The organism is Cryptosporangium aurantiacum (assembly GCF_900143005.1).
In the GTDB taxonomy this organism is placed as follows: domain Bacteria; phylum Actinomycetota; class Actinomycetes; order Mycobacteriales; family Cryptosporangiaceae; genus Cryptosporangium; species Cryptosporangium aurantiacum.
Genome location: NZ_FRCS01000004.1, coordinates 341,899 through 399,569, shown reverse-complemented (window position 1 = coordinate 399,569; position 57,671 = coordinate 341,899). Strand labels below are relative to the sequence as shown.

Sequence of the window (57,671 nt, the reverse complement as noted above, 5' to 3'; positions counted from 1 at the left end):
GTCGATCCCGGCCTTCGTGATGTTGGCGGCCTCGGCCGCCAGGTCCACCCCGAGGGTCCGCACCCGGCCACCGTACGAGGGTGGGCGGGTATCAGCGGAAGTGCAGCAGTACTGCTACGCAGAGTATTCAGATCGTGGCGCGAGCACGATACGCTGGCCGCCCGGGTGTGGTGCCCTCGGCAGGGTTCGAACCTGCGACCAAGTGCTTAGAAGGCACCTGCTCTATCCGCTGAGCTACGAGGGCATGGCACGGGAGCAGGTTTCGTCGACGGCCCCCGCCGTGCCCCACCGGTCCCCGTTATCTCGGAGAGCAGAGTAACCCGCAGGTCAGAGCCGTGCTCGGGGATCTGGAGGGACACTCCCGACGCGTCTCCTGCTATCCGCGTCGATTGATACTGACGGACAGCCCGAGTCGTACTTTTCCATCAGGTTACTCACCGATTTGCACCCGCCGCGCATCACTACGCCAGCCCTCGGGTGACTACTGTCAGTGTGCGGAAGCGTTGATAACGGTGATGGTGACGATCCAGGCCAGGACGAGAACGGCGGCGAACGGAACAGTGACCTTGCTCATGGGAGGTACCCCTTGCGCGGATCGGAAGCGAACGGCGGCCCGTTGACCCGGCACTGCGCACCGCGGCTCCCCTGAGCAGCACCGTTTGTTTGGGGCTGCGAGCTTCGTCAGCAAGAAGGGGTGGCGTCGTCTCCCGACGCCTCAGCGGCTGAGCGCGTGCCGGGTATGACTACTGGAGGGATCGTTCGACGACACGACGACCACCTCCTCGACCTCGGCCCACGCTGTTGACCCGACGTCGAAGGCTACACGCTGCTCCCGAAAATTGCACATCGATGCTGGTCAAAGAGGGAGGTGGGCGTCACACGAGTCTACATAGGACAATCTGCTGCGCGGACTAGTGCGGCCTCGACCGGACGGGTGAAGCGCCCATGGTCAGCGGCGTCGCGCGGACGCGTGGGCCTCGGTCGTGGCACGCTCGTCGCGTGAACCTCGACGAGGTGGCCGACGAGCTGTACGGACTCGACCCTGGCCAGTTCACGGCCGCGCGCACCGCTCGGGAGAAAGAGGCACGTGCGGCCGGCGATCGTGAGCTCGCCGCGCAGATCAAGGCGCTGCGGAAGCCGTCGCTCTCGGCCTGGCTGGCAAACCAGCTGATCCGCGACCGGCAGGAGCAGATCGAGCCGTTGCTGGCGCTGGGGGAGCAGCTCCGCGAGTTGCAGGCCTCGGTGAGCGCCGACCAGCTGCGGGCGCTGACCCAGCAGCGGCACCGGCTCGTCTACGCGGTGGCTCAGGAAGCGCGGGCGCTCGGCCACGAGCGTGGGCAGGCAATCAGCGACGACGTCGCCCGGGAACTGGAGCAGACGCTGCACGCCGCGCTCGGCGACCCGGAGGCGGCCGAGGCGGTCCGAAGCGGACGGCTGACCAACGCGCTGCAGTACGCCGGGTTCGGGCCGGTGGGGCCGGGTCCGGCGCCGGTGGCTACGCCGAAACCGAAGGCCTCCAAACCGGCCGACGACGACCTGGCCGTGCGCCGGAAGGAGCGGACCGAGCAGCTGCGCCGGGCCCGCGAGGAGGCGGAGGAGGTCGTGGACCGCGCGCGGGCGTCGCTGGTCGACGCCGAAGCGTCGCGCGAGGAGTCCGCGCGGGCGTTGGCGGAGGTCGAGCAGCGACTGCAGGACGCGCGGGACCGCGTCGACCAGCTGCGCCTCGATCTGGACGACGCGGAGGCGGCCGTGAACTCCGTCGAGCACGACGCGAAAGCCGCGCGGCGGGCGGACGAGGCTGCGCGGAAATCGGCGCAGCTCGCAGCGCAGCGCGTCGCCGGTGCCGAACATCGGCTGGCCGAGCTGCCGGAACCCTGAGCCCGGCCCCCGCCCCCCGTCAGGAGAGGACGGCGGCTGCCGCCTGTGCGGCGATCTCCGACTCCTCGTCGGTGGGCACGACCACGACCGGCACCGCCCCACTGCCGATCGTCACCGGCTCCGACGGCCCGACGGCGGCGCGATTGGCGTCGTCGTCCAACTCGATACCCAGATGGGCCAGCGACCCACAGACCTCGGCCCGCAGCGGAGCGTCGTTCTCGCCGACCCCCGCCGTGAACACCAGCGCCTGCACCCCCGGAACCACCGCCAGGTACGCGCCGACGTACTTACGGATCCGGTACGCGTAGATCTCGCGCGCGAGCCGGGCAGCGGCGTCCCCGGCGTCGGCCTTCGCGCGAACCTCCCGCATGTCCGACGCACCGGCCAGGCCGCGCAGCCCGCTGCGAGAGGTGAGGATCGTCTCCACCTCCGCCGGATCCAGCCCGGCCCTGATCAGGTGAAACGGGAGCGCCGGGTCGAGGTCACCGCTGCGGGTGCCCATCACCAGGCCCTCCAGCGGCGACAGCCCCATCGAGGTGTCGACGCTCCGCCCGCCGGACACCGCGGTCGCCGAGGCGCCGTTCCCGAGATGGCAGATGATGAGGTTCTCGGCGCCCAGGTACTCCCCGGTCCGCCGCGTCACGTACTGGCAGCTCGTGCCATGGAACCCGTACCGGCGGACGCCGTACTCCGCGGCCACGTCGAGCGGCAGCGCGTAGGTGGCGGCCACTGCCGGGATCGTCGCGTGGAACGCGGTGTCGAACACCGCGACCTGCGGGACGTCCGGCAACTGGGTCCGCAGCGCCCGGATGCCGGCCAGGTTGACCGGGTTGTGCAGCGGCGCGAGCGGCGACAGCTCCTCGATGCCGGCCTCGACGGCGGCGTCGATCACGGTCGGCGCGGTGTATCGCGTCCCGCCGTGGACGACGCGGTGCCCGACCGCGAGCAGTCCGTCCAACCCGCCGAGAACCTGGAGCATCCACGCGAGCGCCGCGTCGTGGTCCTTCGCCGGCCGGGTGTCCGGCTCGCGTCCGGAGTGCCGCAGCCGGGCGGCGTCCGAACCGATCTCCTCGATCAGTCCCTTGGCGAGCACACCGGACCCGACGTCGATCAGCTGGTACTTCAGCGACGACGATCCGGAGTTGATCACCAGTACCGGCTTCATCGCGCTCCCTGCTGTGCCTGGACGGCGGTGATGGCAACCGTGTTGACGATGTCGGCGACCGTGCACCCGCGGGACAGGTCGTTGACCGGTCGCCGCAGCCCCTGGAGCACCGGGCCGACCGCGATCGCCGATGCCGCCCGCTGTACGGCCTTGTACGTGGTGTTGCCGGTGTTGAGGTCGGGGAAGACCAGGACCGTCGCATGCCCGGCCACCGGGTTGCCGGGCAGCTTCGCGGCGCCGACCGCCGGGTCGACCGCGGCGTCGTACTGGATGGGTCCGGCCAGCGGCAGGTCCGGCCGTCGTTCAGCCACCAGCGACGTCGCCGCGCGCACCTTGTCGACGTCGACGCCCGACCCGGAGCCGCCGGTCGAGTACGACACCATCGCGACCTGCGGCTCGACCCCGAACGCGACCGCGGTCTCGGCGGCGCAGATCGCGATGTCGGCCAGCTGGGCGGCGTCCGGATCGGGGACGACGGCGCAGTCGGCGAACACCAGGACCTTCGTCGGCAGGCACATCAGGAACGCGCTCGAGACCAGCGAGACGTCGGGCAGCGTCCGGATCACCTCCAGAGCCGGCCGGATCGTGTGCGCGGTCGTGTGCGCGGCGCCCGACACCATGCCGTCGACCTCACCCGCGTGCACGAGCATCGTGCCGAAGTACGAGACGTCACCGACGATGTCGTAGGCCATCTCCGGGGTCACGCCCCGGTGCGCGCGCAGCTCGGCGTACGTCTTCGCGAACTGAGATCGCAGCGGTGAGCGCAGCGGGTCGATGATCCGGACGCCGGACAGGTCGGTGCCGAGCTGGGTGGCCTTCGCCGCGATGACGTCGCGGTCACCGAGCAGGACCAGGTCGGCGACGCCGCGGTGGGTCAGCTCCTCGGTGGCGAGCAGGATTCGTTCCTCTTCGCCCTCGGGGAGCACGATCGTCCGCTTGTCGGCTCGGGCGTGCGCGATCAGCTGGGCGGAGAACATCAACGGCGTGACGACGTCCGGCTTGCTCAGCTGGATCCGTTTGCGGAGCGTCTCGGTGTCGACGTGGTCGGCGAACGCCCCCAGTGCGGCGGCAACTTTACGGGCGCTGTCGGCCCGCAACTGCCCGGTGAGGCCCTCCAGCTGGTGCAGCGTCGTGTAGGTATCGGCCTTCACCGCGATCACCGGCAGCCCGGACGGTTCGAGCAACGCGAGGCTCTGCTGGTCAGGCACGTGCCCGACGGTCAGCACGATGCCCGCCGGAGTGGGCAGCTCAGGGCTCACGGCGGCCGCCGCGACGCCGACCGCCAGGTCGATCCGGTCACCGGACGACACCAGCAGCATGCCGTCCTTGAGCAGCGGGAGCACGGTCTGCAGGTAGGCCGAGCCGGCGAGGTACGAGTCGACCTCGCGCTGCAACGCCGGTCCGTCGCCGGAGAGCAGCGTCCCGTCGAGGGCGGCGACAACCTCGGCGACGGTCAGCGCGGCCAGCACCGGCAGGTCCGGCAGCACGTAGACCGGCGGGTCGTCGCAGGCCAGGCCGGTGTGTTCGGGGCCGGCGCGGTTGACGATCGTGGCCAGGACCTCGCAGCCGTGTTCGCGGAGGACCGTGCGGCCCTCCCGGAGTGCGGTGGTCACTGCGTCGGCGGTACGGCCGTGCCCGGAGAGCACCTGCAGCACCGGGGCGCCGAGGTTGGCAGCCAGCTCGGCGTTGAGGTCCAGTTCCACGGCGGGCGACGGTCCGGTGAAGTCGGTGCCGACGCACAGCACGAAGTCGTAGCGCTCACGCAGCCGGGCGACGTGCTCGACCACCGCCGAGATGAGACGCTCCGGCCCGCCGGACTCGATCAGCTCCGCCGCCGACGAGTACGTGAACGCGACCGCGTCGGGCTCCGGAAGGTCGAGCTGATACCGCGAGCGGGCCAGCTCGACGATCGGATCCGGCTGCCCGTGGTCAGGCACTACCGGCCGGAACACCGCCAGCCGCCGGACGTCCGCGGCGAGCAGGTCGAGCAAGCCCAACGCCACCGCCGACTTTCCCGAACGCGGCTCCATCGACGTGAGATAGAGAATCTCGGACATCTCGGTCCTTCCCGGTCGGTGGGAGCCTGTTCGTAGCTTACGGAGCGAACCGCTCCGTGCCCGACCCGGCCTCCTGCCGCTACCCGTATTGCTCTCGGCGTAGACGCCAAGAGCGGAATCGCCTCCAGCGAACATTTCTATTCGCGGCTCGATCTCCGCTTAGCGTCCGAGAAGGAAAACAAAGGCGAGTCGAGAGGTGCAGGTCCGCGATATGGTTCAAATACCTTTTCGGACGTCGGGCGGCAGGCGATCCGCAGTGCACGACCGAGCAGTCGACACCGTGCCGCACTGGTCGTCAGTTCCGGTGACCGGGCCGGTCGTCCGCGCCGGAATCGCCGCGTCAGCGCCGGTTCCGATCGGGAGCGGCGGGCTGGACGAGCAGGTCTTCTCGCGGCTGTTGCGGGACCGGATCGTGTTTCTGGGCAGTGAGGTCAACGACGCGGTGGCGAACGCGATCTGCGCGCAATTGTTGCTGCTCAACGCCGAGGACCCGGAGCGTGACATTTGGCTCTACATCAATTCTCCGGGCGGCTCGGTGACCGCCGGAATGGGCATTTACGACACCATGCAATGGGTGAGTAACGACGTCTGCACGGTGGCGCTGGGATTTGCCGCCTCGATGGGACAGTTCCTGCTCTGTTCCGGTGCGCGTGGTAAGCGGTACGCGCTACCGCACTCCCGAATCGTCATGCACCAGCCGCACGGCGGGTTCGGCGGTACCGAGACCGAGATCCGGATCCAAGCCGAGCAGATGCTGCACACCAAGAAGACGATGGCCGAGTTGATCGCGTTCCACACCGGTCAGCCGCTGGAGGTCATCGAGCGCGACTCCGACCGGGACCGCTGGTTCACGGCGGAGGAGGGGCGCGACTACGGCTTCGTCGACCACGTCGTCCGGACGCTGGATCCGGTCGGCTCCCGGAGCTGATCGGTCCAACTGTTCTGACCGGCGGTCGGGTTCCGCTGACCGCCGGTCAGGCCGCGTTGTTGTTGGTGCTTTTGCGCCTCGGGGCACCGGTGCTGTGGCATCGACGGTTCGACGGCTCGATCGGCCGGTCGTTCTCCGCGGGCTGCAGGCGGGTCGCCGCAGTGGCCAGGAGGCGGATCCGGAGCTGGTCGAGCGCCCGGTCGAGAGCGTCGCTTGCGGCACCGGACAGGGGCGAATTCATGAGCAAAATTCTACGTTGTGTAGACAAGAAAATCTACAACCTGTAGACGGGGTGTGCTGGTCCGAGACCCCCATGAAGTGTCGTGACTCAGCGGAGTTCTGGCAACTGGCCGGACGTCTGACGCGTCCTGTGAACGTCCTCACGCCACGGGCTATCGGGAAGCCGTGAACTCTGGTTCACTACTTCCGTGCCGTACCGCCAACCCCCTCGGGTCGCACGCCGCCGCGCCGCCGTGCGCGAACGACTCGTGGCCGAGGCCACCCGCATCGTCGCCGCTCAGGGCTGGGCGGGCGCCACGGTCGCAGCCGTCGCCGCCGCCGCGGAAATCTCCACCGGCGCCGTCTATCAGCACTTCCCGAACAAGGGAGCGCTCGCCGCCGAGGTGTTCCGCCGCGCCACCCAGCGCGAGCTCGAGGTGCTGGGCACCGTCCTGTCGGCGTCCGAGCCGGTCTCGTCGGCCGACCGGCTGGCGCAGGGCGTCGGGCTGTTCGCGCAGCGGGCCATCCTCGGGCGCCAACTGGCGTACGCGTTGATCGCCGAACCCGCCGACCCGCTGGTCGTCACCGAACGGCTGAACTACCGGCGGCGCTATCACGAGGTGTTCGCGGCGGTGATCCTCGACGGCGTCCGCGCCGGCGAGATGGTGCCGCAGAACGCCGCCGTCACGGCCGCCGCGCTCACCGGCGGCGTTGCCGAGGTCCTGATCGGCCAGCTCTCCGGGCCGGTGGACGGGCCGGCCGCCCGCTCGCTGGTCGCCGAGCTCACCGCGCTCGCGCTCCGGTGTGTCGGAGTACCCGTGACCCAGTTCGCCCCCTCCGCGCTGGATTCTGTTCGACCGACCTCTGCGGACGGCGCTCACTCTGCGGAAAGTTCACTGGAGGCAGCATGTCCGAGCTCGTGACGTCCGAATCGCCGGTCTTCTCGGCCGCTCCGGCCGCCGGTGCGGGCACGCACCAGGTCACCAACCAGCCTCCGCCGCTCGTCGGCCACGACGTGGCCGACGATCCGGCGCTGCTCGCGGGCGTCGTCCGGGAGGGCGCGTCCTGGTTCCTGCCCGAGTTGCACCAGCTGGGGCGGATCGCCGGTAGCGCCGAAGCGCAGACCTGGGCCGACGAAGCCAACCGCCACGAGCCGGTGCTGCGCACCCACGACCGGTACGGCCACCGGATCGACGAGGTCGAGTTCCACCCGTCCTGGCACCGGCTGCTGGACGTCTCGGTCGGGGCAGGCCTCGGCGCGACGCCGTGGGCCGACGACCGGGTCGGCGCGCACGTGGCACGGGCGGCCGGGCTGCTGGTCCAGGGGCAGCTCGAGGCGGGGCACCTGTGTCCGCTGTCGATGACGTACGCCGCGGTGCCCGCGCTGCGCTCCACCCCCGACCTCGCCGAGGTCTACGAACCGCTGCTGGCCAGCCGGGTCTACGACTTCGGCCTGCGAGTGCCGACGACCAAGCGCGGTCTGCTCGCGGGCATGGGTATGACCGAGAAGCAGGGCGGATCCGACGTCCGCTCGAACACGACCATCGCGCGGCTCGCCGGGGACGGCACCTGGCGGCTGCGCGGCCACAAGTGGTTCACGAGCGCGCCGATGAACGACGTGTTCCTGGTCCTGGCGCAGGCGCCGGGTGGGCTGTCCTGCTTCTTGGTGCCGCGCATCCTGCCGGACGGCACCCGGAACACGTTCCGGATCCAGCGTCTCAAGGACAAACTGGGCAACCGGAGCAACGCGAGCTCGGAGCCGGAGTTCGACGACACCGTGGCCTGGCTGGTCGGGCCCGAGGGGCGGGGCGTCCGGACGATCATCGAGATGGTGTCGCTGACCCGGCTGGACAACGTCGTCGGTTCCGCGGCGGGGATGCGTGCCGCGCTGGTTCAGGCCGTCCACCACACGCGCCACCGCTCGGCGTTCGGGCGGCGTCTGGTGGACCAGCCGCTGATGGGCAACGTGCTGGCCGACCTGGCACTGGAGTCGGAAGCCGCCACCACGCTCGCGCTCCGGCTGGCCGGCGCGGTCGACCGGGCCTTCGCGGGCGACGATCAGGAGCGGGCGTTTTCCCGGCTGGCCACCGCGATCGGCAAGTACTGGGTGTGCAAGCGGCAGCCCGCGTTCGTCGCGGAGGCACTCGAATGCCTCGGCGGCAACGGATACGTCGAGGAGAGCGGCATGCCCCGGCTCTACCGGGAGGCGCCGCTCAACGGCATCTGGGAGGGCTCCGGCAACGTCAATGCGCTCGACGTCCTGCGGGCGCTGGGTCGCGAGCCCGCCGCGTTCGCCGCGTACACCGAGGAGATCGAGCAGGTGCACGGAGCCGACAGCCGCCTGGACGCGGCGTGGGCCGCGTTGCGCAACGAGCTGTCCGACACCCACGAGTGGGAGTACCGGGCCCGTCGGCTGGTGGAGCGGTTCGCGCTCGTCCTGCAGGGCGCGCTGCTCGTGCGGCACGCGCCGGAGGAGGTCGCCAGCGCGTTCTGCGGCTCGCGGCTCGGCGGCGAGAGCGGCTATGCGTTCGGGACGCTGCCCCGCGGTACTGCGATCGAGGCATTGTTGGCGCGGACGGTGCCGGCGGAGTGACCAACCTCTCAGCCACGCTCACCGGAGGTTGAACCGCAGGTACGGCCAGTTGTCGAGAGGGTGGACGGATCCGCCGAACCTGACTTATCACCCACGTGTGACGCCGTCGAAACAGTAGCCACGGACGCTGACGTCGACCGCACAGCGACGCGGAGGTGACACCCGTGGCAAGCGACCGGGCGCGCCCGGCCCCAGTTCCAACCAACCTGCCGCGAGGTGCCCCGCCTCCACCCGCCGAGGACTCGTCCTCCCCAGATCCATCCACCCCGCCCCCCGCCTCTGCGGCTCCGGCCTCTGCGGCTCCGGCCTCTGCGGCTCCGGCCTCTGCGGCTCCGGCCTCTGCGGCTCCGGCCTCTGCGGCTCCGGCCTCCGCGGCTCCGGCCTCCGCGGCTCCGGCCTCCGCGGGCCCACCGGCGGCCGCTCCACCGGCTGGCGGCTCGTGCTCCGCCGATCCGGCTGCCTCGGATCGGGCTACCGCTGGTCCGGCCGCGTCGGGTCCGCCGCCCACGGCTGCACCCGCCGTAGGTCCGGCTGGCGCGGGTTTGGCCGCCTCGGGCTCGGTCGGGTTGGGCTCGCCCGTCGGGAGCGAGGCTGTCCGTCGCCCGGCCGCTCGGCCCTCCCGGGCTCGCGCGGTCGTGCACGCCGCGCTGGTGGGTGGGGCGGTGGTGGCGATCCGTCCGGCCCGGCCTCGGGACGCCGCCGCAGTCGCCGACCTGCACGAGCGCTCGACGCCTGCCTCGCTGCGGGACCGGTACCCGGGGGCGCTGCCGCCCGCGCTGACCGATCCGGAGCAATGCCTGGACGCCGTGCCCGGCAGTTGCACGCTCGTGGCGTTCAGCGGGTTCCGCTTGGTCGGAGTCGCGCAGATCACCGGCCACCTCCCGGTCGCCGATTTCGGAGTGCTGGTGCGAGAGGACCATCGGCGGCGCGGGCTGGGCGCGATCCTGGCCAAGCACGCGTTGCACGTCGCGTACGAGCTCGGGCACCGCGAAGCTGTCTCGTTCGGCGGACCGGAGAACCGCGCGCTGCGGGCGATGCTGCACCGGCTGGGATTGGAGCGGCGTACCCGGTACACCGGCGATCTGCTGGTGACGCGCATCCCACTGCCGTTCGAGCCGGAGCCGGTGCCCGGCGAGCCGGGCGTTGATGACCGCCCGCTGCCCGAGCCCGCCGTCCGGATGCCGTATCCGGTCGTCGCCCGTCCCCGAATAGCCACGGTCTGACGCCTACCGCTGCCGTGCGCCGTTGAGCGGATTGCATTTGGAAGGGCCATACGTCTTCCAAATGCAATCCGCTTGGGCGCCGACCGGTAGCACCGTGAGTCGCAGTCCTACAGACCACTCTCCGGGCACATCGCTCTGACGGCTGCCGCGTTACGCGGGAACCGCCGATGAGCCGCGACGACGGGGGCCCGGCCGCGGAGTGTCCCGCTCCGCCTCAGCGGCCGAGCCACCCGCCCCAGCCGCCGTGGTAGCCGCCGCCCCAGCGCCTCCCACGCCAACGGGCCCGGTTCGACCACCCGCACCTCCCGCGCCGCTCGCGCCTCCCACCGCGCCCGCGCCCCCGGCGCTGCCCGCGCCTCCCGCGCCACTCGCGCTGCCTGCGCTGCCCGCAGTGCTCGCGCCCCCGGCGCCGGACGCGTTGCCCGCGCCTCCCGCGCCGCTCGCGCTGCCTGTCGTGCTCGCGCCCCCGGCGCCTCCCGCGGTGCTCGCGCCCCCAGCGCCGGACGCGCTGCCTGCGCCTCCTGCGGTGCTCGCGCGTCCCACGTCCCCGCCGCCGGACGCGCTGCTCGCGCCCCCCGCGTTGCCTGCCGTGCTCGCGCCCCCGGCGCCGGACGCGCTGTTCACGCCTCCCGCGCTGGTCGGGCTGGGGCGGCCTTCCGCGCCGGTCGGGACGGCGCGGCCTTCCGCGCCGGTGGGGGTGGCCCGACCAACCGCGCTGGTCGAAGTAGCGCGACCTACCGCGCCGGCTGGGCCGAACGGCGGGCCGAGCGGGCGGCCGTCGGGGCCGACCGGTGGGGTACGAGGTACGTCGATGCCCTCCATGTGCGGCCCGGACTCCGGTCGCTCGTCCTCCTCGTCATCGCCGAGCGGATCGGCGCCCACCGCGACGCCGCTCTCCGTCGTCACGCCGGTATCCAGGTGCGCATCCACCGCGCTGCCCGTCGGCAGACCGTCCGGACCCGCCTCGTCCACGGTCACCGCACGCGAGCTCGGCATGCGTTGGAACGTGGCCCGGCCGCGGTTGAGGTCGAAGCCGATGGCCGTCGCCTCCAGTTCGTAGGCCGCCCGCCGGGACTCGGCCACCTCGTAGAGGCGGGTGTACAGGCGCCCGGTGACGATCACCGGATCGCCCTTCACCAGCGAGACGGACGTGTTCTCGGCCAGCGAGCGCCAGCACGTCACCTTGAGGTAGAGCGAATCGCCGTCGACCCAACGGTTGGTCACCCGGTCGAATCGTCGGGAGGTGGAGGCTACTCGGAACGACGTGACGCTCACGCCGGAGTCGAGAGTTCGCCGACTCGGCGTGTCGACGACGTTCCCCACGAGCGTGGTGATCGTCTCGTTCATCTGAAGATCCCTGCTTCCGCGAATCGTCTGCCCGGACACCCGGGCGCACCACCACGGTCCCGGCGCCACCACCGCCCGGGCAGTGCCTGCCCGCGTGCCTGTGCACAACTCCCACCCCTGTGGACGCCGCCGACGGCGACAGCGCTTGTGCTAACGCGGGTGTGTCAGGCGCCACCGCAGAGAGCAGTGGCGGCGAGCCAGCGCACGGCCGCTGGCTAGGCTCGGGCGGTGTCTGCTCCGTCCCGCTCCGACCTGCTCGCCACGGCCGTCGGGCTGACCCTCGGCGCGATGCTCGACCACGTCGTCCCGGACCCGCGCCGAGGCCACCCGGTCGCCGGGTACGGGCGGTTCGCCGCAGCGCTCGAGCGGCGGCTCTACGCGCCGACGCGTCCCCGGGGCGTCGTCTACACCGCGCTCGCGGTCGGGGCACCGGTGGCCGCAGCCGTCGCGGTCGACCGATTGACCCGCCGACGCCCAGTTTTGCGTGCAGCCGCCACCGCGGTGACGACGTGGGCGGTGGTCGGCGGGGCGTCACTGCGCCGCGAGGCCGGTGCGATGGACCGCCTGCTCGCCGCCGACGATCTGCCCGGTGCGCGCAACCGCCTCTCTCACCTCTGCGGACGTGATCCGGCCGGTCTGGAACCTCCGGCACTCGCCAGGGCGGTCGTCGAGTCGGTCGCGGAGAACACCGCGGACGCCGTCGTCGCTCCGTATTTCTGGGGTGCGGTGGCGGGGATCCCCGGGTTGGTCGGCTATCGCGCGGTCAACACCCTGGACGCCATGGTCGGGCACCGATCGGACCGGTATGTCCAGTTCGGCTGGGCGTCCGCGCGGTTCGACGACCTACTCAACCTCGTGCCGTCCAGGCTCACCGCCCTTCTGACGATCGGCGCCGCACCGCTGGTACGCCGCGGCGCCGCGGGGGAGGCCTGGCGCACCTGGCGGCGGGACGGCGGCGCGCATCCGAGCCCGAACGCCGGCCAGTGCGAGGCAGCGACCGCGGGTGCGCTGGGCATTCGGCTCGGCGGCCGCAATACGTACGGCGGCGCCGTCGACGAGCGTCCGGTGCTCGGTGACGGCCGGGAGGCCCGGCCGGCCGACATCGTCCCGGCGGCGCGGCTCTCCCTGCTGGTCGGCGCGGGCGCGGCCGCGCTCGGCGCGGCGACCCTAATCCTCCGCGCGCTGGTGCGCCCGAGCCGCGCGGCGCGCACGTCCACCTCACGAACGGGCGCGTCGTGAAGGGCGCACTGCTGGTCGCGGGGGCCACCTCCGACGCCGGCAAGAGCCTCGTCACCGCCGGCATCTGCCGCTGGCTCGCTCGCCAAGGCGTCCGAGTTGCGCCGTTCAAAGCCCAGAACATGAGCAACAACGCCGTGGTCACCCCCGATGGTGGGGAGATCGGCCGCGCGCAGGCGCTTCAGGCCGAGGCGTGCGGGCTCGCGCCGAGCGTCCGATTCAACCCGGTCTTGCTGAAGCCGGGCAGCGACCGCCGGTCGCACCTGGTGGTGCAGGGCCGAGCCGCAGGCGAGGTCACCGCACTGTCCTACCGGGAGGTCAAACCGCGGCTGCTCGGCCTCGTCCTGGACGCGCTGACCGACCTTCGCCGCGACTACGACGTCGTGATCTGCGAGGGCGCGGGCAGTCCGACCGAGATCAACCTGCGCGCGACCGACATCGCGAACATGGGCCTGGCCCGACCGGCGAAGCTCCCCACGATCGTCGTCGGCGACATCGATCGCGGCGGAGTGTTCGCCTCGCTGTTCGGCACGCTCGCCCTGCTCGACGCCGAAGACCAGGCGCTGATCAGCGGATTCGTGATCAACAAGTTCCGCGGCGACCCGCGTCTCCTGGCACCGGGCATCGACCGGCTCACCGAACTCACCGGGCGTCCGGTGCTGGGTACGCTCCCGTTCGTCGACGGCCTGTGGCTCGATGCCGAGGACTCCCTGTCCTACAGCCCCGACGGCGTCATCGGTCGGGGCGCGCCACCGCTGGGCAGCAGTTGGCTGCGGGTCGTGGTGCCGCGTCTGCCGCGGATGTCGAACGTCACGGACGTGGACGCGCTCGCCGCCGAGCCGGGCGTCCAGGTGCGGTTGGTGCGACACCCAGCGGCGTTGGCCGACGCTGACCTGGTGGTACTCCCGGGGAGCAGGGCCACTGTGGACGACCTGGCCTGGCTACGCCGCACCGGCCTGGCGGACGCGATCCTGGCCCACCACCGCGCCGGCCGGCCGGTCGTGGGGATCTGCGGTGGGTTCCAGATGCTCGCCCGGACGATCACCGACACCGTGGAGAGCAACCTCGGAACCGTCGACGGCCTCGGACTCGCGCCCGTCGACATCACGTTCGCACCCGAGAAGACGCTCGGCCGGCCGGCCGGGACGTCGGACGGCGAGACGGTCACCGGCTATGAGATCCATCACGGCCAGGTGAGCGGTCGCCACCCCGCTGTTCCCGGGTGGATCACGACCGGATCCGGGGAGGACGAGGGGGTCCGGTACTCGGACGCTTCCGGCGTGGTGTACGGCACCCACTGGCACGGGACCCTGGAGTGCGACGGCTTCCGACGACGCCTGCTGACCGACGTCGCCGTCCAACGCGGCCTGGGCGGTTTCGTGGTGCCCCCCGACACCGACTACCTGCAGGTCAGAGCCCAGGCTTTGGACGTTTTGGCGAATCTCGTCGAGGCGCATCTCGACACCGATGCACTGATCAGACTTGTCGGCGAGGGAGCACCAGCCGGGCAGCCATTCCTTGCACCGGGAGCACCATAGACACCGGGAGTGTGGCAGGCTGCGAAAGCGGCCTCTAGCGGAACAGGCCGCCGGGTAACGACCCGAACACAGATGTCCGGGGCGACCAGTGGTCTTCCGGCGTGCCTAGTCCGGAGGCCCGATACCCCGGACGCGGTGCGGCGCGACGACTCCCGGGCGGATCGTCGGTGTCGAACCGATGTAGGAGGTTAGGACTTCATGCCGCTCTTCGAGGTCGGGCCCGATGGCCTGGTCCCGCTCCAGCGCCTGGACCAAGGTGTCGGTGACTTCGACCGGCAGATCGAGGACGCGTTATGGCGTGATCCTGATCCCGTCTACGGCAGCCGATTACTCCGGATCCAACAGCGTCCGACGATCAGCGGTGGCGGCCACCCCACGCTGATCGCCGTCGACGGCGAAGGGCGGCTGGTCGTCGTCCACGCGCGCCAGCGGGTCGACCGCAACGAGCTGGCCGAATGCCTCGAATACTTCGGGTGGGCCCGCGCGGCCAGCCTGGAAGAGCTGGCGACGCTCTACTGGCGCGGCGAGGACGTCTTCTGGAACGACTGGAAGCGGTTCGCCGACGACGAGGGCATCAGCAAGCTCGCGCCGAACCCCAAGCTCGTGCTGGTCGCCGGTGAACTCGCCGACCGCACCACCGCGACGTTCCAGCTCCTGGTCGAGAACGGTCTGCCGCTGACCGTCGCGACGCTCGGCGTCTGGCGCTCGTCGGTCGGGACGCTGCTGCTCGACATCGGAGACCAGGCGCACGCTTTCGCCCGGTCAGTGGGGCGCACCGAAGATGCGGCCGTCAGCCGTCCCTATTCTGCTGTTCCGTTCCCGTCCGGGAGTGGTGCGTCGGTTCCGCTCTCCGTCGCTGCCGCTTCGGTCGATACGGACGCTCCGCGAAAGCCGTCGCCCGGCGAGCCGATCGTTCCCACAGCGACGCCGGGTCCGCTCCCGCCGGCCGCACGGGTTCCGGCGCCGGCGCCGTCCGTCGATCCGCTGACTGCTCCTTCTACTTCGCCGGCTCCGACTCCCGCTCCCTCTCCGGCTGCGTCGAGCCCGGCTGCGTCGAGCCCGGCGGAACCGCTCGGACCGCCGTCCTCGACCACGCCCGCCGCTCCGACCGACGAGCCCGGTCGCCCGGTGTTGGCGCCGGTTCCGCGTGGGGGCCGTGCTGCCCGGCGTACCGGTGTGGAGCCGGTGACGCCGGCTCGCGGTCCCGGTCTGACGGTGGTCGGTGGTGACGCTCCGGGCCGTGCCGAGGGCGCTGGTCGTTCGTCCGACGGCGCCGGCCGCCCTGACGGGCCGGGTCGTCTCGAGGGTGCTGGCCTTTCCGACAGCGCTGTGCGTTCCGAGGCGCCGGGCCGCTCCGAGGGCGCCAGCCGCTCCGAGGGCGCCAGCCGCTCCGACGGGCCGGGTCGCCCCGACGGCCCGAGACGCTCCGAGGGCGTCGCTCACTCCGACGGACCGGGTCGCGCTGAGGGCCTCGCTCGTGCTGAGGGGTCGGGTCGCTCCGATGGGCCGAGTCGCTCCGAGGGCGTCGGACGTGCCGAGGGGCCGAGTCGCTCTGAGAGCGTCGGACGTTCCGAGGGCGCCGGTCGTTCGCTCGAGGGCACTGGCCGTCCCGACGGGCCGGGTCGCTCTGAGGGTATCGGTCGTTCCGAGGCCGCTGGTCGTTCGTTCGACGGCGCCGGCCGCCCTGACGGGCCGGGTCGTCTCGGGGGCGCTGGCCGTCCCGATGGGCCGAGTCGCTCTGAGGGTATCGGTCGTTCCGAGGCCGCTGGTCGTTCGTTCGACGGCGCCGGCCGCCCTGACGGGCCGGGTCGTCTCGAGGGCGCTGGCCGTCCCGATGGGCCGGGTCATTCTGCGGGCGTTGGTCGTCTTGAAGGTGCTGGTCGTCCCGATGGGCCGGGTCGTTCTGAGGGCGCTGGTCGTTCTGAGGGCGCTGGTCGTTCTGAGGGCGCTGGTCGTCCTGATGGAGCGGACCGTCCGGATGTGGTCGGCCGCGTTGACGTGGCAAGCCGCCCTGAGAGGGCAGGCCGTGCTGATGGGCCCGGCCGCCTCGATGGGCCGGGTCGCCTCGATGGGCCGGGTCGCCTCGATGGGCCGGGTCGCCTTGACGGGCCGGGTCGCCTTGACGGGGTGGGGCCTGTTGATGGGCCTGGTCGTGGTGAGGGCGCCGACCGTGTTGATGGCGCGGGCCGGGTAGACGGGCCGAGCCGCCCCGAGGCGCCTCGGCCGGTCTCGCCTCCCGTGGGGCTGAGCGTCGTTTCTGACGAGGGAGCCCCACCGCGTCCCGAAGCCGAGCGTTCCGAGCGGGGTCGCCGTGGAGTTCCGGACGGCGCTCCGGTCCGCCGGCTCGGCGCCCCTGCCTCGCACGCCGCCAACGACGACGAGTCGAACGACCGGCCCACCGCGGTCCGCGCCGCCGACCCGCTGAACGATCCGATCGCGACGCTGACCGGCATCGACGACGAGCCGTTCCCGCCCAGGCCGTCCACCGGACGCCACGGGCAGCCGCCGACGCCCCCCGAGCCGTCGGCCGACCCGGCTGTGCGGCTCGGCCAGCCGCGTCGTCCGGCACCATCGGGCAGCGAGCGTGAGCGTTCCGCGCGTCCCGCGCCGGAGAAGCCGCGCCGGGTGACCTTCCCGGCTGCCGGCGGCCCGGCCGGTCCCGACGCCTCCGGCCACAGTTCCGCTGCGACTGGTCCGGGCGGAAGCGTGCTGCCTCCGCCGCCCGGCACCGGCCGTCCGGAGCCGAGCGCGCCGGCCGCACACCTGGGCGACCGGCCGGTGTCGGGCGGCTCCGCAGGTGATGCGGGTCCCGGCCTCGGCGAGCCGCCGGTGATCGGTCCGCCGCCGACCGCGGTGCTGAGTGTTCCGCCGGAGTTCGGCCCGCCGCCGGGCGCTCCCCGCGACGGTGGTCCCCGTGACATCGGGGCGCGAGAGCCGGGTCTGCGTGAGGTCGGTCGGGACGATTCCGGTCGCCGCGGCTCGATCGAAGAACTCGCCGCGCGCCGTGGCCCGATCGAGGAAGCCGCCGCACGCCGCGGACCTGGCGGTTCCGGCGGCGAGCCTGGCGGTTCTGACCGCGGCCCTAGTGGTCTGGTCGGCCTCAGCGGCGAGCGCGGCCCCGCCGGTCCCGGTGGCGAGCGTGGCCCCGGTGGTCCCGGTGGCGAGCGTGGCCCCGGTGGCGAGCGTGGCCCTGGCGGCCTCAGCGGCGAGCGTGGCCCCGGAGGACCTGAGCGCGGTCTCGGTGGTTTCGGGGGTGGTCCCGGTGGCGAGCGCGGCCCCGGCGGTCCTGAGCGTGGTCCCGGTCCTGAGTGGGGTCCAGGGGCTGAGCGTGGGCTGGGTGTCGAGCGCGGGTCGGGCGGCGACCGGGGTCCCGGTGGCGAGCCGGGGCCGCGTTCCGAGCAGCTGGGTCCCGACCCGCGCGGCCCTCAGGGCCCGGACCAGTTCCGCCCCTTCCCGGACGATTTCTCGGACGGCCGTCCCGACCAGGCGACTGCAGTGTTGTCGGAGGGCCCCGACCGACTGCCGGCCTGGGTTCGCGAGCTGCGGGAACCCCGAGACTCGGGCGATCAATCGTCGACATCGGACTCGCCGTTCGGCCGCGGGGGCGCGGCGCCCCGTTCGTTCGAGCGCCCGACCGGTGAGCTTTCGGCGCTCGGCGGACCGGTCAGCGGTCCGCCGGTCTCACCGCGCTCCGGTCCGCCGCCGCCGCGGTCGCAGCCGTACGACGAGATGGACGACGCCACCAGCGAGATCCCCGCGGTGCGGCCTCGGAACGGACGCCCGGCCAACACCGGCCGGGTCAGCGTGACCGGATCGCACCCGGCACCGTCGTTTCCGCCCGGCGACTCGCCGTTTACCACGCCGTCCGACCGCCCGTTCGGCGCGAGCGGCGGCCCCGGCGGCCCGAACGGCCCCGGCGGCGTGAGTGGTCCCGGTGGCTCCGGCGGTCCCGGTGGCGCGGGAGGCCCCGGCGGGCTCCACGGTCCGGGCGGGCTGAACGGGCCGGACGGCTTTGGTGGTCCGGGAGGGCCTGGCAGCCTGAGTGGTCCCGGTGGCTCCGGCGGCCCCGGCGGCGCGGGAGGCCCCGGCGGGCTGAACGGTCCCGGCGGCTCCAATGGTCCCGGCGGCCCCAACGGCCCGAGTGGTGCCGGAGGCCCGAACGGACTTGGCGGGCTGAACGGCCCCACTAGTCCCAACAGCCAGATCGGACTCGGCCCGGTGAGTCCCGGCCCGCTCGGCCCTGGCCCGGTCGGTCCTGGCGGCCCCGGTTCGTTTTCCGGCGGCGCCGGCCCGATCCCCGGCGGTCCAGGTCCGATCCCGGGCGGTGGTCCGGGTCCGCTTCCGAGCGGTGGCCCCATTCCGGGCGGTGGTCCGGTTCCGGGGGGCGGCCCGGGCAGCCCGGTCGGACTCGGTCCCAACTCCAGCGGCCCGGTCCCGCGCCCGTCCGACTTCGGTGGACGCCGAGAGGACTCGGATGCGCCGTTCCGTCGTCCGGACGGGTTCGGAGGGAGCGAGTGGGACATCCCGCCGCCCCCGCCGCCCGCCGAGTGGGACCGCGGTGAGCGTGGGGACCGCCGTCGCGGCTTCGATGACCGGCGCCCCGGCCCCGGCGGCCCCGGCCCGAACGGTGGCCCCAGCCCGCTGGGCCCCGGTTCGGGCGGCCCCAGCTCGGGCGGCCCCGGACTGATGCCTGGTGGTCCCGGTCCGGTCCCGGGCGGTGGCCCGGGCTCGCTTCCGAGCGATGGCCCGATTCCGGGCGGTGGTCCGGGTCCGGTTCCTGGCGGTCCGGGTCCGGTTCCGAGCGGCTTCGGTCCGGTTCCGGGTGGGCCGGGCTCGATTCCAGGCGGTCCGGTTCCGGGCGGTCCGACGTCCGGCGGTCCGATGCCGGGTGGCGCCGGCCCGTACGGCGAACCGTACGGGCAGCCCTCCGGCCCGCCGCCGCTCGCCGGGGGCTGGCCGGGCACGCCCGAATGGCCCATGGAACCCGGCGACCTGCGGGACGCCCGCGACGCGCGTGACTTCCGGGACCCCCGTGACCGCGACCCGCGCGACCCGCGTGGTGACTGGGACGCACGCGACCCCTACGACGGCCGCGATCCGTACGACCCTCGCGACCCGTACGACCCCCGCGACGCTCGGGACCCGCGTGACCCTCGGGACCCGCGGGATGCTCGCGACCCCCGCGACGTTCGGGACCCGCGCGACGCTCGCGACCCCCGCGACGTTCGGGACCCCCGTGACGGGCGCGACCCGCGTGCTGCACGGGACCCGCGGGCCGCTCGTGACCCGTACGATCCGCGCGATCCGTATGACGGGCGCGACGAGGACGACCAGCCGACCGTGCTCCGCTCGGGACCGACCCTGGTTTGGGACGCCCGTGCGCACGGCGACGTGATGCACGAGAACGGCAACGGCGGCCGCTGATGCCACATGAAAGGCGCTCGCCCCATCGAGGGCGGGCGCCTTTCGTCGTCGCTCCGGCCGCTGCGCTGCGGTAGAGGATCGGCCCCGCGGTGGCGGCCCCCCGGCTGTTCGGCGTTGCGTGGGGGACGGTGTTGCGGATTTATCCTCTCGGGTGGGCCCCGGAATGCCGCCGCTACGAACGCGGATTGGTCCGGCCCGGCCTCAAGGCCACCCGACCGGACGTCAGCCCCGAGCGCGGCGTCGACCGTGTGGAGGCGCTGCACATTCTGTGCCCCTCTGACGGCACAAACTGTGCAGCGCTTCAACAGCCCACTCCGGGAACTAGACACAGCGACAGTAAACGACCCGCAGGATCGCGGAAATCGGACAATCCCCCAGCCGCATTCCCGTCCAGCGGACCCCTCGTCCACCAGGTGGGCAGCCCGCTCCGCACCCGGCACCGCGAGTGACCCCGCCGAGCAAGGACTTGACCAGCCGCCGAATCCTCTCGCTACGCGGCCTTGAGCCGGGGCTGAACCCGATCCGCGTTTCATCCCGGGAGCGGACCGAAGCGGGCGCGATTAGGGCGGCTATAGCCAGCGTAAACGCGCCCGCTTCGCCTGTCCGCCGCCGTGGATTCCGACGCTCGGGGACTAAGCGGGCACGGGTGGCGCGAGAATCGGGCTAGCGCTCCCGACAGGTGGGACGTGCCCGGATGCCGAGACTCAAGCCAGCGTCCGCCCGGCGCCCCGCACCCGGCGCCCCGCACCCGGCGCCCCGCACCCGGCGCCCCGCACCCGGCGCCCCGCACCCGGCGCCCGGCGCCCCGCGCCCAGCCGTGCCCTGCTCAGGGCAGCAGGCGGTCGCGGAACAACTGCAGCACCTGGTCCAGGGCCACCCGCGTCGGATGGCCCGGTTCGTCCACGAGGTCCTCGGTGAGCACCGAGTGCGCCATCCCACCCGGCTGCGACCCGTTGGGCACCGACGAGGACGGGATCTCCACCCCGACGAAACCGTCGCCGAGTTCCCGCCGCAGCCGGGCGAACCGCTCCGCGGGCACGAACTTGTCGTCGGTGAAGCGCAGCCCCAACACGCAGAGCCCCTCGTCCGCGCAGCGCTCCTTTACCCGAGCCAGCGACGCGGTGTCGAGGCCGACGTCGGACTTTCGGGCGGCACCGACCGGGAACGGCAGCGACGGCTGGGCGAGCACCGGCGCGAGCATCCGGCGATCCACGGCCATCGCCAGCGCGAACCCGCCGGTGAAACACATCCCGACCGCGCCGACGCCCGGCCCGCCGCATTCCTCGTGCGCCTCTTTCGCCAGCGCGCGCAACCATACGGTCACCGGCGACGCCTTGCCGCGGGCCAACATCGTGAACTCGCGGGAGACGCAGACGTTCCGCATCGCCGTGCGTAGCGCCTTGCCGTCGATGTCGCGGCCGGGGATCCCGAACAGCGACGGCAGGAACACCGTGCAGCCGAGATCGGCCACCCGCCGTGCGAACGACAGCACCTTCGGCGTGATGCCGGGGATCTCGGAAATCACGATGACCGCGGGTCCGGTGCCTGCTCGGTAGACCGGGTGGGTCTTGCCATGATGACTGAAGTCGAACTGGGTGAAGCCTTCGAGCATCGGCGCCATGGAGCGAAGCCTAGGCCACGGGCTACGAGCCCAAGCTCCGTTGCGGACCACCCCGACACTCGCGAGAGCGACGCCCGGGAAACGCGGTCTAAGGAGCCTCGGCAGGCACGGCGGGCGGATCCGCGTCGACGGTGGCGCGCGGGGCGTCGTCCCGATGTGCGTAGTTGCGGGCGAGGACCAGGTACCCGACGAGGAACATCCCCGCGAACAGGTACCACTGAACGGCGTAGGCCAAGTGTGGGCCCTCGTCGAGGTCGTCCGGCGCAGGCAGGGCGCTGAGCGAAGTATCAGCCGGCGTCGACGAGATCAGCTCGACGAACGCGTCGTAGGCAGGCTCACCGTCGGCCTGCAACGCTTCCGGCGTGATTCGGGTGATCAGGTTGTGGCCGCTGACCTGCACGGACCCGATCGAGCCGCTCTCCGGTTCGCGTACCCGCCCCACCACGGTGACGGTGCCACCAGGCGCCGCCCCGTACGTGGGAATCGACGTGGCGCCACCGGAACCGGCCGCCACCCAACCGCGGACGACCCAGAGCACCGGGCCGTCGGTGGTGCGCAGCGGCGCGAGCACGTAGTACCCGAGCTTGTTGTCCTGTGTCCGGTTGCGCACCAGCACTTCGCGCGCGACGTCGTACTGCCCGGTGGCCCGGACCCGGGTGTACTCGGGCTCGTCGTTCAGCGAGGACGCGGGCACCGGCGACGCGTCGCGGGCCGTGGTGATCGCATCGTTGATCGCGCGCTTCTGGTCGAGCCGATCGAGTTGCCAGTGCGCCAGCCGTACGCAGACCACCGCGGCCACGACGCACAGCAGGAACGACGCAACCCACTTCGGGCTCAGCAGGAAGCGGTACACGACCCGACGCTACTCCGGCTCAAACGTAGGTCTCTACCCAGCGTAGAAGTTCTTCGAGATACCGCTCCCGGACCGGCGGAGCGGACAGCGCCAGGTCGTGCACACCGTTCTCGATCCGGACCAGCGTCACCTGCCGACCCAGCCGGTGCGCACGGCTGGCGATGTGCTCGACGTCGAGCACGGCATCGGTACGCAGCACCGACTCGTCCCAGCGCGACGACCGGAACGTCGCCGTGGAGCAGGCCACCAGGATCGGGACCTCGATCGCCAGACCGGCCTCGATCCGGCGGTGGCCGTTCCGGATCGCCCGCAGCCACCCGGCGTGGATCTGCACCCCGGACATCGGCTTCCAGGCCAGGTCGTAGTCCCATTCGCCGGCGTGGTCGCGGTGCAGGCTGCGCCCGTAGAAGTTCGACGACGGGGCCGGCAGCACCTGGTACGGCCGGAACGTGCCCATCGGAGCCCCGAAGAAGTCGATCGCCCCACGCACCAACCGCGGCTGGTTCATGTCGAAGAACGGGCTGTTCAGCGCGAGCCCGTCAACCAGCCGTTCGGTGCGGTGCCGATGCACCCAGAGCGGCGTGACCAGCCCGCCGGTGGAGTGGGCATGGACCAGCACGGTCTCGTGCGAGTCCTGCTCCCGGATGATCCGGACAGCGGCGTCCAGATCGGCGAAGTACTCGGTCAAGCTGCGGCAGAAGTACGGCGTCTGGTGCGGGCGCAGGCTGCGCCCGTACTTGCGCAGGTCGATCGCGTAGAAGTCGAATCCGGACTCGACCAGCCGGTCGGCCAGGTGGGTCTGGAAGAAGTAGTCGACAAAACCGTGGACGTGGAGCACCGCCCGCCCGGTCGGCCGGTCCGCACGGCGGCGGACCAGCGTGGCGACGACCTCACCCTGGTCATCGCTACCGAGCGGGATCGTGTACTGCTCGTACGGGGCGCCGAGGACGTCGGTGGTCCAGGTGTGCGCCTCGGTGGAGATCGCCATGCGCAGAGGCTAATACCGCTCACTCCGCGGTGTCGGCGGCACCCACCGATGCCCTGCGCAGCGCACCCGCGAGCAGCAGCAGAAGAACACCCTTCTCCAGGCCCGCCGAGTAGTTTCCGTGGTCCTCCAGCCCGGCGATCGGGGAGAGCAACAGGCCGGTCAGGATCGAACCGGGCTCCAGCAGCGCGAGCAGCACCCCGGCCCAGGTCGGAAACACGCCCGCGCGGACCGTGCCCCAGCCGAACGCGATCATCGCAACCAGCCAGATCATCACGCCCAGCGGGAACCCGAGGACCTGGAGCGCGGGTATGTCGAGCGGCCACGCTGCGGTGCCGACCAGCGTGAGCAGCATCGCGACCATCACGGCCCAGTAGCCCACCGGCTCGATCCAGGTGCGGCGCCCGGCCGGCGGACGCTGGGCGAGGTGCAACTGGGTGACCGCGAACGCGGTGAGCACCCAGGGCAGCAGGACGAACACGTCCCGGGACGTCTCGGCGCCACCACGGGCGACCGAGTCGATACCGAGCGCGATCCAGCAGATCGCCGCTGCGGTCGCGGCGGCGGCGCCGGACCGGACGCGAGGTGCTTCGAGAACGACGGACATGGGGTTCCTCCGGAGAGAGTGGTCGGTGTCCGCACCAGCCTCGGTTCGCGTCCGTCCCGAGCGCCTGAGCCGGCGACCCCGTTCGCGCGGGGCCGCGGTGTCCTGCCCGAACGGGACTTGGTGTCCCATGACACGCGCGGCCGGATCGGCGACGATGAGCGCCGTGGCTGTGCTCGCCGAGGTGCCGAGAGCCGGGCGGCTCCCGCTCGTCGTCGGCGGCTGCGCGGCGGCGCTGGGGACACCGCTGGTCATCGGCGTGGCCCTGCACCTGCGGAACGCCGACGCGACCGCCGCACCCGGGGTGACCGTCTGGTGGCTGATGCTGGCCGCGATCGGGATCGGCTACGGCACCGCCGGTGCCTGGCTGGTCGCGGCGCGGCCACGCCTGCCGATCGGGCCGTTACTACTCGGCATCGGGCTGGTCGGGGCCTGGGTGCTGGCCGCGCTGGAGTACGGCGTCTGGGCACTCGACCGGCCGGGCGGCCCGGGGATCGCGCCGGTGCTGCTCTGGTGGGCCAACTGGACCTGGGTCGCGGCGCTCCTCGGAATCGCCGCGGTGCTGCCGGTGCTGGCGCCGGACGGACGGCTCGCGTCCCGCCGGTGGTGGCCGGTACTCGCGCTGGCGCTCGCGGCGGTCGTCACGCACAGCGTCCACTGGGCGGTTTATCCGTATGCGCAGGGCGCGCCGGGGCTGGCCGCGGCCGGCCTGGAGAACCCGATCGGGTTGGCGGCCGCGGCGCGGCCGGAGGTCGCGTGGCCGCTGAACGTGTTCTCGATGGTCGCGGTCGCAGCGTCGCTGATCAGCCTGGTGCACCGGTGGTGGACGGCGCGCGGTCCGGTCCGCGACCGGCTCAGCTGGATCCTGCTCGGCCTCGCGGCCAGCGTGGCGCTGTTCGGGCTGGGGTTCGCGGCTGGGCCCGCGGTCACGGCACTGGCGATGGTCCCGTTGTCGGTCGGGTTCGCGGTCGCAGCACTGCGCCACGGCCTTTGGGACGTTGATGCGCTGGTCGCGCGCTCGTTGCTGTGGGGCGCGCTCCTGGCAGTGCTGGCCGGCGTCTACGTGCTCTGTGTCGGCCTGCTGGGGACGCTGTTCGGCGGGGCAGCGGGTGCGCCGCTGGTCGCGACCGTCGTCGTCGCACTGTTGCTGGCACCGGCCCACCGGCGGGTACGGGCGCTGGTCAACCGGCTGGTCTACGGCGAACCGGACGACCCGTACGCGGTGCTCGCCCGGCTGGGCGAGCGGCTGGAGGCGGTCCAGGACGCGGGGACGCTCTTGGAGGACGTGGCGGCGACGGCCGCGGCGGCGCTCCGGCTGCCGTACGTGGCGATCGTCCTGCCGGACGGCAGCACGGTGGCGAGCGGTGTTCGTTCGGATCCGGTCGAGACGATCCCGCTCGCCTACGCCGGGGTGGACGTCGGGCAGCTGGTCGTGCCGCGCGGGGCAGGTACCACCCGCCGACGCCGTCGTGCGCTCGACGACCTCGCCCGCCGCACCGGGATCGCGGTGCACGCCGTCCAGCTCACCCGCGAGGTGCACCGCTCCCGGGAACTGCTGGTCAGCGCCCGGGAGGAGGAGCGGAAACGGCTCTACCGGGACCTCCACGACGGGCTCGGACCGGCGCTGGCCGCGCTCGCGCTGCAGATCGAGACCGCGCGGGAACTGCTTCCCCCGGACGCCGACCGGGCGGGCGCGCTGCTCGATCGGGCGCTGCCGCGGCTGCAGGAGACCGTGCAGGACGTCCGCGGTGTGGTGCACGGGCTCCGGCCACCCGCCCTGGACGACCTGGGGCTGGACGGGGCGCTGACCGAGCTCGGCAGCCGCTTCGCGCCGCGGTTCCCGGTCGACGTCGTGGTCGAGACCGGGGCGGCGTTGCCGGCCGCGGTGGAGGTGGCGGCGTACCGGATCGTCGCGGAGGCGCTGACCAACGCCGCGCGGCACGCGGAACCGCGCGCGGTGCGCGTGTCGGTGACCCGCTCGGACACCGGCGACCGGGTGCGGGTGGTGGTCACCGACAACGGCCGCGGCCTCACCGCGCCCGCCACGCCCGCCGGCCCCGCGGCGCCCGCCGGCCCCGCGGCGCCCGCCGGCCCCGCGGCGCCCGCCGGCCACGCCGCGATCGGCGGCCCCGCCGGTTCCGCGGCGCAGGCTGGGCCGGGTGGCCTCGGCGCGCTGGCTGCGCCCGCCGGTCTCGGCGGCACCGGGGTCGGGCTGACTTCGATGCGGCATCGTGCGGAGGAGCTCGGCGGTACGTTCACGCTCGGACCCGGCGACGACGGGCAGGGCACGCGGGTGGAGGCGGAGTTGCCGGTGACCGTGCGATGACGATCCGTGTGATGATCGTCGACGACCACCCGCTCTACCGGGAAGGCCTGGTCACCGCACTGGCCGCGATGCCGGACGTCGAGGTGGTGGCCGAGTGCGCGGACGGCGCCGCCGCCGTGGCCGCGGTCGACGACGCCGCGCCGGACGTCGTCCTGATGGACCTGCAGATGCCCGGGCTCACCGGGATGGAGGCCACCAGGCAGGTCGTCGACCGGCGGCCCGGTACCGCGGTGCTCGTGCTCACGATGCTCGAGGGCGACGACGCGGTGTTCGCCGCGATGCGCGCCGGCGCCCGCGGTTACCTGCTGAAAGGGGCGGGACGGGCGGAGATCGCGCGGGCGATCGAGGCGGTGGCGGGCGGCGAGGTGGTGTTCAGCGCCGGGGTCGCGAGCCGGGTGCTGGCCTGGTTCACCTCCGGTGGGACCCAGGCGCTGCCGTTCCCCGAGCTGACGACCAGGGAGCGGGAGATCCTCGACCTGGTCGCCCGCGGCCTGACCAACAGCGCGATCGCCGGGCGTCTGTTCCTGTCGCCGAAGACCGTGCGCAACCACGTGTCGAACGTCTTCACGAAGCTCCAGGTGGCCGACCGCGCCGAGGCCGTGGCGCGCGCCCGCGACGCGGGTCTGGGCCGCTCCCTGCCCGGCTAGCGCCGAGCACCGGCCCGGGCGGCCCGGGCAACGGCTCGGGCAGCCGTGCCCGTGGCCCAGGCACCGGCTCGGGCAGCCGTGCCGGGGGCCCGGGCAACGGCCCGTGTATTCGGGCCTCGCGCCCTCGAACCCGGGACGCCGGGCGCGGCACCGTGATCTCCGGTCGGCCCCGGCGTTTCGGGGCTCGCCCACAGGGCCGGAGACATGAGGAGCAGGGACAGCAGCATGACTACGTACACCACCCCCGGCGCGGCAGTGCCGCCGCGTCAGCAGCGCAGGGACGTCGGGAACAGCCGGGCGTGGGCCGCCACCGGCCTCGCCGCAGGCGTCACCGGCTTCGCGTCGATCGTGGCCAGCCTCCAGATCGACGCCGCGTATCTGCCGGAGACGATCGGCAAGCCGAAGGAGGTCGTCAAGGCGCTGGCCGACCAGACGACCTGGATCCTGATCAACCACACGTTCACGATCGTCACCGCGCTGCTCCTGCTGGTGTTCGCCGCCGGGCTGAAGCGTCGGCTGGAGGCGCAGGCGCCGGTCGGCAGCCTGCTCCCCGCGGTGGCGTCGTCCGGGCTCGGTCTCGTCTCCGTCGCCGGCCTGCTCGGCAGCGGCCTGACCACCGAGTTCGTGTTCGGCATCCACGCGCCGGAGGGCGAGCTCGTCCCGGAGAGCGCCGACTTCTACGCGCACTGGGTCGCCACGATCTCCTGGCTCTGGGTCGGCGCGGGCGTGGCAGGCGTCGCGATCGCCGCGGCGGCGCTGCGACACTCTGCCGCGCCGCGCTGGATCGGCTGGGTGGGCGCGATCCTGGGCGGGCTCACGCTGGTCCTGGGTGTCTCGCCGGTGCAGTACATGGCCGGGTTCACCGGGCCGATCTGGCTGCTGGTCACCGCGCTCGGCTTCGTGCTCGCCGACCGCCCCCGCGCCTGACCCGCCCGGGAGCGGCCCGCGCGGGGCGGCCGCGCGCCGCGGCCCGCGCGGCCCGGGCCCGTCGGGAGCGGACTGGCGAACGGTCCGATTCCTGACTTCGCTAACGGCTAGCCGACCGTACAGTCGGCGAGCACATGAACCGATCGACGATCTCCCCCGAGAGCGCCCTCACCAGCCACAACGGCGGTGCGGGCGCTCTCGGCGCGCCCGACGGACTACCCCGCACGGCGGCCACGATCGCGATCGTCTCCTGGCTGCTGGCCGGCGTGTCGACCGTGCTGCTGATCGTGGCCCGCCCGCCGGTCACCGACAACCTCTGGTACTTCCTCGTCGACGTCACGGTCGCCGTGGTGTACGGCCTCGTCGCCGGGCTCACGCTGTCGCGGCGTCGGCATCCGGTGCCGTGGCTGGTCGCGCTGATGTCCGTCGGTTGCGGCCTCGCCGCGTTCGGGTTCGCCTGCGAGTCCCTCGACGCACGGCGGCCGGTGCCCGGCATGGTGGTGATCGAGTGGCTGCAGACGCTCGGCTGGGTGCCCGGCACGCTGGCGATCTTCCTGATCGTGCCGTGGCTGATCCGCGATCACCGGCTCGGATGGCCGGCCAGGGCCGGTGTTGTCGCCGGGATCCTCGCAGCGACCGCGTTCATCGTCGCGCAGGTGTCCGCGGCGCTCACGCCGTTCCTCGTCTCCGCGGGCGCGGTCGTGCTCGTCGGCCTGGTGACCGCCGCCGAGGTCACCTGGCGCTGGCGGCGCGGGCCGGTCGACGAGCGGATCGGGCTCGGCTGGCTGGCGGTCGGCGTCGCGGTGATGGCGCTGTCGTTCGTCCCGATGATCGCGTCGGTGATCTACCCGCTGCCGATCTGGGTGACGCCGGTCCTGCACCTGATCGCGCAGGCCGTGTTCCCGGCGGCGATCCTCGTCTCGGTACTGCGCCAGCGGATGTGGGGCCTGGATCTGGCGATCAGCCGGACCGTGCTCGGTGGCCTGCTCACCGTCGGTCTGGTCGTGCTCTACACCGCGGTGACCGCGGTGCTCACCCGGTTCCTCCCCGGCGACGGCCTGGCCCAGGTGGTGGCGGCAGCGGTGGTCGCGGTCGCGGTGCAGCCCTCGCGGCTCCGGTTGCAGCGTCACGTCCGCCGGTTGGTCTACGGTGACGCCGCAGAGCCGGAGCGAGCCGTCCGTCGCCTCGGGCGCCACCTCGGCGGGGCCCAGAGCGCCGAGGAACTACTGAACGGCCTGGTCGAGAGCGTCGGCCACGCGTTGCGTCTGGAGTCGGTGACGCTCGACGTCGAAGGCGTGCGCGCGGCGGCCTGGGGCACCGCGACGTCGCTTCCGCTGGTGGTGCCGTTGGAGCACCGCGGCGACGAGGTCGGTCTGCTCAGCGTGACCGCACCGCCGGGGGAGGCCCTGGACACCCGCGCGCTGCGCGCGCTCGACGAACTGGTGTCGGTGGTCTCGGCCGGCGTCGTGCTCGCCCGCGCCTCCCAAGACTTGGCGGACGCCCGGCAGCGGCTGACGTCGGTCCGGCTGGAGGAGCGGCGGGTCATCCGGCGTGAGCTGCACGACGGGCTCGGGCCGTCGCTGGCGGGCATCCGGCTCGGTCTGCAGGGCGCCCGCAACCTGATCGGCCGCGATCCGCAGGCGGCCGGGACGCTGCTCGCCGCGCTCCAGGACGAGCTGGACGGCCGCGTGAACGACGTCCGGACGCTGTCGCGCAACCTGCTCCCGCCGATCCTCGACGAGCTCGGGCTCGCGCCGGCCCTCGCCGAGCTGGCGGCCCGGCACGCCCAGGGCAGCCTCGACGTGCGGGTGCGGTGCGAGGGCGCCGAGGGGCTGTCCCCGCAGCTGGCGACCGCGGTCTACGGCATCGTGGTGGAGGCCGTGATGAACGTGGCGCGGCACGCCGAGGCGTCCCGCTGCGACGTCGAGGTGACGATCGACGCGCAGTCCGTCCGGCTCGTCGTCGAAGACGACGGAACGGGTTTCCGGGCGGACGCGGTCGCCGGCGTCGGGACCCGCTCGATGCGGGAGCGCGCCGAGGAGCAGGGCGGTGCGTTCGAGATCGGTCCGGCCGCGAACGACGGGACGCGGGTGGCCGCGGTGCTTCCGCTGTGATCCGGGTCGCGGTCGTCGACGACCATCCGGTGTTCCGCCTCGGGATGGTGGCGCTGCTCGCCAGCCTCGACGCGGTGGACGTGGTGGCGCAGGCGGCCTCCCGGGAGGAAGCGTTGGCGACGATCGGGCCGGACGTCGACGTCGTGATCATGGACCTCCACCTCGGCGACGACTCCGGCACCGAGACGACCAGGGAACTCGTGCGACGGATGCCGGACGTGCGGGTCCTGGTCGTGACGATGCTCGAGGACGACGAGTCGGTGGTCGCGTCGGTCCGCGCCGGGGCTCGGGGTTACCTGCTGAAGGGCGCGACGCCGGCGGAGGTCGAGCGGGCGGTGCGTGCGGTGGCGAACGGCGAGGTGATCCTCGGACCGCAGGTGGCCGCGCGGGCGATGACGTACCTGTCCGGCGCGCGCACGGCCGGGCCGCTGCCGTTCCCGGAGCTCACCGACCGCGAGCGGGAAGTCCTGGACCTGGTCGCCCGCGGCTACGACAACACGACGATCTCGCGCCGGTTGGTGTTGAGCCCGAAGACCGTGCGGAACCACGTGGCCAACGTGCTGACGAAGCTCGGCGTCCCGAACCGCTCGGAGGCGCTGTTGCTGGCCAGGGATCGCGGGCTGGGCGCGGCGACCTGAGGTGTTACTCCTCTGAGCTGGGGTAACCCGGAGTAACGGGTTCCCGGCGCTGGGGGTGCCAGATGTTCTTCACCGACCGGACGGAAGCAGGACGGGCGTTGGCCGCTGCGGTGGCCGAGCACCTGACTGCGCACGGCGGTGCGCACCACGTGCCGCTGGTGCTCGGGCTGCCGCGCGGCGGTGTCCCGATCGCGCGGACGGTGGCCGCTGCGGTCCACGGTGAGCTGGACGTCGTCGTCGCGCGGAAGATCGGGGTGCCGTGGCATCGGGAGCTCGGCGTCGGCGCGGTCACCGTCGACGGCCCGGCGCTGTTCGACCAGGCCCTGCTCGGGCAGGTCGGCCTGCGGCTGGAGGACCTGGACGCGGACGTGGAGCGCGAACGGGCCGAGGCGCGCCGCCGCACCGAGCGGTACCGGGGCGGACGGCCGGCGCCGGTGATCGCGGGGCGGACCGTCGTGGTGGTCGACGACGGGCTCGCGACCGGAGCCACCGCACGCGCGGCGCTGCGGCGGGTCCGCGCCGAGAACCCCGCGCACCTCGTTTTCGCGGCCCCCGTGTGCGCGCCCCAGGCGGTGGCGATGCTCGGCACCGAGGCCGACGCCGTGGTCTGCGTCAGCGCGCCGCCGGAGTTCCGCGCGGTCGGGTTCCACTACCGCGACTTCCCGCAGCTCACCGACGAGCAGGTGGAGCAGGAGCTGCACGCCGCCCGCCAAGACAGCGCCGCACTCCGCCTCTGAGGGAGCACGACAACAGAGGGTGGTCCCGGCATCCGTCCGGACCACCATCTGTGGTCGTGGGTGACGCGCGTCTCGCGGGGTGGGCGCCCTTTGACGGCGGGGCGGACCGTGAGTCAGAGTTACCCGCGAGCGGAGGGCAGGAAGACCGGTGAGAATCCGGCGCGGTCCCGCCACTGTTACCGGGGAGCCGACCTCACCCAACGGTCACGGCCGGACACGGCTGGAAGGCCGAGGACACGCGTCGATCCGGGAGCCAGGACACTGTGTCCGCTCCCTGCGAGCCTGCTCGCAGGACACCCACACGCGGGCGTGGACACCCGCGGGAAGGACCCTGGCATGCCCTCGTGCGTGACCGGCGGGTGACACCGCCGTACCCGTTCTCCGCAGTCGTCGGACTCGACGACCTGCGCCTGGCGTTGACGCTCAACGCCATCTCGCCCGCCATCGGCGGCGTCCTGGCCCGGGGTGAGAAGGGCACCGCAAAATCGACCGTGGTGCGTGCGCTGCACGCGCTGCTGCCCCCGATCACCGTCGTCGCCGGGTGCCGATTCGCCTGCGACCCGGCCGCCCCCGACCCGCAGTGCCCGGATGGTCCGCACGGCGACGTGCTCCCCGAAGCCCGGGCGGCGCGGCTCGTGGAGCTGCCCGTCGGCGCCACCGAGGACCGTCTCGTTGGCGCCCTCGACCTGGAGCGCGCGCTCACCGAGGGCGTCCGCGCCTACCAGCCGGGTCTGCTCGCGGCCGCGCACCGTGGCGTCCTGTACGTGGACGAGGTGAACCTGCTCGCCGACCACCTCGTCGACACGCTCCTCGACGCGGCGGGCATGGGCCGCGCCTACGTCGAGCGTGACGGCGTCTCGGTGCGGCACGCGGCGCGGTTCCTGCTGGTCGGCACGATGAACCCGGAAGAGGGTGAGCTGCGGCCGCAGCTGCTCGACCGGTTCGGGCTGACCGTCGAGGTGACCGCGAGCCGGAATCCCGCCGAGCGGGCCGATGTGGTCCGGCGGCGGCTGGCCTACGAGGCCGACCCGGAGGGGTTCGCGGCCCGCTGGGCCGCGGAGGACGCCTCGCTGGCGGCCCGGATCGTCGAGGCCCGCACCCGATTGGCGGACGTCGTCCTGAGCGACGCCGCCCTGCGGCGGATCACCGCGGTGTGCGCCGCTTTTGACGTGGATGGGCTCCGGGCGGACCTGGTCACCGCGCGGACCGCGGTCGCGCTGGCGGCGTGGCACGGGCGGGATCACGTCACCGACGACGACATCCGGCGCGCCGCCGAGCTCGCGCTGCCGCACCGCCGCCGCCGGAACCCGTTCGACGCGCCCGGGCTCGATCAGGACAAGCTCGACCAGGCGCTGCGGGACGCCGCCGAGAACGATCCCGACGAGGACCCCGACGGCCCCGATGGCGGCGGTCCCGGCGACGGCGGCCCGGATGGCCCTGACGACGGTGGCCCTGACGACGGTGGCCCCGGCGGAGCCGACGGCCCGGACGGTGGCACCGAGCGGAACGACCCGACCGCGGACGCACCGGGAACCCCGTCGGGTACACCGCCGGGCACTCCGGACGGCGGCGGGCCCGACGTACCGGCCGGGCCGGTTCCGGCCGGCCGGCCGTCGGCCGATGGTGCGGCTGACGCACCGCGGCTACCCGGGCCGTCCCCGGTCGAGCAGGCGGCGGTCCGGGCGGCGTCCCCCTACCGCACGAAGCTGCTCACGGTGCCCGGCGTCGGCCGGAATCAGTCCGACGCCACCGGCCGGCGCTCGCCCGCCGAGTCCCGCCGTGGCCGGGTGGTGCGCGCCACCCGTACGGACGGCCCGGTGACCGACGTCCACCTGACTGCGACGTTGCTGGCCGCAGCGCCGCACCAGCGGTCGCGCGGACGCACCGCGGGCCTGATCCTGGAGAAGACCGACCTACGTGCCGCGGTCCGCCGCGGCCGGGAGTCGAACACGATCCTGTTCTGCGTCGACGCCTCCGGATCGATGGCGGCGCGGCAGCGGATGGCCGCGGTCAAGGGCGCGGTGCTCTCCCTGCTGCTCGACGCGTACCAGCGCCGCGACACCGTCGGGCTGGTGACGTTCCGCCGGGACACCGCGACGCTCGCGCTGCCGCCCACCGGCAGCATCGAGGTCGCCGCCCGCCGCCTGGACGAGCTGCCCACCGGTGGGCGGACGCCGCTCGCCGCGGGGCTGGCCAAGTCCGCCGAGGTCATCCGGCTGGAGCGCCGACGCAACCCGCACCGGCGTCCGCTGCTGGTCGTGGTCACCGACGGCCGGGCCACCCACGGCAAGAACGCCAGGGACGAGGCGCGTCGGGCCGCCGCGTACCTCGCCGCCGACCGCATCGCCTCGGTCGTCGTCGACTGCGAGGCCGGACCGATCCGTCTCGGCCTCGCCCAGGAACTCGCCGTCCATCTCGGCGCCACCGCACTCCGCCTCGGCGACCTCTCCGCCGACGGACTGGCCACGATTGCGAGGGCTGCATAAATGCCCCAGGGCAAACCCACGACGATCCCGAACGACGGCCTCACCACCCGGCAGCGCCGCCGCCGTCCGATCCTCGCCGTCCACACCGGTCCCGGAAAGGGCAAGTCCACGGCCGCGTTCGGGCTCGCGCTGCGTGGCTGGAACGCCGGCTGGCCGATCGGCGTCTTCCAGTTCGTGAAGAGCGCGAAGTGGCGGGTGGGCGAGGAGGACGCGCTCACCGCGCTCGGCGAGTACCACGCGCAGACCGGCAAGGGCGCGCCGGTGACCTGGCACAAGATGGGCGAAGGCTGGTCCTGGATCCAGCGCGCGGGCACCGAAGCGGACCACGCGCGGGACGCCGCCGAGGGCTGGGAACAGATCAAGCGGGACTTCGCCGCCGAAAGCTATGGGCTGTATGTCCTGGATGAGTTCACCTATCCGATGAAGTGGGGTTGGGTCGACGTCGATGATGTGGTGGAGACGCTGGGGAACCGCCCTGGCAGCCAACACGTCGTGATCACCGGCCGTGACGCCCATCCGTCCCTCCTCGAGGCTGCTGACCTGGTCACCGAGATGACCAAGGTCAAGCACCCGATGGACGCCGGGCAGAAAGGCCAGAAGGGAATCGAGTGGTGACCGTCGTCCCCCGCCTCGTCATCGGCGCCCCCGCGTCCGGCCACGGCAAGACCACCGTGACGACCGGTCTGCTCGCCGCCTACGCCGCGCGTGGGCTGCGGGTCAGCCCGCACAAGGTCGGTCCGGACTACATCGACCCGGGGTATCACGCGCTCGCCTCCGGGCGGCCGGGACGCAACCTCGACCCGTATCTGGTCGGGCCGCACCTGGTCGGTCCGCTGTTCGCGCACGGTGCGGCCGGTGCCGACCTGGCGATCGTCGAGGGCGTGATGGGCCTCTACGACGGCGCGGTCGGCCACGGCGACCTGGGCTCGACCGCGCAGGTCGCGGCCGCGTTGCGCGCGCCGGTCGTCCTCGTCGTGGACGCGGCCGCACAGGGCCGGTCGGTGGCCGCGCTGGTGCACGGGTTCCGCACCTACGAGCCGACGGTGTGGCTGGGTGGCGTGATCCTCAACCGGGTCGGTTCCGATCGGCACGAGCAGATCCTCCGCGAGGCCTGCGAGGAGATCGGCACGCCGGTGTTCGGTGCGCTACGGCGGCGGGACGCGATCCGGACGCCGTCGCGGCACCTGGGTCTGGTTCCGGTTGCCGAGCGCAGCCCGGAGGCGACTGAGGCCGTCGAGGCGATGGGCCGGGTCATCGCCGAGGGTGTCGACCTGGACCGGCTGCTCTGGCTCGCCCGGTCGGCGCCGCCGGTGTCGGCCGAGCCGTGGTCACCGTCCGACGCGGTCGGTGGTGCGGTGTCGGAGCGGCCGGTGATCGCGGTCGCGTCCGGGGCGGCGTTCACGTTCGGGTACGCCGAGACCGTCGAGCTGCTCGAGGCGTCCGGCGCGACCGTCGCGCGGTTCGACCCGCTGCACGACGAGTCCCTGCCCGACGGGACGGCCGGCCTGGTCGTCGGCGGTGGGTTCCCCGAGGTGCACGCGGAGGCGCTGTCCGCCAACGAGCCGCTGAAGAAGGCGGTCCGGGAGCTGGCGGCGTCCGGCGCGCCGATCGCCGCCGAGTGCGCCGGTCTGCTCTGGCTGACGAAGTCGCTGGACGGCAAGCCGATGTGTGGCGTGCTGGACGCCGAGGCCGGGATGACCCCGAACCTCACGCTCGGCTACCGCAGCGCGGTGGCGATCTCCGACTCGCAGCTGCTGCCCGAGGGCACCCGCGTGCACGGGCACGTGTTCCACCGCACCCAGGTCGAACCGCGCGCGGGCGCCCGTCCGGCGTGGCAGTGGAAGGGCCGTCCGCCGGAGGGGTTCGTCCAGGGCGGCGTCCACGCCTCCTACCTGCACCTGCACTGGGCGGCGCACCCGGGCATCGCCCGGCGCCTGGTGGACGCGGCTGCCCGGGTGCAGGCCCGGACGGCTCCGGCCGGTGGATCCGCGGCCCTCGCGGCCGACAACGCGCACACCGCGGTGGACAGCCCGGAGCCCGAAACCCCGACCGCGGTGGTGCGGCCGGGGGACGCGGTGCCGGAGTCGGATACGCCGACTGCGGTGGTGCGGCCGGGGAATGCGGTGGCCGAGTCCGAGACACCGACCGCGGTGGTCGTCGGCGATGCCGTGGAGCGCGCGGACGCGGATGCTGCCGCGGCGCAGGCGCGGGCCGAGGCCGACGCCGCCGCGGCGAAGGCACGCGCGGAGGCCGACGCTGCCGCCGAGCGCGCACGCGCTGAGTCGGCCGCGCCCGACGGTGTGTCCACCGCGGAGCCGGCCGCCGACTCGGATGAAAACGACGAAAAGGAAAGTTCGCCCCGCGTGTCGCGGACCGACGATCCGGCCTCTCCGGCGGATCGCGACGGATCATGAGCTTTCATCGGCGGGTGGTCGCGCCGGGCTGGGTGGTCCGGCCCGACCGCCGGCAGAGGAGCGTCGTATGAAGCTGATCGGCGTCGGCGTGGGACCGGGCGACCCGGAGCTGGTCACGGTGAAGGCGGTGCGGATGATGCGCGCCGCCGACCGTGTCTACGTACCGGTGCTGTCCGCGGACGAGACCGGCTACGCCGAGATCACCGTCCGCACGCACGTCGACCACGACCGGGTCGAGCGGCTGGTCTTCGCGCCACCCGCCTCTCCGGACGATCCGGACACGGCGAGCGAGGCGGTCGCCCGGTATCTGCACGCGCTCGGCCCCGGCGGTTCGGTGGTGTTCGCGACGATCGGCGACCCCAACGTCTACTCGCCGTTCACCACGCTGGCCCAGTCGGTCCGGGCGATGCTGCCGGACGTCACGGTCGAGACCGTGCCGGGCGTCACCGCCGCGCAGGACCTGGCGAGCCGGTCCCGGGTGCCGCTGGTCGACGGCGGTGAGTCGCTGACGCTGCTGCCACTCGGCGCGGGCGTCCACGGCCTCTCCGACGTGCTCGACCGTCCGGGCAGCGTCGTGGTCTACAAGAGCGGGCGGCACCTGATCGGGGTGAAGGAGGCGGTCCGGCGCGCGGGCCGGTTGCACGGGGCGCTCTACGGCGCCCGGCTCGGGCTGCCCGGCGAGGTTCTCCGCCCGCTGGCGTCCGCGGACGGCAACACCGCGCCGTACCTGTCGTCGGTCCTGGTTCCGGCCCGCCGGAGCGTCGTGCGGAGCGGAGATCGATGAACCGGTTAACGGCATACGTCGTCGGGGTCGGGGCGCGGCAGGGGGCGTCCGCCGCCGAGGTCGGAGCCCTGGTGGACCAGGCGCTCGCCGACGCGCGCATCACCGCGGACGCGGTGGCGCACCTCGCGACGCTGGAGGCGAAGGGCGCCGAGGCGGGGATCCGCACGGCCGCCGCGGACCGCGGCTGGCCGGTCGTGACCTGGTCGGCGGCCCGGCTGGGCCAGGTGCTGGTGCCGACGCCGTCCGCGCTGGTGGGGGAGGTGGCCGGCACGGCGAGCGTCGCCGAGGCCGCGGCGCTGCTGGACGCGACCGGCCGTCCGACCGGCGCGCTGATCATCCCGAAGCGGACGTCGCCGACCGTGACCGTCGCGATCGCCCAGCACCGTGCTTGACCTCCGGCACCACGGCGACGTCGAGGTACGCGACGCGGGCCTGACCGACCTCGCAGTGAACGTCCGTCCGGGCCCGATGCCGGACTGGCTCGCCGAGCCGGTGCGGGCCTCGCTGGACGCGCTCGCCGCCTATCCCGACCAGACCCCGGCCCGGGCCGCGGTCGCGCGGCGGCACCGGCGTCCGCCGCAGGAGGTCCTGCTCACCGCCGGTGCCGCCGAAGCGTTCGTGCTGCTGGCCCGGGTGCTGCGCCCACGGCGTCCGGTGGTGGTGCACCCGCAGTTCACCGAACCCGAGGCGGCGCTGCGCGCCGCCGGTCACGCGGTCGACCGGGTGCTGCTCGCTGCCTCCGACGGCTTCGTGCTCGATCCGGACGCCGTGCCGGACGCCGCCGACCTGGTCGTGCTGGGCAACCCGACGAACCCCACGTCGGTACTCCACCCGGCGGAGGCCGTCGCCGCACTGGCCCGCCCCGGACGGACGCTGGTGGTCGACGAGGCGTTCGCGGACACGGTCGCGGGGGAGCCCGCGTCGGTCGCCCACCGGCGGGACCTGCCGGGGCTGGTCGTCGTCCGCAGCCTGACCAAGACCTGGGGGCTGGCCGGCCTGCGGGTCGGCTACCTGCTGGCGGACGCGCCGACCGTGGACGCGCTGGCGTCCGCGCAGCCGCTCTGGGGAGTCTCGACGCCCGCGCTGGCCGCCGCCGAGGCCTGCAGCACCGACCGCGCGCGCCGAACGGCCGACGCGTACGCCGAGCAGCTCGCCGCCGACCGGGATCATTTGCTGGCCGGTCTCCGCGCACTACCGGGGATTCGGGTGCACGGCGTACCGGCGTCGTCCTTCGTGCTGGTCGAGACCGAGGGCGCCACCGCACTCCGGGAGGAGCTGCGCAGCCACGGCTGGGCCGTCCGCCGCGGCGACACGTTTCCCGGCCTGGGCCCGGACTGGCTCCGCATCGCCGTCCGCGACCGCACCACCACCGACGCGTTCCTGGCGGTCCTCCGCGGGCTGCGGTGATCTAGGCCGCCCGGATGCCGGGTACCGGGTGGGGCGGCGGCGGCTACCGAGCGAAGCAGTGCACGATTAGCAGGGGTGTGTGTCCCTGCCTGGGAGGAACCGATGAGCCTGTTGAACGAGACCCTCGCGGCGATCAGCCCGGCCGACGCCGAGGCCGCTGCGCAGGCGCGGGACCGGCAGGCCCGGATGACGAAGCCGGCCGGGTCCCTCGGCGTGCTCGAAGACCTCTCGGTGCGGCTGGCCGGCCTGGCCGGGGTGTGCCCGCCGCCGCTGCCCGAGCCGGCCGCGGTCGCGGTGTTCGCCGGTGACCACGGTGTCCACGCCCAGGGCGTCACGCCGTGGCCGCAGGAGGTCACCGGCCAGATGGTCGCGAACTTCCTGGCCGGCGGCGCGGTCGTGAACGCGTTCGCCACCCAGGTCGGGGCATCGGTCACGGTCGTCGACGTCGGCGTCGGCACGCTGCCCCCCGCCGGAGACGGGCTGCTCGACCGCAACATCCGCCGCGGCACCCGCGACATGACCGTCGAACCGGCGATGACCCGGGACGAGGCGGTGGCCGCGATCGAGGTCGGCATCGCGGTGGCCCGTGACCTGGTCGCCGCGGGTAACCGCGCGCTGCTGACCGGGGACATGGGGATCGCCAACACGACCGCCTCGGCCGCGCTGGTCGCCGCGTTCACCGGCGCCGACGCGGGCGCCGTCACCGGTGCGGGCACCGGCGTCGACGCCGAGACGCTGCGCCACAAGACCGACATCGTGCGGCGTGCACTGGCGCGCCACGGGCTCGTCGGCGACGCTCCGGCGGCGGGATCGGCCACCGGAACCGCGCCCGGCGCGGCCGATCCGATCGAGACGCTGGCCGCGGTCGGCGGGCTGGAGCACGCGGCGATCGCCGGGTTCGTGCTCGGCGCCGCCGCCGAGCGGGTGCCGGTCATCCTCGACGGGGTGATCGCCGGTTCGTCCGCGCTGGTCGCCGCCGCGCTCGCCCCGGCCTGCCTGGACGCGGCCGTGGCCGGTCACCGGTCCACCGAGCCGGGGCACGGCGTCGCGCTCGCGCACCTGGGGCTGACCCCGCTCGTCGACCTCTCGCTGCGGCTGGGCGAGGGCACCGGTGCGGTGCTCGCGCTCCCGCTGGTGCAGGCCTCGGTCCGCGCGCTGCGGGACGTGGCGACGTTCGACTCTGCCGGTGTGACGGAGAAGCAGTGACGTATCCGGTCGGGTTGCGGCTGACGGGACGACGCGTCCTGGTCGTCGGCGGCGGCACGGTGGCGCAGCGCCGGGTGTCCGGCCTGCTCGACGCCGGCGCGCAGATCGTGCTGGTCGCGCCGGAGGCGACACCGGCGCTGGACGCGCTCGCCGCGGCCGGCCGGCTGCGCTGGGAACGGCGCCCGTACACCGAGGGTGACGTCGAGGGCGCCTGGTACGTGGTGGCCGCCACCGACGTCCCCGAGGTGAACGCCGCGGTCGCGGAGGCCGCCGAGCGCGCGCACACGTTCTGCGCCCGCGCCGACGACGGGTCGGACGCGTCCGCGTGGACACCGGCGGTCGGACGGCACGGGCAGCTGACCGTGGCCGTGCACGCCGACCGGGACCCGCGCCGGGCCGCGCTGCTGCGGGACGCGGTGGTCGACCGGCTCTCCGATGGTTCGCTCGACGCCGCCCCGCAGCGTGGTCGCGGTCCGGTACCCGGTGTCGCGTTGGTCGGAGCCGGGCCGGGTGATCCGGAGCTGATCACGGTCCGGGGCAGGCGGCTGCTCTCGCACGCCGACGTCGTGGTCGCCGACCGGCTCGCCCCGCAGCTCCTGCTGGACGAGTTGCCCTCGCACGTCGAGGTCGTGGATGCGTCGAAGGTGCCGTACGGGCGCGCGATGGCGCAGGAGGCGATCAACGAGACGCTGGTGTCCCGGGCGAAGGCCGGGCAGTTCGTGGTCCGGCTCAAGGGCGGCGACTCGTTCGTGTTCGGCCGCGGCAGCGAGGAACTGGAGGCCTGCCTGGCCGCCGGGGTGCCGGTCGAGGTGGTTCCCGGCGTGACGTCCGCGGTCTCGGTGCCGTCGGCGGCGTGGATCCCGGTCACCCACCGGGGTATCGCCCACGAGTTCGTCGTGGTGTCCGGGCACGTCGCTCCGGACGACCCGCGGTCGCTGGTCGACTGGTCGGCGTTGGCGCGGTTGCGCGGAACGCTGGTGATCCTGATGGGCGTCGAGCGGCTGCCGGCGATCACCGCCGCGCTGATCGCCCACGGACGCCCGGCGGACACCCCGGCGGCGGTCATCCAGGAGGGCACCACCGGCGCGCAGCGTCAGGTGATCGCGACGCTCGGGACGGTGGCCGCGAACGCGCTCGCCGCCGGGTTGTCGCATCCGGCGATCTGTGTGGTCGGTGAGGTCGTCACGATCGCCGAGCGGTTGACCGCGCTGGCGTCCACGCTGCCTACGGGTACCCGCGTCTGAGGCTGTTCCGGAACTCGTCCGGTTTAGGCTGTTTCCTTTACTTTACCCCTTTCGCGTGGTCATACTACGGTCGCACGGCCTCGGCAGACGCCGTTATGACCCTGGCGACCCGGCGTGCGGAGAGTTCCGTATCCCTGTGGCCCCGGCGGCGTCCCCCGTGTGGCAGAACGTTCCGTGTCCGGAATGGAGTGCGCGGAACAGCCCCTGTGGAGCGATGGCGCTCGGAGGTCGGTGCGACTCTCGCTCTGGGAAGGCAAACCGATGAAGACCTCCAAGCTCCGTGCCGGCCTGGCCGCCGGTGTACTCGGGGCCGGGCTGGTACTGACCGCTTCCCCCGCCGGCGCAGCTGTGGCGCCGCCGACCGTGGCCCCACCGACCGTGGTGGCGCCGGCTGACGTCGGCGCGACGGTTTCGGCGTCGCGGTGGTGTCCGCGCTGGGACCGATGGTGTCACCGGCATCCTCGCTGGTGCTGGGACCGGCGGTGGCACCACGAGCGGTGGCGCTGGGACGACCGGTGTCACTGGCGGGACCGGGACTGGGGCCGCGATCACGACCACGGCCGCTGGGACGGCGATCGCGATCGCCGGGGACATGACCGCGACCGCTGGCGCGGGGATCACGACCGCCGGGACGGCGATCGTGACGGTTGGCGCAGGGGTCACCGGCGCGGATAACGTCTCGGCATTTCTCGCCGCTATTACCGGCGGGTTCCGAGTAGTCGGTGACAGTTCGTGCTAAGGCGCGGAGCGCTACTGCTGACCATTTCCGGAGAAAATCGAGCGCAGCCGAAGTAGGGGTGTTTTACGTTGCTTTGTCCCTTTCGGCCATGCATACTCGGAGGAGCACGAACTCAGGGTCGCGCCGCCGTCCAGTGTGGTGGCGACCGCTGAGCGAATCGCTCGCGCAGTGCGGAAATCGTTGGAACGCACGCTGGCGAAAGTCGCTCTTCCGTTGCTGGAGTCTTACTCCGAATGCGTTGGTGGCCGCTGCTCCACGTGCTTACAGGCGTTTTCCGCATGCACGCTGATAATTGCCATCCAGTCGAAAGGAGGTCTTTCGCCTTGTCTTCCAAGTTCATTCGTGGGGTCATTCTCGCAGGCGTCGTGACCGCCAGCATCGCCAGCGCGGCTGCCCCCGCGTCGGCAGCCACGCCGAGCACTGTCTCGGCGGAGACCCGGACCGTCGCGAAGGCGACTACCCAGGCCGCGGCACCGGCGCACAAGAAGGCCGCGATCGTGATCATCTGTGACGGGTGGGCTCCCGTCTACGGATGCCAGTATCCGGACTTCCTGGATTACCCATGGGCCGGGGATTACTACTGGGGCGGCGACTACTACTACTTCAACCGTCCCGGCTTCTGGTGGGGCCGCGGTGATTGGGGTTGGGGTGGTCATCACCACCGTTGGTGGCGTCACCACCACCGCCACTGGCGATGAGCCTGCCTGTGATGGGCTAACCACTTTGTGAGACCTACCCCGGTGATAAGCCGGGGTAGGTCTTCACATTGGGGGTTCAAGTACCGACGTGCAGCCGACGTTCTTCGGCCAGCAACGCGAATACGCCGACGATCTGCTCCGGATCGTCCACTCGGTACTCCGCAGCTGTTTCGCCCGGCCCGACCTTGATACCGACGTCACCGGGTCGGAGCACAGCGAACGCTTTTTCGTCGGTCACGTCGTCGCCCGCGAACAACACCGCGTCGGCACCGGTGCGGTCGCGCAGGACGTCGAGCGCCGTGCCCTTGCTGGTCTTCACGACGGCCAGCTCCAGCACTTTTTTGCCGGCCGTCGAGTGCACACCCGGCCAGCTTCCCGGCCCGTCCGCCACGCCGCCGAGCAGCTTCTCCCCGGCGTCCGGATCGGCGTTTCGGACGTGCACCGCGACGCTCGCGATCTTCTCTTCCAAGGCGGCACCCGGGACGGCCGTGACCATCGGGCGCAGTTCGTCGAGCAGCTGCGCGCGCAGCGCGGCGGCCTCCGGCGGGATCGCGAACCCGTCGTCGAACTCGACGCCGTGCGTGCCGACCAGCAGCGCCTCACCGCCCAGACCGGACAGACGCGCGAGGTCGACCAGCGCGCGACCGGACAGCAGCGCGATCGAGGTGCGGGGGAGCGTCGCCAGCTCCTGCAGCGCGTCGATCGCCGACGGCAGCGGGAACGCCGCGGCCGGGTCGTTCACGATCGGTGCGAGCACACCGTCGTAATCGGACGCGATCAGCAACGTCTCGACGCCGGTCAGCCGCCCGATCGCGTCCCGCAGCGGGCCGTTGATCCCGTTCGTGGGCTGCTGGGTGGGCCGGGTCACGTCTCGATCCCCATCGCGGTCAGGAAGTCGGCGGCCCAGCGGGAGACGTCGTGCTCCGCGATCTGCCTGCGCATCCGCCGCATCCGGCGCCTGGCGTCGGCCGGATCGGCGTGGATCGCCTGCCGCACGCGCTCCTTGACCCCGTCGATGTCGTGCGGGTTGACCAGGTAGGCCTGCTTGAGCTCGGCGGCGGCGCCGGTGAACTCGCTCAGGATCAGCGTTCCGCCGTGGTCGACCCGGGCAGCGACGTACTCCTTGGCGACCAGGTTCATCCCGTCACGCAGCGGCGTGACCAGCATGACGTCGGCCGCGCGGTAGAACGCGGTCAGCTCCTCGCGGCTGAACGACTGGTGCAGGTAGTGCACCGCGGGCTGTCCGACGTTGCCGTAGTCGCCGTTGATCCGTCCGACCTGGAGCTCGATCTCGTCGCGGAGCACCTTGTAGTGCTCGACCCGCTCCCGGCTGGGCGTCGCGATCTGCACCAGCACGACCTCCGGCACGGTGACCGAGCCGTCCTGCAGCAGTTCCTGGAACGTCTTGAGCCGGATGCCGATGCCCTTGGTGTAGTCGAGGCGGTCGACGCCGAGCAGGATCGCTCTCGGGTTGCCCAGCTCGTCGCGGATCTCCGCGGCACGCTTGGCGATCCGCTCCTCGCGGGCGATCGCGTCGATGCTCGCGAAGTCGATCGAGATCGGGAACGACCGCGCCCGGACCGTCCGGCCCTCGAACTCGACCTCGCTGCCGCGCGGCTTCAGGTCGACCAGCCGGCGGGCCAGCCGCAGGAAGTTCGCGGCGCCGCCGGGCAACTGGAACCCGATCAGGTCAGCGCCCAGCAGCCCTCGGACCACCTGCGTGCGCCACGGCAGCTGCATGAACAGCTCCTGCGGCGGGAACGGGATGTGCAGGAAGAACCCGATCCGCAGGTCCGGACGCCGCTCGCGCAGCATCTGCGGCACCAGTTGGAGCTGGTAGTCCTGGACCCAGACGACCGAGTCGTCCGGTGCGGCCTCGGCGGCCGCGTCCGCGAACCGCCGGTTCACGGTCACGTAATCGTCCCACCAGCTGCGGTGGTACTCCGGCTCGGCGATGACGTCGTGGTAGAGCGGCCAGAGCGTGGCGTTCGAGAAACCTTCGTAGTACGAGTCGACCTCGCGCGCCGAGAGCGGCACCGGGTGGATCTGGATGCCCCCGGTCTCGAACGGCTCGGGCGCGTCACCGGCGTCGCCCGACCAGCCGACCCAGACGCCGTGGCGGCTGCGCATCACCGGCTCCAGCGCCGTGACGAGACCGCCGGGGCTGGGACGCCAGTGGACGGAACCGTCGGGTCTGACTTCGCGATCGACGGGCAATCGGTTGGCGACGACGACGATCGATCTGCGGTCCGACACGGGCGGAACCCCCTCGGGTTGTCCGTACGGCCGTCATCCTATCGGGCGTCCGCCGAGGCCAAGCCACCGCCACGGCCAAGACCGACCGTTCCGGACTATTCGATTACGGTCCGTGCATACCTGGGGTGACGAATGGGCATATACCCCGTAAACAGAGGGCATTCCCTCTATCGATTCAGTTGGGTACCGACCGAACCTCCCGCGGGAGGCCCGGGGGGTTCGTCGCTTCCTGATCGTTACCTGTTTGATTCCCAAGCATGTTGCGCTGCGGTTAAGAAAGCGCTTTCATCGCTCTACCGCCCGGGGGAGTTCGAGGCGTAGCTCACACGGTGGCCGGTGGAGCGGCCGTCGTGGGACACGCCATCCCTCGTTAAGAAGGAGGTTACAGACGATGGTGTTTGGTGTGCCGCGCAAACGAGCTGTGACACAGCTCGTCGCGTCGGTGGGAGCGGTGCTCCTCCTCGCTAGCTGCAGCACCGGCGGCTCCGGGGCGGACAAGGACTCCGCCGAGTGTGAGCCCTACAAGAAGTGGGCGGTCGACAGCGACGCCACGGTGACGATCTACTCGTCGATCCGTGACGTCGAGGCCGACCGGCTCGAGGAGTCCTGGAAGCAGTTCGAGGACTGCACGGGCATCACCATCGAGCACGAGGGCTCCGGTGAGTTCGAGGCCCAGCTCAACGTCCGCGTTGACGGTGGCAACGCACCTGACCTGGCGTTCTTCCCGCAGCCTGGCTTCCTGGCCTCGCTCGCCAAGGAGGGCAAGGTCAAGCCCGCGCCGGCCGCGGTCAAGACCAGCGCCGACGCGAACTACTCCGCCGACTGGATCAAGTACGGCACGGTCGACGGCAAGTTCTACGCCGCACCGCTCGGCGCGAACGTGAAGTCGTTCGTCTGGTACTCGCCGAAGACGTTCAAGGAGAAGGGTTACACCGTCCCGCAGACGTGGGACGAGATGATCGCTCTCTCCGACAAGATCGCGGCCACCGGCGAGAAGCCGTGGTGTGCGGGTGTCGAGTCCGGTGACGCCACCGGCTGGCCGGCCACCGACTGGCTGGAGGACGTCCTGCTGCGCACCGGTACGCCGGAGCAGTACGACCAGTGGGTCAACCACCAGACGCCGTTCAACGCGCCGAACGTCGTCGCGGGTCTGGACAAGGTCGGCCAGGTCCTGAAGAACGCCAAGTACGTCAACGGTGGTTACGGCGACGTCAAGAGCATCGTGACCACGTCGTTCCAGGAGGGTGGCCTGCCCATCCTCGAGAACAAGTGCTCGATGCACCGTCAGGCCTCCTTCTACGGCAACCAGTGGCCGGAAGGCACGAAGGTCGCCGAGGACGGCGACGTCTTCGCGTTCTACCTGCCGGCGATCGACGCCGCGAAGGGCAAGCCGGTGCTGGGTGCCGGTGAGTTCGTCGGTGCCTTCGCCGACCGTCCCGAGGTGCAGTCGGTGCAGGAGTACCTCTCCACGCCGGACTGGGCCAACAGCCGCGCCAAGGTCGGTGAGGGTGGCTGGATCAGCGCGAACAAGGGTCTGGACAAGGCCAACCTGAAGAGCCCGATCGACGTCCTGTCGGTCGAGCTGCTGCAGGACCCGAAGACGGTGTTCCGCTTCGACGGTTCGGACCAGATGCCGGGTTCGGTCGGTGCCGGTTCGTTCTGGAAGGCGATGGTTGCCTGGCTGAACGGCGGCAGCACCAAGTCGGCGCTCGACACGGTCGAGAAGAGCTGGCCGAAGTGATCCACGGGGTCGGCTGACGCTGACCGGCCCGGGGGGTGAGAATTCACCTCCCGGGCGCCCGGCTGCCCGCGATCGGGTGGCCATTCAGCGGTGGCGCGGTCCGCGCTAGGACCGTGCCCCGAGAACCCTGAGCGGGTCGGATGCCCGGCGGTGTCCCACGATCTCGTGGGCCGCCGGGCATCCGGCATCGGAAGGAGTGGGGCCGTGGATTTCGTCGACTGGGGCCCGAAACTGTTCAACGCCCTACTGGCCGTCGCCGTCTTCGGCGGGGTAGTGGGGCTTCTGCTACTCGTCGTCGACCGAGCGCCGAAACGCGGGCACGACCGGTACCAGCTGGCAGTGTTCCTGCTGCCGGCCATTTTCATGTTGACCGTGGGACTGCTGATCCCGGCGGTCCGCACCACGATCCTGTCGTTCACCAACGCGGCCGGTGACTTCGTCGGGATCGACAACTACAAGTGGATGTTCACCGAGGACGAAGCTCGGGTCACGATCCGCAACACGATCATCTGGACCGTGCTGACGCCGATCCTGGCGACCGGCATCGGCCTGATCTACGCGATCCTGATCGACCGGGCGCGCACCGAGTCGATCTCCAAGACGCTGATGTTCATGCCGATGGCGATCTCGTTCGTCGGCGCGGGCATCATCTGGAAGTTCATGTACGCCTACCGGGGCGGCGACAACGACCAGATCGGTCTGGTCAACCAGATCATCGTCTGGTTCGGCGGCGAGCCCAAGAACCTGCTGCTGGATCCGCCGCTCAACACGTTCCTGCTGCTGTTCGTCATGGTCTGGATCCAGGCCGGGTTCGCGATGGTCGTGCTCTCAGCGGCGATCAAGGGCATCCCGGCGGACATCGTCGAGGCCGCGAAGATCGACGGGGCGAACCCCTGGAGCATGTTCTGGAACGTCACGCTGCCCTCGATCCGCGGTGCGGTGATCGTCGTGCTGTCGACGATCACGATCGCGGTGCTGAAGGTCTTCGACATCGTCCGCACGATGACCGCCGGTAACTTCGACACCAGCGTCATCGCGAACGAGATGTACACGCAGGCGTTCCGGTTCCGGGAGCCCGGCCGAGGCGCCGCGCTCGCGGTGCTTCTCTTCGTCCTGGTGATCCCGCTGGTGGCCTACCAGGTACGGGTTCTGCGGCAGCGGGAGGAGACCCGATGAGCACTGTTGCGGCCGCTTCCACTTCCCAGCCGGCGGCGGTGCCGGTCGCCGAGCCGATGGCCGGGCGGGTGAAGAAGCGTCTCACGTCCCGGACCGCGACGGTCATCTCGCTGTTGATCGCGGTGGTCTGGACGATCCCGACGTTCGGCCTGCTGCTCTCGTCGTTCCGGCCGGAGCGCGAGATCAAGACGACCGGCTGGTGGACCGCGTTCACCAATCCGTCGTTCACGCTGGAGAACTACGAGACCGTTCTGTTCGGGACGTCGTCCACCCAGCTGGCCAGCTACTTCATCAACTCGATCGTGATCGCCGTCCCGGCGACCATCTTCGCGCTGACGTTGGCGGCGCTGGCCGCGTACGCGCTGGCCTGGATCGATTTCAAAGGCCGGAACTGGGTCTTCATCGGGATCTTCGCCCTGCAGATCGTTCCGCTGCAGATGGCGCTGATCCCGCTGCTCCAGCTGTTCTCGAACGGCGCACACATCGGCAGCATCACGATCGTCCCGGACCTGAACCTGACCGGTTCGTTCGTGACCGTGTGGCTCGCCCACACCGCGTTCGGTCTGCCGCTCGGTGTGTTCCTGCTGCACAACTTCATCTCCGAGATCCCCAGGGAGATGGTGGAGGCGGCACGCGTGGACGGTGCCGGGCACGGCGCGATCTTCCGGAAGCTGATGCTTCCGCTGATCACGCCGGCGCTGGCGTCGTTCGGCATCTTCGAGTTCCTCTGGATCTGGAACGACCTGCTGGTCGCGCTCACGTTCACCGGAGGGACGAAGGACGTCGCGCCGCTGACCGTGCGGCTGGCGGAGATGGCGGGATCGCGAGGTGACCGGTGGGAACGTCTCACCGCCGGTGCGTTCGTCTCGCTGATCGTTCCGCTGATCGTGTTCCTGTCGTTGCAGAAGTACTTCGTCAGAGGTCTTCTGGCAGGCGGCCTGAAGGGTTAGCCGTTCCACCGCAGAGGCGCCGGGCCCCACCCCTTCGGGCCCGGCGCCTCTTTCTGGGGCGGCGATTTCGTAGCGCAGTGCAGACCTGGGAGGATGGAAGGAAGTACGCGATCTGCGGAGGAACGACCCCCTGATGGCCCAGTACATCTACACGATGCGCAAGGTTCGTAAGGCGCACGGCGACAAGGTGATCCTCGACGACGTCACGTTGTCGTTCCTGCCCGGCGCGAAGATCGGCGTCGTCGGCCCCAACGGCGCCGGCAAGTCGACGGTTTTGAAGATCATGGCCGGCCTGGAGCACGCGTCGAACGGTGACGCACTCCTCGCCCCGGAGGCCACGGTCGGCATCCTGCTCCAGGAGCCGCCACTCAACGAGGACCTCAACGTCCGGGAGAACGTCGAAGAGGGCGTCGCCGAGATCCGCGCGGTGCTCAAGCGCTACGACGCGGTGAACGAGGCGATGGCCGACCCGGACGCCGACTTCGACGCGCTGCTGGCCGAGCAGGCCGAGCTGATGGACAAGATCGAGGCGGCCAACGCCTGGGAGCTCGACAGCCAGATCGAGCAGGCGATGGACGCGCTGCGCTGCCCCCCGGGCGACGCCGACGTCCGGGTGCTCTCGGGTGGTGAGAAGCGCCGGGTCGCGCTGTGCAAGCTGCTGCTGCAGGCGCCCGATCTGCTGCTGCTCGACGAGCCCACCAACCACCTCGACGCCGAGAGCGTGCTCTGGCTCGAGCAGCACCTCTCCAAGTACGCCGGTGCCGTGCTCGCCGTCACACACGACCGGTACTTCCTCGACAACGTCGCCGAGTGGATTCTTGAGCTCGACCGCGGTCGCACCCATCCGTACGAAGGCAACTACTCCACCTACCTGGAGAAGAAGGCCGAGCGGATGAAGGTCGAGGGCCAGAAGGACGCCAAGCGCGCCAAGCGCCTGCGCGACGAGCTCGAGTGGGTCCGCTCGAACCCCAAGGCGCGGCAGGCCAAGAGCAAGTCCCGGCTGGCCCGGTACGAGGAGATGGCCGCCGAGGCCGACCGGCACCGCAAGCTCGACTTCGAGGAGATCCAGATCCCGCCGGGCCCGCGTCTGGGCCAGGTCGTGATCGAGGTCGAAAACCTCACCAAGGGCTTCGGCGACCGGGTGCTGATCGACAACCTGAGCTTCACGCTGCCGCGCAACGGCATCGTCGGCATCATCGGTCCGAACGGCGCCGGTAAGACGACGCTGTTCCGCACGCTGATGGGCGAAGAGAAGGCGGACAGCGGCTCGGTGAAGATCGGCGAGACTGTCCAGATCGCGTACGTCGACCAGGGCCGCGGCGGCATCGACCCGAAGAAGACGCTGTGGGAGGTCGTCTCCGACGGCCTGGACTACATCAACGTCGGCAAGGTCGAGATGCCCTCGCGCGCGTACGTCAGCGCGTTCGGTTTCAAGGGCCCCGACCAGCAGAAGCCGGCCGGCGTGCTGTCCGGTGGTGAGCGCAACCGGCTGAACCTCGCGCTCACGCTCAAGCAGGGCGGCAACCTGCTGCTCCTGGACGAGCCGACCAACGACCTCGACGTCGAGACGCTCTCGTCGCTGGAGAACGCGCTGCTCGAGTTCCCCGGGTGCGCGGTGGTCATCACCCACGACCGGTGGTTCCTCGACCGCGTCGCGACGCACATCCTCGCCTACGAGGGTGAGTCGCAGTGGTACTGGTTCGAGGGCAACTTCGAGTCGTACGAGAAGAACAAGGTCGACCGGCTCGGTGCCGAGGCCGCCCGGCCGCACCGGGTGACCTACCGGAAGCTCACGCGGGACTAGTCAGGAATGGTCTTCCGATTTCGGGTGGCCGGGCGGGGGGTGTAGCGGGACGGTGCCCAGGCACACCATGCGGTGCCAGGTTCGTTGGTCGGACATGGACGCGTTCGGGCACGTCAACAACGCCCGGTTCCTGACGCTGTTCGAGGAGGCCCGGACCGCGCTGATCCTCGACGGAGGTGAAGCGCTGTCCGGGCTGCTCGACGGGTGTGTGGTGACCCGGCACGAGATCGACTACCTGCGTCCGGTGACCTACCGGCGCGACCCGATCCGCGTCGACTGCTGGGTCACCGACGTCCGGCACGCGAGCTTCGGCGTCGGTTACGAGATGTTCGACCACGACGGCGAGCCCGCTGCGCGGGCGGTCAGCCGGTTGAGCCCGATCTCGCTGCCTGCCGGGCGTCCGCGGCGGTTACTGCCGAAGGAGCGTGAGTTCCTCGACGCGTGGCGGGCCGAGTCATGACCGACCCCGCGGTCTCCGTCGATCATCGGCGGGACATGGGCGTGTTCCTGGCCAGGGTGATCCGGCTGGACGCGGCCGCGCTGGTTCGCGTGCGGCCGGCCGGTCCGGCGCGGTTGACGCTCTGGGCCCAGCTGCCGTTCGACGTGCTGGCCGCGCGGTCGGTGGCCGGTTCCTGGCCGGACGACGTGACGGTCGCCGCCGCTGATCTGCTGGAAACCGTGTCCGGCGCCGCGACGCTGGTACTGCCCCGCCGGCGAGACACGGACTGGCGGGGGTCGCTACCGCCCGAACGCGGCTGGCAACCGCTCGACTCGGTGCCCGCCGACGTCGTCCGCGATCTGATCACCGCAGGTCAGCAGGCTTTCCGGACCATCGGCAGCCGCGCCGCGGGCGAGTCGCTGCTCGACCACGAGACGCTGCGGGTCCGGGGCGACACCGCGGGTGCGCCGGAGATCGCGGTGCCGTTCCGCCTGCTGCTCGGGCTGGCCCGGATGGCGTTCCTGGGTGACGGTCCGGTGGCGGTGGCGGTGTCCGGCCCCTGGCTCCGCCTCGCAGCGACGCACGGCGTCGTCTACCGCCGCCGCAGCACCGCCCTCTTGGTGTGAAGGGCCTACCGACGCCGTACGGCGTCGGTAGGCCCTCCCAACCCGATCAGACCAGCCAGGCCGCGGCGTCGCCGGGGAGCTTGCCGTCGACCAGCGGAACGCTGGTCAGCAGCAGCTCGCGGTGCGGCGGCAGCGCCACCGGGTGGTTGGTGAAGTTCACCAGGCACACCAGCCCGCCCTCACGCTGGAACGCGAGGCAACCTTCCGGCGCCTCCACCCACGAGAGGTCGCCGGCGAACGCCTCGTGCGACTTCCGCAGCGCGATCGCGTCCTTGTAGAGCGAGTGCGTGGAGCCCTCGACGCCGACCTGCGACTCCGCGGCGATCGGCGACCAGCCGGGAGGCTGCGGCAGCCAGGTGTCCACCGGCTCGGGCGAGAACCCGTACGGCGGCTCGCCGGGCGTCCACGGCATCGGGATCCGGCACGCGTCCCGGCCCCGGACCGTGTGCCCGGACCGCTCCCACGTCGGGTCCTGCAGCACCTCGTCGGGCAGCTCGACGTTCGGCATGCCCAGCTCATCGCCGTAGTAGACGTACACGACGCCGGGCAGCGCGAACGTCAGCATCGCGGCCGCGCGGGCGCGCCGGTCGCCGACCAGGCCCTCGCCGAACCGGGAGACGTGGCGCACGATGTCGTGGTTCGACCAGACCCAGCACGGCGGTGCCGGCGTCCCACGCACGGTCTCGCGCGAGTCGTCGATCGCCTGGCGCAGTTCGTCGGCGCGCCAGCGGGACTGCACGATGACGAAGTTGAACGCCAGATGCAGCTCGTCGGCCCGCAGGTAGAGCTTGAGACGCTCGACGTCCTGCACCCAGATCTCACCGACGGCCATCGCGTCCGGGTACTCGTCGAGCACCTTGCGGATCCGCCGGTGGATCTCGTGGACGCCGTCGAAGTCGAAGCGCGGGTGGCCGTCGCCGACCAGCGTCTCCTTGACCTCCGGCATGTCCGGCAGGCCCGGCGGCTTCGCCAGCCCGTGGGCGACGTCGATCCGGAAGCCGTCGGCGCCGCGGTCGAGCCAGAACCGGAGCGTCCGCTCCAGGTCGGCCATGACCTCGGGGTTCTCCCAGTTCAGGTCGGGCTGCTCCGGCGCGAACAGGTGCAGGTACCACTGGCCGGGCTTGCCGTCGGACTCGACGACGCGGTGCCAGGCCGGTCCGCCGAACACCGACGTCCAGTTGTTCGGCGGCTCGCTGCCGTCCGGGCCCCGGCCGTCGCGGAAGATGTACCGCTCGCGCTCCTGGCTGCCCGGCGCGGACGCCAGCGCGGCCTGGAACCATTCGTGCTGGTCGGAGCTGTGGTTCGGGACCAGGTCGACGGTCACCTTGATGCCCAGCGCGTGGGCGTCGGCCACCATCTCGTCGAAGTCCTGCAGCGTGCCGAACACCGGGTCGACGTCGCGCGGGTCGGCCACGTCGTATCCGTGGTCGGCCATCGGGGAGCGGTAGAACGGGTTCAACCAGAGGGCGTCGATGCCGAGGTCGGCCAGGTACGGCAGCCGGGATCGGATGCCGGCGAGGTCACCGACGCCGTCGCCGTTCGAATCGGCGAAGCTTCGCACATAGACCTGGTAGAACACGGCATCGCGCCACCACGTACCAGCCAAGATGTACCCCCGGGGTTCCGGAATCGGTTCAGAGACCCACCATGCTGCCAGATGTTCATCGGCGCGAACAGCGAAACCTGCTGTTAACGGGTCTCAGATCTGAGGAGCGCGGCCCTGCTGCAGGTCCTCGACGTGGTTCACCATGAAGTCGGCGGCACGGACGAAGTAGTCCCACATCGCGGCGTCGTACTCCGCGGGCAGCGCGATCTCGTCCATCGCGTCGCGCATCCGCCGCAGCCAGGCGTCCCGTTCGACGATGCCGACCCGGAACGGGGCGTGACGCATCCGCAGGCGCGGGTGGCCGCGCTGCTCGGAGTAGGTGCGCGGACCGCCCCAGTACTGCTGCAGGAACAGCCGGAACCGCTCCTCGGCCGGGCCGAGGTCCTCCTCCGGGTAGAGCGGCCGGAGCACCTGGTCCTCGGCGACGCCGCGGTAGAACGCGGCCACCAGCCGGCGGAACGTCTCGCCCCCACCGACCGCCTCATAGAAGTCCACCGAAGGCTGAGGAGCGGTCATGGTCCCAATCCTGCCAGGGCCGCGGAGGTACCGCCCGTGCGGCTACGCGGGCGGTGCCGGGGCCGGGGTCGGGGTGATGCCGGAGACGATGCCCGCGGCATCGAGGTCAGCGCTGATGCGGGCGCGCAGTTCGCGGGCCACCCGCCACTGCGACGCGGTCGTCGTCCGCACCGTGACCCGCAGCATCATGCCGGTGGCCGTCATCTGCTCGACCCCCAGCACCTCCGGCGGCGCGAGCAGGTCGTCCTTGAAGTCGTCCTCCTCGGTCAACCGCGCCGCGGACTCGGTCAGCACCTCGTGTGCCTTCTCCAGGTCGGTGCCGAACGGCATCGGGACGTCGATGACGACCTGCGCCCAGCCCTGGCTCTTGTTCCCGACCCGCAGGATCTCGCCGTTGCGGATGTACCAGACCACGCCGCGCACGTCCCGGACCGTCGTCACCCGCAACCCGATGTTCTCCACGGTGCCGCCGGCCTCACCCAGATCGACGATGTCCCCGACGCCGTACTGGTCCTCCAGGATCATGAAGATCCCGGACAGGTAGTCACGCACCAGCGACTGCGTGCCGAAACCGAGCGCGACACCGGCGATACCGGCGCTGGCCACCAGCGGCGCCAGGTTGATGTTGAACAGCCCTAGGATCGTCGACCCGGCGACGACGAAGATGATGATCGAGGTGACGCTGCGCAGTACCGAGCCGAGCGTGCTGGCCCGCTGCGCCCTCCGCTCGGTCATCAGGCCGCTGGCCAGCAGCGCGGACGACGCCTTTTCCCGGAACGGCCGGAGGATCTTCGGCTTTTTCTTCTTGTCCCCGTCGGCCGGCTTGTCGTCGGTCTCTCCGTTGCCGACCGACGTGAGGCCGTTGATGAAACGGTGCAGCACCCAGCGGACGAGCATCGCCGCGATGATGATCAGCAGCACCTGGATCGGCTTCGCGAGCAGCCACTCGACCGCGTTCGCGAGCCAGCGGCTCTCGGTCTCGGTCCACACCCATTCGCAGACCGATCCCTCCTTCGCGGCACACTTCGGTGCCACGTCGTCGCGGAGGAAGCTGGGCCACTCCTCGAACCAGGAAGGGACAGCGGTGGGGAGACGGAGACTCACCCGTCCTTGGTACCGCACCCGCCTGGGTAGCAGGCGGACGCCCTCCCGGTTGCGCTTCGATCCCCTCGGACGGACCGGGACGAACCGCTCCGCCGACGCGTGTGTGACGAAGTCGGGACCCGAGCACCTCCCGGATCATGCGTGCAGAACTCCGTCTGGTAAGCGATCATTGCCGCAGCGGAGGTGATCCGATGCCCGGTACGGCCGTATCGCTGGTACTCAACGCCACGTACGAACCATTGTGTGTGGTACCAGTGCGGCGTGCTGCCGTGCTCGTGCTCACCGACAAGGCCGTCCCCGTTACCGAGGGGGACGGCCTTCTTCGTAGTACGACTACCGTTGTCATCGCGCCGGCCGTGGTACGGCTCACCCGATTCGTGAAGGTTCCGTTTCGGGGTCAGGTGTCGCTGACCCGCCGTGCCGTGTTCGCCCGCGACAGCGGCCGCTGTGCGTACTGCGCCTCGCCGGCCACCACGATCGACCACGTGATCCCGCGCAGCCGGGGCGGGCGGCACGTCTGGGAGAACGTCGTCGCCGCGTGCACGCGCTGCAACCACGTGAAGGCCGACCGCTCGCTCGCGGAGATCGGGTGGCGTCTCCGCCGTCGTCCCCAGGCCCCGACCGGCGTGGCCTGGCGTGTCCTCGGCCACCGCACGCCCGACCCCCTCTGGCTCGACTGGCTAGGCATGCCCCAAGAAGCCGCCAGCTGAGAGGGCAGCGCTCGACAAGCTCAGGGTTTCCCCTGAGCTTGAGACCTGACGGGTCGTTGTGACCCCCCTCGGTGGGAGGGCCCGGGTACCGTGAGGTGAACCTGGCGACCTAGAGGACGGCGAAATGACGAGTGTGGGAGCGGACGCCGTCGACCTGGTCTGTGGACCGGACGGACCGCTTCCGGAAGGCCGCCAACGCTATCGGCTGACCGGCCGATTGGGCTCCGGCGGCCAGGCCGACGTGTTCCGCGGCGTCCGGCTGTCCAACAACATCCGCTCGGCCCCGGTCACCGTGAAGGTCTTCCGCGCCGACCACCGTCGTCCGGTGCTCGACCAGATGCGGTCCTGGGACAAGGGCGACGCGGTCCTGATGGACCTCAACACGCGCGACGTCTCCGGCATCTGCCTGCGTGTCGACGGGTTCTACGGCGCGCCGCCGGTGCGTCCGGACGCGACCTCCGTGCTCGGCGCCGACACCGACCGCCGGATCCCGTACCAGGTACTGGACTACCTGCCAGGTCACACGCTGCTCCAGCATGTCGCGAAGCAGGCGAGCGGCGAGACCGTTCCGCGGCTCAACGGCGCCACCGTCCTCACCGGGCTGGCCCGCACCATCGCGTTGCTGCACCACCCGGCCGAGCGCGGCGAGAGCGCCGTCCTGCACATGGACGTGAAGCCCGCGAACGTGCTCGTCCTGCCCAGCGGCGAGATCCGGCTCATCGACTTCACCGCGGCCCGCTACCACGACCCGCAGCACATCACGACGATCGCGCACACCCCGGAGTCCGCGGGCCCGGAAGCGTTCACCGGCGTCGTCGGCCCCTCGTACGACGTGCACGGCTTCGGGGCGGTGGCCTACCACCTGGTGACCGGCTGGCTGCCCCGTGCGGACCGTGCGACCTCCCACTACGACGGTGCGCTGGTCGCGCCCGGCGCACTCCGCCGCCACCCACTGCTGGACGCCAATCCGGCGCTGGCCGCCCACCTGCTGGCGCCGCTCGACGACAACCCGGCGAACCGCCCGCTCAGCTCCGAGCTCGTGGGCTGGGTCACCACGCTGGCCCGGCTCGCCGCCGGGGTGCCGTCTGCGAGCATGCACGTCGACTGGGTCGCCGCCGGCGTGCCGCTCGACCGCACCCGGGTCGCGACGCCGACCAGGGTCGAGCGGATCCCTCCGGCCGCGCCGGTGGCCCGCGCCTCGGTGTCGGCCGCCAAGGGCACCGCTCAGGTCGGTGCGGCTGCGGCCGCGGTGTCCTCGGGCCCGCCGGCACCGCCGTCCCCGGCCGGGGCGAAGCGTCCGGCCGTGCCGAACCCGACCGCGCCGCTGCCCGAGTACCGGGTCGGCGGAGAGAACTGGGCCGGGGGAGACAACCGGGCCGGGGGAGAGAACGCACCCCAGTCCGGGCCGCCGGCGTCGTCGGGGCCGAAGATCCGCAGCGGCGTGGCGAAGGTCGGCCCGCGCCAGTCGCGGCCGGACGAGGGCGACGACCGGTACGGCTACCCACCGCAGGCGCCCAGCGCACCACCGCAGCAGCAGGGCCGCGACCCGTACGGCGGCCACGGTCCGCAGGGTGGCGCCCAGGCGCCTGCCCAGTCCGGCCCGCTCCGCCGCCAGGGCAAGCGCTACACGACGTTCGCGGTGGTGATCGCGGCGGCGTCCTGGCTGCTCTGGCTCGCCACGGTGGCGATCATCAGCGGCGCCGACACCGGCGAGCCGCTCACCGCGCTGGGGCTCGTCGTCGCCGGAGCGTTCGGTGTGTGGTGGCTGGTGCGGCTCGGTGGTCACCTGATCCGGTCGACGCTCGACCGGGGCTCCCGCCGCAGCACGCTGGTCCAGAACCTGGCGACCGGCACGTTCATCCTGCTCTGCGCGACCGTGTTCCTCACCAGGGCGACCGGCAACTTCTCCGACGTCGGCGAGATGATCAGCCAGTGGTGGTCGGACCTCTGGGACAGCATCTGGCCCTTCTGACGGGCTCCCGCTAGAGAGACACCGTGTAGACCTTCCGCAGCGTCTCGTGCACCACCCAGCGCGTCCGGTCGCCGGCGTGCAGCACGACGACGTCGCCCGGCCCGACGTCGTAGGTCGGGCCGTCCTCCAGGTGGATCGTCGCGCGGCCGTGGATCACCGTGAACACCTCGTCGGCCTCGGTGTCGGTCACCTCGCCGGGCGTGATCTGCCAGATGCCGACGGCCGCTCCCGGTGATCGCCACAGCTCCCGCTGGGAGACGACCGGCTCACCGGCGACGATCTGGGCGGGGTCCAGCGGGGAGGGGTCGAGCGACAGCGCGGCTACGGCAGCAGGTGGGTTCACGCTCCGACGCTAAACACCTGGTCAAGCCCGTTGACGTAAGAGTGGTCAGGTGACCCGGCCCGGCGTCGCGTCGAACGTCAGGTGCTCCTCCGCGGCGACCAGGTCACGCAAGCGCGACAGCCCGGTCCACACATCCTCGAAACTCGTCGTCAGCGGCGAGAAGCCCAGCCGCAGCCGATCCGGCGTCCGGTAGTCGGGGACGACGTCCCGAGCGATCAGCGCCTGGCAGATCCGCCACCCGTCCGGGTGGTACAGGCTTACGTGTCCGCCCCGCCGAGCGGCGTCCCGCGGTGACGCCAGGCGGAACCCGAGCGGCGTCAGCCACGCGTCGGACAGGTCGACGGCGTACGACGTCAGCGCCACACCCTTGGCTCGGATCGCGTCGATACC

49 protein-coding genes, 1 tRNA gene, 1 pseudogene and 1 riboswitch (2 of these 52 only partly in view) are annotated in these 57,671 nt (G+C 72.0%); of the genes and pseudogenes, 32 read left to right on the top strand and 19 right to left on the bottom strand.

Translation table 11 applies throughout. From position 1 onward, the window contains the following. Positions 1 to 63, bottom strand: the start of a protein-coding gene (locus BUB75_RS16225) for a DUF429 domain-containing protein (protein WP_073257945.1). Its footprint begins 273 nt before the window's first position; 63 of the gene's 336 nt are visible here — the first part of the coding sequence; its start codon is at positions 61 to 63; the stop codon falls past the left edge of the window. Between the two features lie 105 nt (positions 64 to 168). Next, a tRNA-Arg gene (locus tag BUB75_RS16220) sits at positions 169 to 244 on the bottom strand. 755 nt (positions 245 to 999) lie between these two features. Here BUB75_RS16220 and BUB75_RS16215 point away from each other — a divergent pair. Further along, complete coding sequence (locus tag BUB75_RS16215; RefSeq protein ID WP_073257943.1) at positions 1,000 to 1,878, top strand: coiled-coil domain-containing protein; 879 nt, start codon at positions 1,000 to 1,002, stop codon at positions 1,876 to 1,878. Positions 1,879 to 1,897: 19 nt separating this feature from the next. On the opposite strand, the gene BUB75_RS16210 is transcribed toward BUB75_RS16215, so the two are convergent. Continuing rightward, a complete protein-coding gene (locus tag BUB75_RS16210) occupies positions 1,898 to 3,043 on the bottom strand; it encodes an acetate/propionate family kinase (RefSeq protein ID WP_073257941.1) in 1,146 nt (381 codons plus the stop codon). Beyond that, on the bottom strand, positions 3,040 to 5,100 hold the full coding sequence (pta, locus tag BUB75_RS16205) for a phosphate acetyltransferase (protein WP_073257939.1): 2,061 nt from the start codon (positions 5,098 to 5,100) through the stop codon (positions 3,040 to 3,042). Before pta ends, BUB75_RS16210 begins: the two co-directional genes overlap by 4 nt. A gap of 331 nt (positions 5,101 to 5,431) precedes the next feature. Here pta and BUB75_RS16200 point away from each other — a divergent pair, with 331 nt between their 5' ends. Beyond that, complete coding sequence (locus BUB75_RS16200) at positions 5,432 to 6,028, top strand: ATP-dependent Clp protease proteolytic subunit (protein WP_073258473.1); 597 nt, start codon at positions 5,432 to 5,434, stop codon at positions 6,026 to 6,028. 46 nt (positions 6,029 to 6,074) lie between these two features. Here the strand turns inward: BUB75_RS16200 and BUB75_RS16195 are convergent, their stop codons facing one another. Next, positions 6,075 to 6,269, bottom strand: coding sequence for a hypothetical protein (locus BUB75_RS16195; protein ID WP_073257937.1), 195 nt, complete (start codon positions 6,267 to 6,269; stop codon positions 6,075 to 6,077). A gap of 232 nt (positions 6,270 to 6,501) precedes the next feature. Here BUB75_RS16195 and BUB75_RS16190 point away from each other — a divergent pair, with 232 nt between their 5' ends. The 3 genes from BUB75_RS16190 to BUB75_RS16180 all read left to right on the top strand — a co-directional run bounded on the left by BUB75_RS16190 (position 6,502) and on the right by BUB75_RS16180 (position 10,063). Then, positions 6,502 to 7,170 (top strand): TetR/AcrR family transcriptional regulator, encoded by a 669-nt coding sequence (locus BUB75_RS16190; RefSeq protein WP_218617552.1) that lies wholly within the window; start codon positions 6,502 to 6,504, stop codon positions 7,168 to 7,170. Continuing rightward, positions 7,155 to 8,840, top strand: a complete 1,686-nt coding sequence (locus BUB75_RS16185; RefSeq protein WP_073257933.1) for an acyl-CoA dehydrogenase family protein — start codon at positions 7,155 to 7,157, stop codon at positions 8,838 to 8,840. The genes BUB75_RS16190 and BUB75_RS16185 overlap by 16 nt, the downstream gene beginning before the upstream one ends. A 635-nt stretch (positions 8,841 to 9,475) precedes the next feature. Further along, positions 9,476 to 10,063, top strand: a complete 588-nt coding sequence (locus BUB75_RS16180) for a GNAT family N-acetyltransferase (protein WP_073257931.1) — start codon at positions 9,476 to 9,478, stop codon at positions 10,061 to 10,063. Positions 10,064 to 10,213: 150 nt separating this feature from the next. Here BUB75_RS16180 and BUB75_RS16175 read toward each other — a convergent pair whose 3' ends face one another. After that, complete coding sequence (locus BUB75_RS16175; RefSeq protein WP_073257930.1) at positions 10,214 to 11,410, bottom strand: single-stranded DNA-binding protein; 1,197 nt, start codon at positions 11,408 to 11,410, stop codon at positions 10,214 to 10,216. A gap of 228 nt (positions 11,411 to 11,638) precedes the next feature. On the opposite strand from BUB75_RS16175, the gene BUB75_RS16170 reads away from it, so the two are divergent. Further along, the gene (locus BUB75_RS16170; RefSeq protein ID WP_218617551.1) at positions 11,639 to 12,649 is read left to right on the top strand and encodes a cobalamin biosynthesis protein; all 1,011 of its coding nucleotides are present in this window, start codon (positions 11,639 to 11,641) and stop codon (positions 12,647 to 12,649) included. Beyond that, a complete protein-coding gene (locus BUB75_RS16165; protein ID WP_073257929.1) occupies positions 12,646 to 14,184 on the top strand; it encodes a cobyric acid synthase in 1,539 nt (512 codons plus the stop codon). The genes BUB75_RS16170 and BUB75_RS16165 overlap by 4 nt, the downstream gene beginning before the upstream one ends. A gap of 327 nt (positions 14,185 to 14,511) precedes the next feature. Here the strand turns inward: BUB75_RS16165 and BUB75_RS45210 are convergent, their stop codons facing one another. After that, entirely contained in the window at positions 14,512 to 14,934 is a 423-nt protein-coding gene (locus BUB75_RS45210; RefSeq protein ID WP_143175240.1) for a hypothetical protein, read from the bottom strand. 1,084 nt (positions 14,935 to 16,018) lie between these two features. Here BUB75_RS45210 and BUB75_RS45205 point away from each other — a divergent pair. Beyond that, positions 16,019 to 16,378, top strand: a complete 360-nt coding sequence (locus BUB75_RS45205) for a hypothetical protein (protein ID WP_143175239.1) — start codon at positions 16,019 to 16,021, stop codon at positions 16,376 to 16,378. Between the two features lie 1,372 nt (positions 16,379 to 17,750). Here the strand turns inward: BUB75_RS45205 and BUB75_RS16150 are convergent. After that, on the bottom strand, positions 17,751 to 18,044 hold the full coding sequence (locus BUB75_RS16150; RefSeq protein ID WP_073257924.1) for a hypothetical protein: 294 nt from the start codon (positions 18,042 to 18,044) through the stop codon (positions 17,751 to 17,753). A 1,021-nt stretch (positions 18,045 to 19,065) separates the two neighbouring features. Between BUB75_RS16150 and BUB75_RS16145 the strand changes: the two genes are divergently transcribed. Next, positions 19,066 to 19,608 carry a hypothetical protein gene (locus BUB75_RS16145; protein ID WP_073257922.1) on the top strand — a complete coding sequence of 181 codons (543 nt, stop codon included), beginning with the start codon at positions 19,066 to 19,068 and terminating at the stop codon, positions 19,606 to 19,608. A gap of 826 nt (positions 19,609 to 20,434) precedes the next feature. Here the strand turns inward: BUB75_RS16145 and BUB75_RS16140 are convergent. The 4 genes from BUB75_RS16140 to BUB75_RS16125 form a co-directional block, all read right to left on the bottom strand. Further along, the gene (locus BUB75_RS16140) at positions 20,435 to 21,229 is read right to left on the bottom strand and encodes a dienelactone hydrolase family protein (protein ID WP_073257920.1); all 795 of its coding nucleotides are present in this window, start codon (positions 21,227 to 21,229) and stop codon (positions 20,435 to 20,437) included. Between the two features lie 88 nt (positions 21,230 to 21,317). Beyond that, a complete protein-coding gene (locus BUB75_RS16135) occupies positions 21,318 to 22,082 on the bottom strand; it encodes an SURF1 family cytochrome oxidase biogenesis protein (RefSeq protein ID WP_073257918.1) in 765 nt (254 codons plus the stop codon). Between the two features lie 19 nt (positions 22,083 to 22,101). Then, on the bottom strand, positions 22,102 to 23,070 hold the full coding sequence (locus BUB75_RS16130; protein WP_073257916.1) for an alpha/beta hydrolase: 969 nt from the start codon (positions 23,068 to 23,070) through the stop codon (positions 22,102 to 22,104). A gap of 19 nt (positions 23,071 to 23,089) precedes the next feature. Continuing rightward, positions 23,090 to 23,674: a hypothetical protein gene (locus BUB75_RS16125; protein ID WP_143175238.1), complete on the bottom strand. Its 585-nt coding sequence runs from the start codon at positions 23,672 to 23,674 to the stop codon at positions 23,090 to 23,092. A gap of 154 nt (positions 23,675 to 23,828) precedes the next feature. On the opposite strand from BUB75_RS16125, the gene BUB75_RS16120 reads away from it, so the two are divergent. The 15 genes and pseudogenes from BUB75_RS16120 (at position 23,829) to BUB75_RS16050 (ending at position 42,038) form a co-directional block, all read left to right on the top strand. Then, positions 23,829 to 25,997, top strand: coding sequence for a sensor histidine kinase (locus tag BUB75_RS16120; protein ID WP_073257912.1), 2,169 nt, complete (start codon positions 23,829 to 23,831; stop codon positions 25,995 to 25,997). Continuing rightward, a complete protein-coding gene (locus tag BUB75_RS16115; protein WP_178379880.1) occupies positions 25,994 to 26,644 on the top strand; it encodes a response regulator transcription factor in 651 nt (216 codons plus the stop codon). Before BUB75_RS16120 ends, BUB75_RS16115 begins: the two co-directional genes overlap by 4 nt. Before the next feature lie 225 nt (positions 26,645 to 26,869). Further along, positions 26,870 to 27,571: a hypothetical protein gene (locus BUB75_RS16110; RefSeq protein ID WP_073257910.1), complete on the top strand. Its 702-nt coding sequence runs from the start codon at positions 26,870 to 26,872 to the stop codon at positions 27,569 to 27,571. A 134-nt stretch (positions 27,572 to 27,705) separates the two neighbouring features. Then, complete coding sequence (locus BUB75_RS16105) at positions 27,706 to 29,685, top strand: sensor histidine kinase (RefSeq protein WP_084741257.1); 1,980 nt, start codon at positions 27,706 to 27,708, stop codon at positions 29,683 to 29,685. Beyond that, positions 29,682 to 30,323 (top strand): response regulator, encoded by a 642-nt coding sequence (locus BUB75_RS16100; RefSeq protein WP_073257908.1) that lies wholly within the window; start codon positions 29,682 to 29,684, stop codon positions 30,321 to 30,323. The genes BUB75_RS16105 and BUB75_RS16100 overlap by 4 nt, the downstream gene beginning before the upstream one ends. Positions 30,324 to 30,385: 62 nt before the next feature. After that, positions 30,386 to 31,060, top strand: coding sequence for a phosphoribosyltransferase (locus BUB75_RS16095; protein ID WP_073257906.1), 675 nt, complete (start codon positions 30,386 to 30,388; stop codon positions 31,058 to 31,060). A 137-nt stretch (positions 31,061 to 31,197) separates the two neighbouring features. Continuing rightward, a riboswitch (cobalamin riboswitch) is annotated at positions 31,198 to 31,324 on the top strand. Positions 31,325 to 31,404: 80 nt separating this feature from the next. Continuing rightward, positions 31,405 to 33,546 carry a putative cobaltochelatase gene (locus tag BUB75_RS16090; RefSeq protein WP_218617550.1) on the top strand — a complete coding sequence of 714 codons (2,142 nt, stop codon included), beginning with the start codon at positions 31,405 to 31,407 and terminating at the stop codon, positions 33,544 to 33,546. Beyond that, positions 33,547 to 34,161, top strand: coding sequence for a cob(I)yrinic acid a,c-diamide adenosyltransferase (cobO, locus tag BUB75_RS16085; RefSeq protein ID WP_073257903.1), 615 nt, complete (start codon positions 33,547 to 33,549; stop codon positions 34,159 to 34,161). Next, a pseudogene (locus tag BUB75_RS16080) lies at positions 34,158 to 35,501 on the top strand (cobyrinic acid a,c-diamide synthase CobB); the annotation flags it as partial. The gene cobO and the pseudogene BUB75_RS16080, both read left to right, overlap by 4 nt. A 526-nt stretch (positions 35,502 to 36,027) precedes the next feature. Then, positions 36,028 to 36,744 (top strand): precorrin-2 C(20)-methyltransferase, encoded by a 717-nt coding sequence (gene cobI, locus BUB75_RS16075; protein WP_073257900.1) that lies wholly within the window; start codon positions 36,028 to 36,030, stop codon positions 36,742 to 36,744. Continuing rightward, complete coding sequence (locus BUB75_RS16070; protein ID WP_073257899.1) at positions 36,741 to 37,136, top strand: cobalamin biosynthesis protein; 396 nt, start codon at positions 36,741 to 36,743, stop codon at positions 37,134 to 37,136. The genes cobI and BUB75_RS16070 overlap by 4 nt, the downstream gene beginning before the upstream one ends. Beyond that, complete coding sequence (gene cobC / locus BUB75_RS16065; RefSeq protein ID WP_073257898.1) at positions 37,129 to 38,151, top strand: Rv2231c family histidinol phosphate aminotransferase CobC; 1,023 nt, start codon at positions 37,129 to 37,131, stop codon at positions 38,149 to 38,151. Before BUB75_RS16070 ends, cobC begins: the two co-directional genes overlap by 8 nt. Positions 38,152 to 38,253: 102 nt before the next feature. Beyond that, complete coding sequence (cobT, locus tag BUB75_RS16060; RefSeq protein WP_073257896.1) at positions 38,254 to 39,357, top strand: nicotinate-nucleotide--dimethylbenzimidazole phosphoribosyltransferase; 1,104 nt, start codon at positions 38,254 to 38,256, stop codon at positions 39,355 to 39,357. Continuing rightward, the gene (gene cobA, locus BUB75_RS16055) at positions 39,354 to 40,601 is read left to right on the top strand and encodes a uroporphyrinogen-III C-methyltransferase (protein ID WP_073257894.1); all 1,248 of its coding nucleotides are present in this window, start codon (positions 39,354 to 39,356) and stop codon (positions 40,599 to 40,601) included. The genes cobT and cobA overlap by 4 nt, the downstream gene beginning before the upstream one ends. Before the next feature lie 1,062 nt (positions 40,602 to 41,663). Beyond that, positions 41,664 to 42,038: a hypothetical protein gene (locus BUB75_RS16050; protein ID WP_143175237.1), complete on the top strand. Its 375-nt coding sequence runs from the start codon at positions 41,664 to 41,666 to the stop codon at positions 42,036 to 42,038. A 76-nt stretch (positions 42,039 to 42,114) separates the two neighbouring features. On the opposite strand, the gene otsB is transcribed toward BUB75_RS16050, so the two are convergent. Further along, a complete protein-coding gene (otsB, locus tag BUB75_RS16045; protein ID WP_073257890.1) occupies positions 42,115 to 42,906 on the bottom strand; it encodes a trehalose-phosphatase in 792 nt (263 codons plus the stop codon). Continuing rightward, positions 42,903 to 44,294 (bottom strand): alpha,alpha-trehalose-phosphate synthase (UDP-forming), encoded by a 1,392-nt coding sequence (locus BUB75_RS16040; protein WP_073257888.1) that lies wholly within the window; start codon positions 44,292 to 44,294, stop codon positions 42,903 to 42,905. Before BUB75_RS16040 ends, otsB begins: the two co-directional genes overlap by 4 nt. A gap of 391 nt (positions 44,295 to 44,685) precedes the next feature. Here BUB75_RS16040 and BUB75_RS16035 point away from each other — a divergent pair, with 391 nt between their 5' ends. The 6 genes from BUB75_RS16035 to BUB75_RS16010 all read left to right on the top strand — a co-directional run bounded on the left by BUB75_RS16035 (position 44,686) and on the right by BUB75_RS16010 (position 51,030). After that, positions 44,686 to 46,035 carry an ABC transporter substrate-binding protein gene (locus BUB75_RS16035; protein WP_073257886.1) on the top strand — a complete coding sequence of 450 codons (1,350 nt, stop codon included), beginning with the start codon at positions 44,686 to 44,688 and terminating at the stop codon, positions 46,033 to 46,035. 204 nt (positions 46,036 to 46,239) lie between these two features. Continuing rightward, a complete protein-coding gene (locus tag BUB75_RS16030) occupies positions 46,240 to 47,211 on the top strand; it encodes a carbohydrate ABC transporter permease (protein WP_073257884.1) in 972 nt (323 codons plus the stop codon). Then, positions 47,208 to 48,161: a carbohydrate ABC transporter permease gene (locus BUB75_RS16025; RefSeq protein ID WP_073257882.1), complete on the top strand. Its 954-nt coding sequence runs from the start codon at positions 47,208 to 47,210 to the stop codon at positions 48,159 to 48,161. Before BUB75_RS16030 ends, BUB75_RS16025 begins: the two co-directional genes overlap by 4 nt. A 133-nt stretch (positions 48,162 to 48,294) precedes the next feature. Continuing rightward, complete coding sequence (ettA, locus tag BUB75_RS16020) at positions 48,295 to 49,965, top strand: energy-dependent translational throttle protein EttA (RefSeq protein ID WP_073257881.1); 1,671 nt, start codon at positions 48,295 to 48,297, stop codon at positions 49,963 to 49,965. Between the two features lie 67 nt (positions 49,966 to 50,032). Next, the gene (locus BUB75_RS16015; RefSeq protein WP_178379896.1) at positions 50,033 to 50,425 is read left to right on the top strand and encodes an acyl-CoA thioesterase; all 393 of its coding nucleotides are present in this window, start codon (positions 50,033 to 50,035) and stop codon (positions 50,423 to 50,425) included. Continuing rightward, positions 50,422 to 51,030 carry a DUF8185 domain-containing protein gene (locus tag BUB75_RS16010; protein ID WP_073257877.1) on the top strand — a complete coding sequence of 203 codons (609 nt, stop codon included), beginning with the start codon at positions 50,422 to 50,424 and terminating at the stop codon, positions 51,028 to 51,030. The genes BUB75_RS16015 and BUB75_RS16010 overlap by 4 nt, the downstream gene beginning before the upstream one ends. Before the next feature lie 46 nt (positions 51,031 to 51,076). On the opposite strand, the gene BUB75_RS16005 is transcribed toward BUB75_RS16010, so the two are convergent. The 3 genes from BUB75_RS16005 to BUB75_RS15995 form a co-directional block, all read right to left on the bottom strand. Next, on the bottom strand, positions 51,077 to 52,636 hold the full coding sequence (locus BUB75_RS16005) for a glycoside hydrolase family 13 protein (RefSeq protein ID WP_218617547.1): 1,560 nt from the start codon (positions 52,634 to 52,636) through the stop codon (positions 51,077 to 51,079). 93 nt (positions 52,637 to 52,729) lie between these two features. Continuing rightward, complete coding sequence (locus tag BUB75_RS16000; protein WP_073257874.1) at positions 52,730 to 53,152, bottom strand: globin; 423 nt, start codon at positions 53,150 to 53,152, stop codon at positions 52,730 to 52,732. A gap of 42 nt (positions 53,153 to 53,194) precedes the next feature. Beyond that, the gene (locus tag BUB75_RS15995; RefSeq protein WP_218617546.1) at positions 53,195 to 54,256 is read right to left on the bottom strand and encodes a mechanosensitive ion channel family protein; all 1,062 of its coding nucleotides are present in this window, start codon (positions 54,254 to 54,256) and stop codon (positions 53,195 to 53,197) included. A 191-nt stretch (positions 54,257 to 54,447) separates the two neighbouring features. Between BUB75_RS15995 and BUB75_RS48500 the strand changes: the two genes are divergently transcribed. Next, positions 54,448 to 54,966, top strand: coding sequence for an HNH endonuclease (locus BUB75_RS48500; RefSeq protein ID WP_073257870.1), 519 nt, complete (start codon positions 54,448 to 54,450; stop codon positions 54,964 to 54,966). 124 nt (positions 54,967 to 55,090) lie between these two features. Continuing rightward, positions 55,091 to 56,938: a protein kinase domain-containing protein gene (locus tag BUB75_RS15985; protein ID WP_084741255.1), complete on the top strand. Its 1,848-nt coding sequence runs from the start codon at positions 55,091 to 55,093 to the stop codon at positions 56,936 to 56,938. Positions 56,939 to 56,948: 10 nt separating this feature from the next. Here the strand turns inward: BUB75_RS15985 and BUB75_RS15980 are convergent, their stop codons facing one another. Together BUB75_RS15980 and kynU are read right to left on the bottom strand one after the other, a co-directional pair. Next, positions 56,949 to 57,281 (bottom strand): cupin domain-containing protein, encoded by a 333-nt coding sequence (locus BUB75_RS15980; RefSeq protein ID WP_073257866.1) that lies wholly within the window; start codon positions 57,279 to 57,281, stop codon positions 56,949 to 56,951. A 45-nt stretch (positions 57,282 to 57,326) separates the two neighbouring features. Further along, positions 57,327 to 57,671, bottom strand: partial view of a kynureninase gene (kynU, locus tag BUB75_RS15975; protein ID WP_073257864.1) — the final stretch only. 900 nt of this gene lie beyond the right edge of the window; the window shows 345 of its 1,245 coding nt (coding positions 901–1,245); its start codon lies off the right edge, out of view; the stop codon is at positions 57,327 to 57,329.

Coding starts and splice junctions, on each gene's coding strand:
- BUB75_RS16210 (WP_073257941.1), bottom strand. CDS start 3,043: ATGAAGCCGGTACTGGTGATCAACTCCGGATCGTCGTCGCTGAAGTAC.
- pta (WP_073257939.1), bottom strand. CDS start 5,100: ATGTCCGAGATTCTCTATCTCACGTCGATGGAGCCGCGTTCGGGAAAG.
- BUB75_RS16195 (WP_073257937.1), bottom strand. CDS start 6,269: ATGAATTCGCCCCTGTCCGGTGCCGCAAGCGACGCTCTCGACCGGGCG.
- BUB75_RS16185 (WP_073257933.1), top strand. CDS start 7,155: ATGTCCGAGCTCGTGACGTCCGAATCGCCGGTCTTCTCGGCCGCTCCG.
- BUB75_RS16175 (WP_073257930.1), bottom strand. CDS start 11,410: ATGAACGAGACGATCACCACGCTCGTGGGGAACGTCGTCGACACGCCG.
- BUB75_RS45205 (WP_143175239.1), top strand. CDS start 16,019: ATGGGCCGGGTCATTCTGCGGGCGTTGGTCGTCTTGAAGGTGCTGGTC.
- BUB75_RS16145 (WP_073257922.1), top strand. CDS start 19,066: ATGCCGGGTGGCGCCGGCCCGTACGGCGAACCGTACGGGCAGCCCTCC.
- BUB75_RS16140 (WP_073257920.1), bottom strand. CDS start 21,229: ATGGCGCCGATGCTCGAAGGCTTCACCCAGTTCGACTTCAGTCATCAT.
- BUB75_RS16130 (WP_073257916.1), bottom strand. CDS start 23,070: ATGGCGATCTCCACCGAGGCGCACACCTGGACCACCGACGTCCTCGGC.
- BUB75_RS16125 (WP_143175238.1), bottom strand. CDS start 23,674: ATGTCCGTCGTTCTCGAAGCACCTCGCGTCCGGTCCGGCGCCGCCGCC.
- BUB75_RS16120 (WP_073257912.1), top strand. CDS start 23,829: ATGAGCGCCGTGGCTGTGCTCGCCGAGGTGCCGAGAGCCGGGCGGCTC.
- BUB75_RS16115 (WP_178379880.1), top strand. CDS start 25,994: ATGACGATCCGTGTGATGATCGTCGACGACCACCCGCTCTACCGGGAA.
- BUB75_RS16110 (WP_073257910.1), top strand. CDS start 26,870: ATGACTACGTACACCACCCCCGGCGCGGCAGTGCCGCCGCGTCAGCAG.
- BUB75_RS16105 (WP_084741257.1), top strand. CDS start 27,706: ATGAACCGATCGACGATCTCCCCCGAGAGCGCCCTCACCAGCCACAAC.
- BUB75_RS16095 (WP_073257906.1), top strand. CDS start 30,386: ATGTTCTTCACCGACCGGACGGAAGCAGGACGGGCGTTGGCCGCTGCG.
- cobO (WP_073257903.1), top strand. CDS start 33,547: ATGCCCCAGGGCAAACCCACGACGATCCCGAACGACGGCCTCACCACC.
- cobI (WP_073257900.1), top strand. CDS start 36,028: ATGAAGCTGATCGGCGTCGGCGTGGGACCGGGCGACCCGGAGCTGGTC.
- BUB75_RS16070 (WP_073257899.1), top strand. CDS start 36,741: ATGAACCGGTTAACGGCATACGTCGTCGGGGTCGGGGCGCGGCAGGGG.
- cobT (WP_073257896.1), top strand. CDS start 38,254: ATGAGCCTGTTGAACGAGACCCTCGCGGCGATCAGCCCGGCCGACGCC.
- BUB75_RS16035 (WP_073257886.1), top strand. CDS start 44,686: ATGGTGTTTGGTGTGCCGCGCAAACGAGCTGTGACACAGCTCGTCGCG.
- BUB75_RS16025 (WP_073257882.1), top strand. CDS start 47,208: ATGAGCACTGTTGCGGCCGCTTCCACTTCCCAGCCGGCGGCGGTGCCG.
- ettA (WP_073257881.1), top strand. CDS start 48,295: ATGGCCCAGTACATCTACACGATGCGCAAGGTTCGTAAGGCGCACGGC.
- BUB75_RS16015 (WP_178379896.1), top strand. CDS start 50,033: ATGCGGTGCCAGGTTCGTTGGTCGGACATGGACGCGTTCGGGCACGTC.
- BUB75_RS16010 (WP_073257877.1), top strand. CDS start 50,422: ATGACCGACCCCGCGGTCTCCGTCGATCATCGGCGGGACATGGGCGTG.
- BUB75_RS16000 (WP_073257874.1), bottom strand. CDS start 53,152: ATGACCGCTCCTCAGCCTTCGGTGGACTTCTATGAGGCGGTCGGTGGG.
- BUB75_RS48500 (WP_073257870.1), top strand. CDS start 54,448: ATGCCCGGTACGGCCGTATCGCTGGTACTCAACGCCACGTACGAACCA.
- BUB75_RS15985 (WP_084741255.1), top strand. CDS start 55,091: ATGACGAGTGTGGGAGCGGACGCCGTCGACCTGGTCTGTGGACCGGAC.